Origin of the sequence: Thalassoglobus neptunius (genome assembly GCF_007859735.1) — a bacterium.
Lineage (GTDB): Bacteria > Planctomycetota > Planctomycetia > Planctomycetales > Planctomycetaceae > Thalassoglobus > Thalassoglobus neptunius.
Genome location: NZ_SIHI01000001.1, coordinates 1,544,279 through 1,601,949 on the forward strand (window position 1 = coordinate 1,544,279; position 57,671 = coordinate 1,601,949).

At 53.1% G+C, this 57,671-nt stretch carries 47 protein-coding genes (2 of these 47 running past the window's edge); 23 read left to right on the forward strand and 24 right to left on the reverse strand.

Translation table 11 applies throughout. The features are described from left to right. From KOR42_RS06225 to KOR42_RS06245, 5 genes are all read right to left on the reverse strand, one after another. A protein-coding gene (locus KOR42_RS06225) for a family 16 glycoside hydrolase (protein WP_231740700.1) crosses the window boundary here: on the reverse strand, nt 1-488 show its beginning. 1,228 nt of this gene lie to the left of the window's left edge; the window shows 488 of its 1,716 coding nt (coding positions 1-488); the start codon lies at nt 486-488; the stop codon falls past the left edge of the window. Between the two features lie 245 nt (nt 489-733). Then, entirely contained in the window at nt 734-1,855 is a 1,122-nt protein-coding gene (locus KOR42_RS06230) for a citrate/2-methylcitrate synthase (protein ID WP_146508003.1), read from the reverse strand. Between the two features lie 128 nt (nt 1,856-1,983). After that, on the reverse strand, nt 1,984-3,558 hold the full coding sequence (locus KOR42_RS06235; protein ID WP_146508005.1) for a ThuA domain-containing protein: 1,575 nt from the start codon (nt 3,556-3,558) through the stop codon (nt 1,984-1,986). A 56-nt stretch (nt 3,559-3,614) separates the two neighbouring features. Further along, nucleotides 3,615-4,601, reverse strand: coding sequence for a PP2C family protein-serine/threonine phosphatase (locus KOR42_RS06240; protein ID WP_146508007.1), 987 nt, complete (start codon nt 4,599-4,601; stop codon nt 3,615-3,617). Beyond that, on the reverse strand, nt 4,570-5,379 hold the full coding sequence (locus tag KOR42_RS06245; protein WP_231740702.1) for a serine/threonine protein kinase: 810 nt from the start codon (nt 5,377-5,379) through the stop codon (nt 4,570-4,572). The genes KOR42_RS06240 and KOR42_RS06245 overlap by 32 nt, the downstream gene beginning before the upstream one ends. Before the next feature lie 447 nt (nt 5,380-5,826). Between KOR42_RS06245 and KOR42_RS06250 the strand changes: the two genes are divergently transcribed. The 4 genes from KOR42_RS06250 (at nt 5,827) to KOR42_RS06265 (ending at nt 13,158) form a co-directional block, all read left to right on the forward strand. Continuing rightward, complete coding sequence (locus tag KOR42_RS06250) at nt 5,827-7,260, forward strand: aspartate aminotransferase family protein (protein ID WP_146508011.1); 1,434 nt, start codon at nt 5,827-5,829, stop codon at nt 7,258-7,260. A gap of 3 nt (nt 7,261-7,263) precedes the next feature. Further along, on the forward strand, nt 7,264-8,298 hold the full coding sequence (locus KOR42_RS06255; RefSeq protein ID WP_146508013.1) for a prenyltransferase/squalene oxidase repeat-containing protein: 1,035 nt from the start codon (nt 7,264-7,266) through the stop codon (nt 8,296-8,298). Nucleotides 8,299-8,784: 486 nt separating this feature from the next. Then, entirely contained in the window at nt 8,785-11,475 is a 2,691-nt protein-coding gene (gene polA / locus KOR42_RS06260; RefSeq protein ID WP_146508015.1) for a DNA polymerase I, read from the forward strand. 294 nt (nt 11,476-11,769) lie between these two features. Next, entirely contained in the window at nt 11,770-13,158 is a 1,389-nt protein-coding gene (locus tag KOR42_RS06265) for an RtcB family protein (RefSeq protein ID WP_146508016.1), read from the forward strand. Between the two features lie 139 nt (nt 13,159-13,297). Here the strand turns inward: KOR42_RS06265 and KOR42_RS06270 are convergent, their stop codons facing one another. The 4 genes from KOR42_RS06270 to KOR42_RS06285 all read right to left on the reverse strand — a co-directional run bounded on the left by KOR42_RS06270 (nt 13,298) and on the right by KOR42_RS06285 (nt 17,258). Then, entirely contained in the window at nt 13,298-14,074 is a 777-nt protein-coding gene (locus KOR42_RS06270) for a gamma-glutamyl-gamma-aminobutyrate hydrolase family protein (protein WP_146508018.1), read from the reverse strand. Between the two features lie 721 nt (nt 14,075-14,795). Beyond that, nucleotides 14,796-16,178, reverse strand: coding sequence for a LutB/LldF family L-lactate oxidation iron-sulfur protein (locus KOR42_RS06275; protein ID WP_146508020.1), 1,383 nt, complete (start codon nt 16,176-16,178; stop codon nt 14,796-14,798). 81 nt (nt 16,179-16,259) lie between these two features. Continuing rightward, nucleotides 16,260-16,958, reverse strand: coding sequence for a peptidylprolyl isomerase (locus KOR42_RS06280; protein ID WP_231740706.1), 699 nt, complete (start codon nt 16,956-16,958; stop codon nt 16,260-16,262). Beyond that, on the reverse strand, nt 16,959-17,258 hold the full coding sequence (locus KOR42_RS06285; protein WP_146508022.1) for a metal-sulfur cluster assembly factor: 300 nt from the start codon (nt 17,256-17,258) through the stop codon (nt 16,959-16,961). Between the two features lie 285 nt (nt 17,259-17,543). On the opposite strand from KOR42_RS06285, the gene KOR42_RS06290 reads away from it, so the two are divergent. Further along, nucleotides 17,544-20,477, forward strand: coding sequence for a trypsin-like peptidase domain-containing protein (locus KOR42_RS06290; protein ID WP_146508024.1), 2,934 nt, complete (start codon nt 17,544-17,546; stop codon nt 20,475-20,477). A 16-nt stretch (nt 20,478-20,493) separates the two neighbouring features. Here KOR42_RS06290 and KOR42_RS06295 read toward each other — a convergent pair whose 3' ends face one another. The 3 genes from KOR42_RS06295 to KOR42_RS06305 form a co-directional block, all read right to left on the reverse strand. Then, nucleotides 20,494-21,312, reverse strand: coding sequence for a TerC family protein (locus tag KOR42_RS06295; RefSeq protein WP_197440911.1), 819 nt, complete (start codon nt 21,310-21,312; stop codon nt 20,494-20,496). 145 nt (nt 21,313-21,457) lie between these two features. Continuing rightward, the gene (locus tag KOR42_RS06300; protein WP_146508026.1) at nt 21,458-22,303 is read right to left on the reverse strand and encodes an SDR family oxidoreductase; all 846 of its coding nucleotides are present in this window, start codon (nt 22,301-22,303) and stop codon (nt 21,458-21,460) included. 120 nt (nt 22,304-22,423) lie between these two features. Beyond that, complete coding sequence (locus tag KOR42_RS06305; protein ID WP_197440912.1) at nt 22,424-23,488, reverse strand: M14 family metallopeptidase; 1,065 nt, start codon at nt 23,486-23,488, stop codon at nt 22,424-22,426. 90 nt (nt 23,489-23,578) lie between these two features. Between KOR42_RS06305 and KOR42_RS06310 the strand changes: the two genes are divergently transcribed. Together KOR42_RS06310 and KOR42_RS06315 are read left to right on the forward strand one after the other, a co-directional pair. Next, nucleotides 23,579-24,922: an SGNH/GDSL hydrolase family protein gene (locus KOR42_RS06310; RefSeq protein ID WP_146508030.1), complete on the forward strand. Its 1,344-nt coding sequence runs from the start codon at nt 23,579-23,581 to the stop codon at nt 24,920-24,922. A gap of 131 nt (nt 24,923-25,053) precedes the next feature. Further along, entirely contained in the window at nt 25,054-26,211 is a 1,158-nt protein-coding gene (locus KOR42_RS06315) for an FtsW/RodA/SpoVE family cell cycle protein (RefSeq protein WP_146508032.1), read from the forward strand. 27 nt (nt 26,212-26,238) lie between these two features. Here the strand turns inward: KOR42_RS06315 and KOR42_RS06320 are convergent, their stop codons facing one another. Further along, complete coding sequence (locus tag KOR42_RS06320; RefSeq protein ID WP_146508034.1) at nt 26,239-26,751, reverse strand: SixA phosphatase family protein; 513 nt, start codon at nt 26,749-26,751, stop codon at nt 26,239-26,241. 185 nt (nt 26,752-26,936) lie between these two features. Beyond that, nucleotides 26,937-27,929, reverse strand: coding sequence for a hypothetical protein (locus KOR42_RS06325; RefSeq protein ID WP_146508036.1), 993 nt, complete (start codon nt 27,927-27,929; stop codon nt 26,937-26,939). A gap of 335 nt (nt 27,930-28,264) precedes the next feature. On the opposite strand from KOR42_RS06325, the gene KOR42_RS06330 reads away from it, so the two are divergent. After that, complete coding sequence (locus KOR42_RS06330) at nt 28,265-29,161, forward strand: hypothetical protein (protein WP_146508038.1); 897 nt, start codon at nt 28,265-28,267, stop codon at nt 29,159-29,161. A gap of 190 nt (nt 29,162-29,351) precedes the next feature. On the opposite strand, the gene KOR42_RS06335 is transcribed toward KOR42_RS06330, so the two are convergent. Beyond that, nucleotides 29,352-34,751: a beta strand repeat-containing protein gene (locus KOR42_RS06335; protein WP_146508040.1), complete on the reverse strand. Its 5,400-nt coding sequence runs from the start codon at nt 34,749-34,751 to the stop codon at nt 29,352-29,354. A gap of 438 nt (nt 34,752-35,189) precedes the next feature. On the opposite strand from KOR42_RS06335, the gene KOR42_RS26465 reads away from it, so the two are divergent. Beyond that, nucleotides 35,190-35,402, forward strand: coding sequence for a hypothetical protein (locus KOR42_RS26465; protein WP_197440913.1), 213 nt, complete (start codon nt 35,190-35,192; stop codon nt 35,400-35,402). 280 nt (nt 35,403-35,682) lie between these two features. Here KOR42_RS26465 and glnA read toward each other — a convergent pair whose 3' ends face one another. Next, the gene (gene glnA / locus KOR42_RS06345) at nt 35,683-37,095 is read right to left on the reverse strand and encodes a type I glutamate--ammonia ligase (protein WP_146508042.1); all 1,413 of its coding nucleotides are present in this window, start codon (nt 37,093-37,095) and stop codon (nt 35,683-35,685) included. A gap of 272 nt (nt 37,096-37,367) precedes the next feature. Next, nucleotides 37,368-38,441 (reverse strand): recombinase RecA, encoded by a 1,074-nt coding sequence (recA, locus tag KOR42_RS06350; RefSeq protein ID WP_146508044.1) that lies wholly within the window; start codon nt 38,439-38,441, stop codon nt 37,368-37,370. Between the two features lie 525 nt (nt 38,442-38,966). Here recA and ilvN point away from each other — a divergent pair. Both ilvN and ilvC read left to right on the forward strand, forming a co-directional pair. Then, nucleotides 38,967-39,512: an acetolactate synthase small subunit gene (gene ilvN / locus KOR42_RS06355; RefSeq protein WP_146508046.1), complete on the forward strand. Its 546-nt coding sequence runs from the start codon at nt 38,967-38,969 to the stop codon at nt 39,510-39,512. A gap of 143 nt (nt 39,513-39,655) precedes the next feature. After that, nucleotides 39,656-40,660 carry a ketol-acid reductoisomerase gene (gene ilvC, locus KOR42_RS06360; RefSeq protein WP_146508048.1) on the forward strand — a complete coding sequence of 335 codons (1,005 nt, stop codon included), beginning with the start codon at nt 39,656-39,658 and terminating at the stop codon, nt 40,658-40,660. A gap of 221 nt (nt 40,661-40,881) precedes the next feature. Here ilvC and ndk read toward each other — a convergent pair whose 3' ends face one another. The 6 genes from ndk to KOR42_RS06390 form a co-directional block, all read right to left on the reverse strand. Beyond that, the gene (gene ndk, locus KOR42_RS06365; protein ID WP_146508050.1) at nt 40,882-41,349 is read right to left on the reverse strand and encodes a nucleoside-diphosphate kinase; all 468 of its coding nucleotides are present in this window, start codon (nt 41,347-41,349) and stop codon (nt 40,882-40,884) included. 197 nt (nt 41,350-41,546) lie between these two features. After that, nucleotides 41,547-42,680, reverse strand: a complete 1,134-nt coding sequence (gene carA / locus KOR42_RS06370) for a glutamine-hydrolyzing carbamoyl-phosphate synthase small subunit (RefSeq protein ID WP_146508052.1) — start codon at nt 42,678-42,680, stop codon at nt 41,547-41,549. 343 nt (nt 42,681-43,023) lie between these two features. Continuing rightward, nucleotides 43,024-43,287, reverse strand: a complete 264-nt coding sequence (locus tag KOR42_RS06375; RefSeq protein WP_146508054.1) for a hypothetical protein — start codon at nt 43,285-43,287, stop codon at nt 43,024-43,026. Further along, nucleotides 43,277-45,361, reverse strand: a complete 2,085-nt coding sequence (locus KOR42_RS06380) for a transglutaminase family protein (RefSeq protein WP_146508057.1) — start codon at nt 45,359-45,361, stop codon at nt 43,277-43,279. Before KOR42_RS06380 ends, KOR42_RS06375 begins: the two co-directional genes overlap by 11 nt. Further along, nucleotides 45,361-46,590 (reverse strand): DUF58 domain-containing protein, encoded by a 1,230-nt coding sequence (locus KOR42_RS06385; RefSeq protein WP_146508059.1) that lies wholly within the window; start codon nt 46,588-46,590, stop codon nt 45,361-45,363. Before KOR42_RS06385 ends, KOR42_RS06380 begins: the two co-directional genes overlap by 1 nt. After that, the gene (locus KOR42_RS06390; RefSeq protein ID WP_146508061.1) at nt 46,587-47,540 is read right to left on the reverse strand and encodes an AAA family ATPase; all 954 of its coding nucleotides are present in this window, start codon (nt 47,538-47,540) and stop codon (nt 46,587-46,589) included. The genes KOR42_RS06385 and KOR42_RS06390 overlap by 4 nt, the downstream gene beginning before the upstream one ends. Before the next feature lie 348 nt (nt 47,541-47,888). Here KOR42_RS06390 and KOR42_RS06395 point away from each other — a divergent pair, with 348 nt between their 5' ends. From KOR42_RS06395 to KOR42_RS06450, 12 genes are all read left to right on the forward strand, one after another. Beyond that, nucleotides 47,889-48,641: a DeoR/GlpR family DNA-binding transcription regulator gene (locus KOR42_RS06395; protein ID WP_146508063.1), complete on the forward strand. Its 753-nt coding sequence runs from the start codon at nt 47,889-47,891 to the stop codon at nt 48,639-48,641. A gap of 45 nt (nt 48,642-48,686) precedes the next feature. Next, a complete protein-coding gene (pduL, locus tag KOR42_RS06400) occupies nt 48,687-49,415 on the forward strand; it encodes a phosphate propanoyltransferase (RefSeq protein WP_146508065.1) in 729 nt (242 codons plus the stop codon). Nucleotides 49,416-49,528: 113 nt separating this feature from the next. After that, the gene (locus tag KOR42_RS06405) at nt 49,529-49,828 is read left to right on the forward strand and encodes a BMC domain-containing protein (protein ID WP_146508067.1); all 300 of its coding nucleotides are present in this window, start codon (nt 49,529-49,531) and stop codon (nt 49,826-49,828) included. An 84-nt stretch (nt 49,829-49,912) separates the two neighbouring features. Next, a complete protein-coding gene (locus KOR42_RS06410; RefSeq protein ID WP_146508069.1) occupies nt 49,913-50,176 on the forward strand; it encodes a BMC domain-containing protein in 264 nt (87 codons plus the stop codon). Nucleotides 50,177-50,232: 56 nt separating this feature from the next. Further along, the gene (locus KOR42_RS06415) at nt 50,233-51,423 is read left to right on the forward strand and encodes an acetate/propionate family kinase (protein ID WP_146508071.1); all 1,191 of its coding nucleotides are present in this window, start codon (nt 50,233-50,235) and stop codon (nt 51,421-51,423) included. A 1-nt stretch (nt 51,424) separates the two neighbouring features. Continuing rightward, nucleotides 51,425-51,742, forward strand: a complete 318-nt coding sequence (locus tag KOR42_RS06420) for a EutN/CcmL family microcompartment protein (RefSeq protein WP_146508073.1) — start codon at nt 51,425-51,427, stop codon at nt 51,740-51,742. A 68-nt stretch (nt 51,743-51,810) separates the two neighbouring features. Next, nucleotides 51,811-52,197 (forward strand): hypothetical protein, encoded by a 387-nt coding sequence (locus KOR42_RS06425; RefSeq protein WP_146508075.1) that lies wholly within the window; start codon nt 51,811-51,813, stop codon nt 52,195-52,197. Between the two features lie 205 nt (nt 52,198-52,402). Continuing rightward, nucleotides 52,403-53,923, forward strand: a complete 1,521-nt coding sequence (locus tag KOR42_RS06430; protein WP_146508076.1) for an aldehyde dehydrogenase family protein — start codon at nt 52,403-52,405, stop codon at nt 53,921-53,923. 104 nt (nt 53,924-54,027) lie between these two features. Further along, nucleotides 54,028-54,297 (forward strand): EutN/CcmL family microcompartment protein, encoded by a 270-nt coding sequence (locus tag KOR42_RS06435; RefSeq protein WP_146508078.1) that lies wholly within the window; start codon nt 54,028-54,030, stop codon nt 54,295-54,297. A gap of 163 nt (nt 54,298-54,460) precedes the next feature. Further along, entirely contained in the window at nt 54,461-55,222 is a 762-nt protein-coding gene (locus KOR42_RS06440) for a hypothetical protein (protein WP_146508080.1), read from the forward strand. Then, nucleotides 55,219-55,518: a EutN/CcmL family microcompartment protein gene (locus KOR42_RS06445; RefSeq protein WP_146508082.1), complete on the forward strand. Its 300-nt coding sequence runs from the start codon at nt 55,219-55,221 to the stop codon at nt 55,516-55,518. Before KOR42_RS06440 ends, KOR42_RS06445 begins: the two co-directional genes overlap by 4 nt. A gap of 78 nt (nt 55,519-55,596) precedes the next feature. After that, on the forward strand, nt 55,597-56,484 hold the full coding sequence (locus KOR42_RS06450; protein ID WP_146508084.1) for a class II aldolase/adducin family protein: 888 nt from the start codon (nt 55,597-55,599) through the stop codon (nt 56,482-56,484). A gap of 211 nt (nt 56,485-56,695) precedes the next feature. Here KOR42_RS06450 and KOR42_RS06455 read toward each other — a convergent pair whose 3' ends face one another. Beyond that, on the reverse strand, nt 56,696-57,671 hold the 3' portion of the coding sequence (locus KOR42_RS06455) for a hemolysin family protein (protein WP_146508086.1). Its footprint extends 392 nt past the window's final position; the window shows 976 of its 1,368 coding nt (coding positions 393-1,368); its start codon lies off the right edge, out of view; its stop codon occupies nt 56,696-56,698.

A 57,671-nucleotide genomic window follows, 5' to 3' on the forward strand; every position in this document is an offset into this window, starting at 1 on the left:
GCTTTTCTCGCTGTTTCGTTTTCGTCGCCGGAGAGATCATTCAACCAGCCGCGACGTCCTTCATCATAGATTCCACCTGACCAGGCTCGGTTGGAAGTATCGATCTCGACCTGATAGCCGTGAACTCGACCAACAGGAATGGTCTTCTTGCGAATCTTTCCGCTTGACGTTTTTGTCTCGACAACTTGCGGCTTTTCGGCCACATGACTTCGAATCTGAATTCCGGAGTTCAGTCCCAGATCGACTTTCAGGTCGACATCCAGAATGAAATTGGAATACTCCCGATCAGTACACAGAAAGCTGTTCGGAGTGTTGACGACCGATTCCCCGACGACAACGCCATCCTCGATGGTGTATTTGGCTTCGCCGCCGCGTTGCGTCCAACCGTCGAGAGAATCCCCCTTGATCAATGAGACCGGCTCACCGGCATGGGCACTGTGAAAGCAAGCACAAGCGACAAGAAAACTCGCGAGCCGTAGGTATCTCATCCGAGCACTCCCTGAGTGTGTTAGAACCTGAGTGGAATTGAGTCTCGCTCAGGTTTCCGTTCGCCGAATCGCATCGTAAAAACCCCGACGCGATTGACCGATGATTCGATCAATCGATTGTAAGAGGGCACCAGACAGCGCGAAGCATTCTGACGAATGGAGCCTGAAAACTCCAAGTTAGAGAAAACGTCACGCGAGGGAAAGGGATCGCGTCGCGTCCGTTGCGGCGATGATGACGAGCTTCGTCAGTCTGCCCGCATGCGAAGCGGTTCGAACCGGCAATTCACTGCCCCGCGATATCTCGCTCTGGGACGAATCACTTCGTTCGTCTCACACTGTTCCAAAGCGTGGGCACTCCACCCCACAACGCGAGCTGCAGCAAACAATGGCCGGAAGAGATCTCGATCAAGGCCAAGGTAAGAAAAGAGTCTGCACAAAGGCCAGTCGACATTGGGTGGCAGCTGTCGTTCTTGCCAGATGACTCGTTCGATTTCTTCAGCGAGTTTCTCCATGTCCTGACGGTTTGACGCCCGTGCAAGTCGTTCGCATTCGACTTCCAGAATCGATGCGCGTGGATCGCACTCCTGATAAACAGGATGCCCGAAGCCGGGAAACTCTGTGTTCGCTCTTTGTTCGGAAATCCATTTGGATGCTTCTGATGGCACTCTAACTTCATCGAGAAGATCGAGCGGTCCGTCCCCTCCTCCTCCGTGTGACATCCCGATAAACGCATCGAGAGCCGCCAGAATCGGTCCGTACTGAGAACAGCGTGTTGAGCCGACAATTCGGGCTACATATGTCGACGGATTGAACTCGTGTTCTGCACACACGATGAATGCCACATCGAGTGCTCGCTCGTAGAGCGAACTTGGCACCTCACCGGTGATGACGTAATAGATATTCGAGATGTAGCTCAGTTCCGGCTTGGGCGCGAGGACAGGAAGCCCCAACCGGGAACGATGCCAACATCCGATCAACAGCGGAATTCTTGCCATCAGCCGAATCGTCTGAGTGTGGCCGGCACACAACAGGCTTTCACTCGGCTGCGGATCGAAATGGCTCAGAAGTCCGATTCCGGTTCGAAGAACTTCCAATGGGGAATTGTGAACCGGAATTCTCTCGAACATGTGTTCGATGATGGGCGGCAGCTGCTGCTCTTCGTTGATGACTGTCAGAAAATCCGCGAACTGTTCTTCGCTGGGCAGTTCATCAAAAAGAAGAAGATAGGCAACTTCAAGAAAGGACGCTCCTTCCGAGAGTTCGTGCAGACAGTATCCGCGATACTGAATCCCGTCGTCCAGGCGACAAATTTCGGTCTCTCCGGCAATGACGCCACGGAGTCCAGGATGATAGATTTCTTGTGGCATAAAGATCCCTCCGTGGCTCGAGGCGACTCCATCCTCGTCTTTTCGTTCAACATATCGGATCGAGTCAGGAACTGCCTGTTCCTCGATGACATACTCACTGCCGATTTAGGTTATCGATACCGAAGTTGTCACTGACCTTCAAGCGTCCAATCAATTCCGTTCTTGAGCAATTGCTGAAATGTTGGGTTCTGAAAGTCATCAACATGCCCCAAAGACGTGTAAAAAGACCGCCCACCATCTGCTCGTTGGAACGTCCACGCAACAGGCTCTGGGTCTTCACCTTCAACCGCTCCGGTCATGAGGACCGTCGCTTTCGAGTTCAGCGGTGACGTTTTGTAGAGCGACCAGCCTTGCTGAAATGGAGTGCGCGGAATCCCGTCGAGCACAGGATGCTCGACATCTGCAATCGTGATCATGCTCTTCAACTGATTTCCGTAGTGGTTCGTATAATTTCCTCCAAAGACTTCCGCATCGAACTCTTTCCAGTCAGCGAAGCCTTCGGGGGGAGTTTCTTTTCTCAGCGAGAAAGCATGGCTTGCGGTTCGTATTCCAATGACCGGTTTCCCCGCCGCAACAAAATCTCGAACGACCTTCAAGTCTTTCTCCGGCAGGACCCGACGGCGAGCGCTTACCAGCAGAGCATCAGCTTCGGCAACGAATGCGATTCCGGGGACCTGATTTCGATCTGAAGGAGTCGCGAAAACTTTCAAAACCCGATAGTCCTGACCGAGAGTGTCGATCGCAAATTTCGGGAGAGTGGTCGCTGTCTCGTACTCGTCTTCCGCAATCAGCATGGCGAGTGTCGGACGGGTATCGTCAGCAAATCGAAATTCCTCACCGCCGATCAATTGGGTACTGAGAATCGTCGGGCACACAAATCGCTCGATATGGTCGACAATCAAATCTGTCCCGGTGAAGTGGCTGACAAAAGGAGCAGATCGTGGATCGTACATGGTGTCTGTCTGATCCCGCATGAGAACAACGTCCTTTCCAGCGGTGGAGAGTCTCCTCAATCCGAAGGGGCGTCCCAGCACACACATGTTTGTATGCACTCCCGTCATGATCACATTGCTCAGACCGTTGGCTTCGAGGATATTCCAGACCTCATCTCCCTGATCGGTGATGTAATCGCGTTCGGGGTCAATCTCAATTGCTGAGTGTTGACGCCTCCACGGCCACTTTTCTTCTTCCAACAGAGGACGCAAGCTCGCCTGCCAGGCAGCATGTTCCTCCGGGTCATCATCGCAACCGCCATTCGACTGATCGATGGGATAAACGCCTTGCTCTTCCGAAGGAATCTGGTAGCACCACTGCGTGATATCTTCGGGATAATTGTCGGCGACCGGAACGTTTTGTGCGCGATTGCGGGCGGGATGATCCTCGTAGAACGGCATGCAATTGCTCGGCGCGTGAATGATCGTGACTCCACGTCGGCGAGCTTCTTTGACGACGCGATTCAAAACCGGAACAAGTTCTGCGACCCGAAACGCAGCGTTCTTGCAGTTGTGAGTATCCCAAACGTCACAGACAATGAGTGCGGTTTGATCTCCGTTCCAGGTTTCCTCATCAGCGAGGACGTGAAAGTTCTTGCTTCCCGGTTCCAGTGGAACCTGTTTCCGGAGGGTGAGATTGAGTGACTCTGCGGAAGCAAGATCACAGACTCCCAACAGCATGGAAGTGATCAGCAGTATTCGCGAAAGCATCGCCAGGTCCTGTCGCTGAGACAATTCTCAACCACACCGGGCTCTCGCAAAATGAGTTAAGTCGAGCGAGGTTTCCGTCGGTAGGCGAGAATCGTCAGATCGTCTGGTTTGGACGGTAAGTTTGGAATCCTCGAACACATTCGCTTCACGGCAATTTCAGCCAGCTGGTGAACACCGTCTTCCAGCGAACCTTTTCGAATGCATTCGACAACTTCCACTGCAAACAGGTTATCGAACAATCCATCAGATGCCAGCAAGATCGTGTCTCTGGCAGCCAGACTGATCCAGGGGCCCAGCTCGATTGACATGTCGCGGCTTCCAATGACGTTGGAAACCAGGTGCCGATTTTCGTGCAAGATTGCTTCCTGCTCGGAGAGAACTCCCGCTTCGAGGGCATAGCCCACAGGAGAATGCGAGACCGTCTCGTACTTGATTCGTCCGCGCTGGCTCATCACAAGAATCTGGGAATCGCCCGCGTGGTAAGTTCGTGCTTTCGATCCCTGAAGCTCGACGAGTGCAAGCGTGGTCGCGGAGCCTGCTCCCGATTTAATCAATCGCTTGTTGGCCGCTTCAATCCGATTCAAGATCACCGAACGCAAGCCGTCCACTTCGCTTTGATCGGTTTGCGATTGCAGAGGAACTTTCAAGCCTTTGCTGATCAGAATGTGCCGGTCTTCAACGGGTTCCTTTCGAACAGGAAGACCTTTCTTGAGGCTCTTCACCAGAGCCTGAGAGGCGTTTTTTCCGCCGCGATGCCCACCCAGCCCGTCAGCGACGACAAGAATTCCCTGATCCGAAGAGGCCGAGATCACTCCCAGCGAGTCTTCATTTTCGGTTTCGCGAGACGGCGACTTCATGGTCAGCCAGGCTGCGATACCATTCACGCAGTCGACGGTCGTCACCGACGGAATTTCAATCGGTTCTTGAGCACCGATGTGCGGAATGTCGAGTGCATCCATCTCCACTGTGTCATTCAGTGCAGGAAGATTGGCGACTTCCGAATGGTCGGATTCAGGCCGTTTTGGATCTGCGTCGTTCTGCATAGGTCAGGACTTTGAACTTTTGACGCTGAAAAGCGTTCCTCATATGGATGCAATCACGAAAGCGATTCCTGGGGTTTGGTTCAATTGCCTTTTTCAAGAATTCGACGAATTCGGGATGAACCTTTGTTCGAAGTTTTTTAATTCCTAACGGTGGCCACTCGTAAGGCCATTCCGGCCAGACACCCGACAACATTCTATAAATGATCAGTCCCGCCGAGAATACATCCGAGCGTTGAGACGGTTTCCCCATCGCCTGCTCGGGGGCCATATACCCAATGGTCCCGGTTCCTGAACCACGAACTGTCTTCAGCGCAACCTTGGCAATTCCGAAATCAGCGAGGCGCAGCGTGTTGCCATCAAACAACACCATGTTCTCGGGTTTGACATCACAGTGAATAATCCGCTGCTGATGCGCATACGCCAGAGCATCCAGAATCTGCTCGGCGAGACTCATTGAAGTCTTTAAGGAAACCCGCTTTTGAAGTCGGTCCGCAAGAGTTCTTTCACCGAGCGGAAGCGCAATCACGAAGTGGTCATCGATGATTGACGCATCCTTCAATGGCAGAATGTTCGGGTGCTCAAGTCGGGCTGCCAGTCGGACTTCGTTTCGAAAGTCTTTGAGAAGTTGCTCATCAATCTGTTGAGAATGTGGAATCTTCAACGCGACCCGCAACCCTTCGATCGTGTCAAAAGCTTGGTAGACTGTTGCAAAACCACCTTCGCTCAGGCGTTTTTCAATCCGATATTTCCCCAGCTTTTGACGAGCTCTTAGTGCCACAGTGAAGATTCCTCTCATGGATGCCTTGACCTTCATCTTGAAGAAACTCGAATTCCGTTCAAGGCGATTCCATCCCGGTCAAATCTACAGTGAATCTGGTTCTGGCAATAGGAAAATGTCCGGATTGACAATCGCTTGCGGAGAAATGGTCCATTCCACTATCAGTGCAACAAACGAAACTATCGGCACGAAGTCTGCACTGACGGAGAAGATTCGGCGTGGAGTGCAGACTTTGCCGTATCGTTACAATGTGACAGCCCAACCCCGTCGACGCCGCCTGCCGCACAACTTGACAGGACCTCACCCCTTTTTCATCGTCGCTGTGCCGTTTCCCCATTACTGCCTCACAATCCGCAATCCGAATCATTTCCTCGAAATTTCGTTTGAACTCGCATCCGGTTCGCGTGTCTGAGATACTGCGACACTTCTCTCCCAACAGGTAAGACCATGCAAAACCCGATCCAGCATCCAGGAGAAAATCAGTCCAACGAAACCCGGGCTCGGCTCACCTCTTCAGAACCAAAATCGCTCCGGACTTACACTCCCAGCCAGGCTGTCTTTTCGAAATCGGCGGGCGTCTTCCATTGGACCCCGGAAGGCCGCCGGCTGTACGACTTCAGCTCGGGAGTTCTCGTCGCCAACCTCGGACACAATCCGACCCGCTGGCTCAAACGACTGACGTCCTACCTCGGATGGAACCTCAACGAAATTGAGACATCCGAAGAGCCTTATCTCGCTGCCGTGCCGCTGACGGCATACAACGCGATGACAGAACTCGAAGCCGAGGCGAACGACCGGCTCCGAAAAAGCCTTCAGCGAAGTTCCGGCGGAGAATTTCTGGACCATGTCTTGTGGTCCGCTTCGGGATCGGAAGCAGTTCAAAAAGCACTTTGGGCCTGCCTGGAGCGTGACCCGAAACGTCAGCGAATTCTCGCCACACGCCACGGTTTTCACGGAAAAAAAGGACTCGCGGGAGCGGTGACCGGGTGCGAAACTGATCGTGATCGTGATCCTCGCGTGACCTTTGTCAGCTTCCCGATGGCATCGTGTGATGATCTTGAACAGCCGTCAGAAGAGTTCGATTTTCAAGAGTACGAACAGGAACTGAACTCACTCTGGAACGAATACGGAAACGAAATCAACTGCCTCATCACGGAACCGTATCTGGGTGGGGGCGGAAGCTTTCATCCCCCGAAAGAATATCTGCAACGACTCCAGAAATGGTGCAACGAGCACGACATCCTCTTCATTCTCGATGAGGTTCAAGCCAATTTTGGACGCACCGGAGAAATGTACGCGTTCGAAGCTTATGGACTTCGTCCTGACTTCGTCTGTCTCGGAAAAGGACTGGGGAACGGAGTTCCGGTCAGTGCCGCCGTCGGTCGTTCAGAGATCACGAAACATATGAACTACGGAGCAGCTTCCGACACATGGAGCGCCAATCCATTCAGCTGCGCAGCGGTCCTGGCAACGCTCGACGAGTTCGAATCAACCGAAATCGTCGAAAACACACGGATGATCGGCAAGCTGTTTGCAGACCGTCTCATTCAAGCGAAAGCAAGTCCTCTCATCGCGAAAGTTCGGGGAGAAGGTCTTGTCTTCGGTGTTGAGTGTGACGCATACGCGGGTTTCACTCCCGCTGAAGTTGCGAACGAGATTGTCAAGCAGTGCTATTTGGGAGACGAATCCGGCAACGGTATTCATCTTCTCGGTGCTCTGGCTGGAAAGGTGTTGCGCGTGAGTCCTCCCATGTCGATGACTCGCGAAGAGGCAGAATTGTCGCTGGATCTGTTTGATGCGATTCTCGAGCGAACGGCAGAGTCTCTGGAAAATGGCAGACAATCGGCCTCGTCGAGCGTATCATGCTCTCAAGGAGGATAATTCATGAGATTTTCGCGAGCTTTCACCGCAATCCTGTTCTGTTTCGTTCTGATCGTTGTTCCTGATTCACTCGTGAATGCGGACGATGCTGCGGTGAAACGTTCGGTGACGCGAAGCCTCGAATACCTCTCTCGGGCACAACGCCGACAGGGATTCTGGGAAGCCAACGGGGGACAATACCGGGTCGCGATGACAGCCCTGGCGGGAACGGCCTTCCTCGCCGAAGGCTCAACAACAACTCGTGGACGGTACGCTCAAAACATCTCGCGAGCTGTCGATTATCTGATCGACATGTCCCAACCGAGCGGACTGATTGGATACCCGGACGACTATCATTACACCTACGGGCATGGATTCAGCATGCTCTTCCTGTCGCAAGTCTACGGCGAAGAAGAAGACGCTCTCAGACGCTCTCAGATTAAGAAAACTCTCGACAAAGCCGTCCGTTTCAGCGCAGAAGCTCAAACGTCTCTCGGAGGATGGGGATATGTCTCCGCCCGTGAGGGAAACGATTTCGACGAAGGCTCCACTTGCGTCACGCAGGTTCAGGGCTTGCGGGCGTGTCGCAATGCGGGAATCGTCGTTCCCCGCGAGATCATCGATCGAGCGAAAGTTTACATCCGTAAATGCATGACGGACGACGGAGGAATTCAGTACAGCATTCGCGGCGGAGGTGCCCGCGCACCCATCACCGCTGCTGCCGTTGCGAGCATGTATAGCGCAGGCGAATACGGTGAGACTGACGACGTCAAAAAAATGCTGAAATACTGCGAGACGAACATTTGGCCGGAAGGAAACGGCATCAAAAGCAACAGCTTCGGTCATTGGCACTACATGCACTACTATCTCGCACAGGTGATGTATCGGGAAACAGACCTTTGGGACAAGTACCGTGCAGAAATCGAAGCAGTTCTCGTCAGTCAACAAGGTCCTGATGGGTCATGGCAAGACAACAGCGTCGGCCCTGTCTACGTGACCGCCATGAACGCCACGATCCTTCAACTGAAGCACGGATACCTCCCGATTTTTCAGCGGTAACAACGAAACCGGTCGCGGCAACTTCACGATTTCCAGTCGGATTTCTCGTTGAATTTCTGGTGCCCCTGAGAGTTCACGGCGGATTCTTCGTCGATCTCAATTCATGGCCTTTCATCTCCTCTCTTGATGGTTCCGCCGCACCTGCGGACGAGGCTCTCTCGCTGTCATCAACGCGGGGACTCCCAATGGCCACGGTTTCGTCGACCGCCAAATCGCGTTCCTGAGATATGCAATGTGATCTCCCGTACTTGTGATTCGAATCAATATCGAAGACATTCATCGGTTCAAGGACGGTTTAGGAGCGAGCTTGAGTGCCGGTAGAGCATTCTTCGAGAGAGTCTTCACGAACTTGCGCGAGCAAACTGGACAAACACCACGCCAAACCGTCCAAGCGAGTAGGCACACGCAAAAGCAAATTGCTCTCGTGGTTGCAGCTCATTCTCCAAGGCCACCTTTCTACAGATTCTTTTGACAACCGGATCACTGATGGCTGAAACGCTCTACATTATCGATACATTTTCTCTCGTCTTTCAGGTCTTTCATGCGATCCGGCAACCCATGACAGGCACTCGCGGGCAACCCACGAACGCGGTTTACGGTTTCACCGGGGACATTCAACACCTGCTGAAAGAGAAATCGCCGACCCACATCATCTGCGCCACGGAGTCGGCAACTCCTCAGGAACGTGTTGCAATCTACTCCGATTACAAAGCCAACCGCGATGAAATGCCGGACGATCTGCGTCCGCAGATTCCGATGATTCTCGACGTCATCGAAGGCTTCGGAATCCCGATCGTCTCTTATCCCGGTTGGGAAGCGGATGATGTCATCGCCACTGTGGCCACTCGAGCTGCTGCCGAAGGAATGGATGTTTGTGTCGTGACAAGCGACAAAGACATACGCCAGCTTCTCAGCCCGAAGATCAGAATTTACAGCATCCGTAAACGGTCCTTCTTCGATGAAGAAAACCTCTGGGACGAATGGGGTGTGCGGCCGGATCAAGTCATCGATTTTCAGTCGCTGGTCGGAGACAGTGTCGACAATGTTCCCGGAGTCCCACTGGTCGGGCCGAAGAAAGCTCAGATGCTTCTGGAGCGATTCGAAACCCTTGATGCTGTCCTTGAAAACGCCGATCAGGCACCGGGGAAAAAACTCGCTTTCAACTTGAAAGAGTTCGCCGACCAGGCCCGCATGAGCAAGGAACTTGTCGCCCTCAAAACGGATCTTCCGATTGAACTCAGCTGGGATGATTGCCGGGTTCAAGCGCCGGATCATGAGCGACTTTTTGAGCTCTTCCGCGACTTTGGATTTCGTCGGTATGCCAACGAAATGGAAACCGAAATTCAGAAAGGTGCTGGCCCGGACCCGGAAGTTGAAAGTCGAATCTGGAAAACGATTTCGACTCCCAAGGAATTCAAAGCCTTTCTCAACGAACTTCAAAAGCAAGACGAGTTCTGTGTTGATCTCGAAACCACAAGTGTCGATCCCCTTCAAGCCGATATCGTCGGTTGGGCTTTCTGCTGGAAAGCACATCAGTCGTTTTATCTTCCGGTAGACGGACCTCCCGGATCTCCGACGCTCAACGCTGACGAAGTTCTCGCAGCGCTCAAACCTATTCTCGAAGATCCTTCGAAAACGATCGTCAATCAAAACATCAAGTACGACTATCTCGTCCTTCGCCGCGTCGGAGTTGAGATCGCAACGATCGGCCTCGATTCCATGATCGGGGACTACCTCCTGGACGCCGGAGCGAGAACCCACAAGCTTGATGAAATCTCGAAGAAGTATCTTCACCGGGAAATGATCCCCATCAGCGACCTGATCGGCAAAGGGAAGAAACAACTAAAAATGTTCGAGGTCGACGTCAATGCGGCCGCAGAATACGCCAGCGAAGATGCCGATGTCTGCTGGCAATTGACGGAAATTATCGGGGAGCAACTGAAGGAAGAAAACCTCTGGAAACTCTACTGGGATCTCGAACGACCGCTGATCAAAGTCCTCGCCGAAATGGAGTGGAACGGAGTCCGAGTTGACGTTGATGAACTGAAGCGTCAAAGCGATCACCTGACGCTTCGACTGTCGCAACTCGTGGAAGAAATTCACTCGATCGCGGGATCGAATTTCAATATCGATTCCCCGAAGCAACTCTCAAAAGTTCTTTTCGAAGATCTCAAACTTCCTGTCATCAAAAAGACGAAAACCGGTCTCAGCACCGATCAGGAAGTTCTCGAAAAACTCGCGTCGCAGCATCCGCTCCCCGCCAAATTGATCGAACATCGTCAGCTCTCCAAGCTCAAAGGGACTTACCTCGACGCCCTGCCTGCTCTCGTCAACAAAACGACCGGGCACATCCACACGTCCTTCAGCCAGACGACAGCTGCGACCGGGCGTTTGAGTTCGAGCGACCCGAATCTTCAGAATATTCCGATTCGGACCGAAGAAGGACAAATGATCCGGAAGGCGTTCATCCCCAGCCAACCCGGTTGGAAACTCGTCTGTCTCGACTATTCGCAAATCGAGCTGAGAATGCTCGCCCATTTCTGCAAGGACGAAGAACTTCAACGTGCGTTTCACGATGGAGAAGACATTCACCGCACTGTCGCAGCGCAGGTCTATGGAGTCCCGGTTGAAGACGTCGACTCCACTCAAAGACGCGTCGCGAAAGCGGTCAACTTTGGCGTGATCTATGGTCAATCCGCCTATGGTCTGGCTGCTGCCCTTTCCATCCCGAAGGAAGAAGCTGCTCAGTTTATTGACGACTACTTTGCGAAGTACGCATCGGTTCAGGAGTTTATGGATCGCGTTCTGGATGAGTGCAAAGAATCCGGATATGCACGCACCATTCGGGGCCGTCGGCGGGAGATCTCCGGCATTCGACCGAAGCGTTGGGGCAACCTCAATCTCCCGGAGCGAACTGCCGTCAACACAGTCATTCAGGGTTCAGCAGCTGATTTGATCAAACAGGCGATGATCAATGTCTTCAATCAACTTCAAGAACAGAAACACTCTGCCCGGATGCTTCTTCAAATTCATGATGAACTTGTTTTTGAAGCTCCGGCTGAAGATGTCGATTCACTGATTGCCATTGCCCGGCACGAAATGGAAACGGCCCTCGACCTGGATGTTCCACTCGTCATCGACTGCAAACAAGGCGACAACTGGCTCGACGCAGATTGAGTTTCGCGACGTGTCTTTGTGCCAGTACTAAGTGCGTGCGCGATCGATTTCGCTGAAAACGAAGTCGTGAGCAATCATTCTTCCGAACTTCTGTTTCTGTGCGCGTGTCCGGCTTCAAACTCAAGATTCATCTCGTCTTTGACTGGGTTGTCAAAGCGAGAAGGGCCACGCGGAGAGAATGCCCCTCGCCGAGTAATTTTCTGAGTTTCTCTGCGTTTGCCTCTTCTTGTTTCTTACGCTGAAGATTGAGTTTGCTCGTATGAAGGCGAGAGAACAGAGCGGAAGGATGCTCGAATGAACCGTAGACAGTTACAGAAAATTGGTGTCCCGGATTCGTGTGCGAAGTCGGCGATTCAGGCGATTCAAGCCGCAGTTGCCTCCGGCATGACCGGGAAAGAAGCACGCGATCGGCTTGTTCAAGTTGTGAGTTCCCCAGAGGACTTTAACAGCGATTCTGTCTTCGGGGATTTTGCAAATGAACTCGTCAGTGCTCCTCCACCGATCGAACGTCATCAGATCGACTATTCGGTTTGGGGAAATGAGTTCATCGACGAGAACTCGCATCGTCAAATGCGGGAAGCGTGCTCACTGCCTCATGCCGTCGCGGGAGCGCTGATGCCGGATGCTCACGTCGGGTACGGACTTCCAATTGGAGGTGTGCTCGCGCTCGAGGGAGCGGTCTGCCCATACGCAGTTGGTGTCGATATCGCTTGTCGGATGAAGTTGTCCATCCTCGATGTTCCCGTCTCGTATTTCGAGGACGAACTTCAAGTTCGACGGCTTTCCAATGCCATCAAGAAAGGAACCGTTTTCGGAACCGGGAGGGGTTGGAGCCGACGGAAGGACCATTCCGTGATGGATGAGGACTGGTCGGTGACCCGGATCACTCGTCAGAACAAGGACAAAGCATGGAAGCAACTCGGGACGTCCGGTTCAGGAAACCACTTTGTCGAGTTCGGAACTCTGACGCTTCACGAATCCGATCTCGGACTGGAACCGGGAACGTACACCGCCCTGCTCAGCCATAGTGGAAGTCGTGGAGTGGGGCATTCGGTCTGTTCGACATACAGCAAGATTGCCCGTCAACAGCTTCCGGCGCAGTACAAAGAGTTCGGTCAGCTCGCCTGGCTGGAACTCGATTCCGAAGCTGGGCAGGAATACTGGCTGGCCATGAACCTGATGGGTGAGTATGCCTCAGCCAACCATGCGGTCATCCACGAAGAGGTGACGACACTGGCTTCAGCGAACGTTTTGGCCACTGTCGAGAACCATCACAACTTCGCCTGGAAAGAAGTCCACAACGGAACCGAAGTGGTCGTCCATCGCAAAGGAGCCACCCCGGCGGGAGAGGGTGTCCTCGGTGTGATTCCGGGATCGATGGGAACTCCGGCGTTTGTTGTGCGAGGAAAAGGAAACGAGCGGTCTCTTGATTCCGCTTCCCACGGAGCGGGACGCGTGATGTCTCGAAAGCAGGCGAACGCGACTTATCGTTTCAACCATGTTCGCCAGGATCTCGCTAAGAAGGGGATCAAAGTCCTCTCCGCGGGATCGGACGAAGTTCCAATGGTTTACAAGGACATCCACGAAGTCATGAACGCTCAAACCGATCTCGTTGACGAGGTCGCGCAATTCGATCCCCGAATCGTCAAGATGTGCGGAGATGGAAGCCGAGCCGAAGACTGACGGGAACAAAAACCGTTGCCTGAACGAAAACAGCCCGTTGGAAACTCTCCAACGGGCTGTTGTTATTTATACGTTCAATTGATGAGAGCACACGGCTCTTGCTTGTTGTGACTCAAAGTGATCATTGAAGAGTCACTGATCACGCAACGCGGCGTGTCTGGTCGAACTGAAGAATTTCGACACCGGTCGCGGTCTGTTCTTTCGCACCATCGATGAATGCTTCGAAGACCTGAAGGTCGAGAGCCGAAGCGGATTCACTTTCTGGATGGAACTGTGTTCCGAGGCACCACCAGTTGTCGTCCGTCGATTCGTAAGCTTCGACGACTCCGTCCATCGCCGTTGCTGAAGCACGGAAAACCGATGCCAGTTGATCAATCGCCATGTGATGATCGCTGTTCACGCGAATTTCACCCGGTCCGTAAATCGAATCCATTTTCGTTCCGGGAACGATTTCGATCACGTGTCGCAGACAGTTTTCAACGGCGTCCCGGTGGCACAAAGAACGGTAAACATCTTCGGCAACGTGTTGGAAGAGTGTGCCTCCGCAAATCAGATTCAGAACCTGCATTCCCGATCCGATGGCAAGTGTCGGAATCTTCATTTCGTATGCGAGTTTCGCGAGTCGGCGATCGAAGTCTTCGCGACGGGCTGGCATCGCTCGCGTTACAGGGTGTGGATCAAAGCCCAGGCGGATTGGGTCCAGGTCGAGTTTGCATCCGGTCAGAACGAGTCCATCGACTTGTTCGAGCATCCGACGCAAATCGTCATCCTCAGCCATTGGAGGCAGCATCAGTGGGATGCCACCGCTGTTGCTGACAGAATCGTAGTACCCAGTATGCATCCATGAGAAAGAGAACGTTTCGCTTTTCGCGGCTCGGAAATCGGCATTGATTGCAATGATTGGTTTGTCGTTCATGGTTTCTCTTCCTTGATCAGTGGGATGGAACTCTTCTTCCGGGTCGTGGTATCGAATCAAACGTAGGAGCAAGGGTCACTTGCCGAGGCTTTTCCGATCTGGAACTCAACCGCGCTCGCACGCGGGGATGGCTTGAGTCAAACTCCGAATCGAAACAGCCTGTGTGATTGGACGACTGCAGAAAGTTCGTGAGAGAAACCAGAGATTGAGAATAATGAAAGGGAGGGAGAGCGACACGACCGGGTAAAGGGGTTGCAAGACACGGTCATTACATTGATCTGTGCGGAGAAGCCGATCACAAAGAAATCGATCAATGTTCGCAAGATGCGGATGCATCGGAATCCATTCCAATCCAAGTTTCCGTCTAACCGAAACGTTCCTCTTTTGAAACTTTCGGCGTTCGATCTTTCTGCAATTTTCGATTCCAATCAATGGAACTCTTCAATAGCAGGTCAGAGGTTGAAGTTGTGTCCAACACGCTGCCAACCCTGACGAGAAATAAGGCTAACTCAGGGGAATCGGGTTGTAAAGCAAATTGCCGATCTTGTAGGGAATTTGACTCAAGTTTCGCACACCACACTAGATATGGTACCCCGTTTCGCCCACTCACTACGGGTTGTGTTCGGCGCGTCGACGAGCTTGCAGACGACACCAATTGGGGTCCGCTTTTTCGGGATTCGCCGAAAGAGAGCCCGAAGAACTCACACACCTGTTGAATGAGTTACTGCTTCTTCTTGCGCTGTTCGTAAAGCTGACGGAAGCTCTGCTTGGGAGGAACCGGCAGCTCGCGCTGATTGCCCCAGTCGTTGAAACGGTTGTAGATCATAAACCGTGGAAGGTAACGCAAAGCGAATCGTCCAACGCTTCCTGCGAATCGATACAACCACGGCCGAGACAAGACTCCGGCAGCGACCTGCATTGGCAGCTTCTTCGAGATCGGCAGCAAGCCTTTCAAGACAAGTTTACTTCGCCAGGTATACAGCTGCTCGTGAAGATTGATTTTGACCGGACAGACATCGCTGCATGAGCCACACAACGAACAGGCATACGGAAGACTCGAGTGTGTTTGAGCGTCCTGTGATGGAGCGAGGATCGAACCGATCGGACCGGGCACGGTGTTGCTGTAGCTGTGCCCTCCGCTTCGTCGATAGACCGGGCATGTATTCATGCACGCGCCACAGCGAATGCAGTTCAGCGAACGGCGGAAATCATCGCTTCCGAGAATCTCACTTCGCCCGTTGTCGACGAGGACAATGTGCATTTCACAACCTGGCTCGCGCGGACCATGGAAGTGAGTGGAATAGGTCGTGATGGGTTGTCCCGTGGCCGATCGCGCCAGCAGTCTCAGAAAGACGGCCAGATCCTTCTGACGAGGAATCACTTTCTCGATTCCCATGCAGGCAATGTGCAGCTTCGGAAGTGATGTTCCGAGGTCTGCGTTGCCTTCGTTCGTACAGACCACAATTCCGCCAGTTTCTGCAACGGCGAAATTGACGCCAGTGATTCCTGCGTCGGCGGCCAGAAAGCGTTGTCTCAATTCCTGACGAGCAGCTTCGGTGAGATACTGCGGATCGGTCGCCCCTTTTTCGGTTCCGATCTTCTGGTGAAACAACTCGCCAATTTCTTCCCGTTTGGTGTGAATGGCGGGCATCACAATATGGCTGGGAGGCTCTTCTCGCAGCTGAACAATCCACTCTCCGAGATCCGTATCAACCACTTCAATGTCGTTGCGTTCGAGAAACGGATTGAGATGGCATTCCTCCGTCAGCATCGATTTGCTTTTGACGACTTTTTTCACGTCGTGCGACTGAAGGAGCTTGAGAACAATCTCGTTGTGCTCCGCAGCATCTTTTGCCCAATGGACCTGAATGCCGTTCGCTTGCGCCTGCTGCTCGAACTGCTCAAGCAGCTCGGCCATGTTGGTCATCGTGTATTTTTTGATCTGCGAAGCACGTTCGCGAAGTTCCTCCCATTCCGGAACTGACTCAGCGGCTTTGTCACGTTTCGCGCGGACGAACCACAAGGTGCGGTCATGCCATGCTGCTCGCTCAGCATTCTTAATGAACTCAGTCGCTTTGGCCGGATGGGAAGTTGCAGTCGCCATTTTCACTCACACGATGAATTTTCGACAGGATAAAAAATGACCACCACTATTCAGTGATGGTCATCTCGATACTCACGACAACTATTCGACGATGGTCGCCGACTTGATGTAATCAAGCTTCGGGAACTTCTCGTTCAGATATGCGTTCCCTTCCTGCTGGATGCGTCCCTGATTCGGTCCGCGTCCGCTCGGTGCTCCTTCGCCGTATTCTGCATAGAGCGAATCGACAACTTCCATTCCTTCCACGACTTCTCCGAACGGAGAGAACCCCTGATTGTCGAGGAACGAATTGTCGCCGAAGTTAATGAACAGCTGCGAAGTTCGAGTGTTCGGACCAGCCATGGCATAAGTGATTCGGCCACGTGTGTTGGACTGCTTGTTGGGATCATCGGGAATCGGCGAATCTCTCCACTTCGCCATCACTTCCGGATCGCCACTGATTCCAAACTGAGCCATGAACCCGTCAATCACCCGGAAGAACCGAACATCGTCATAGAATTTGGCTTCGACCAACTCCCGAAATCGTTCTGCACCTTTCGGAGCCCAGTCGGGATGGACTTCAACTACGAAATCCCCTTTGGAAGTCTCAAACTTTACCTTGTACACGTTTTCATCCTTTGATTCGGCCGGTGCGGAGTCATTCTCCGAAGACTGGTCCGACTGTGATTGTGGATTGGTCACTTCAAACTTGCTGGGCGGGGAGCTTTCTTCGGCAACACATGATTGCAGGAAACAACATGTGGAAAAGAATGCCATCAGCCAGAGAACGTTGTGTTTCATTTAGAAGATTCCTAACTGATCTCGAGCATCATCGGTCATCCGATCAGGAGACCACGGGGGAGACATGACGAGTTTGATCTCAGCTTTTTCAACGTCCTCCAATTGCTCGAGCGCCATTTTGGACTGCTGCACAATTTGAGGCCCGGCGGGGCAAGCTGGACTGGTCAATGTCATATTGACGTTGACGACACCTTCCTCCTGAGCGATGTCGTAGATCAATCCGAGATCGACAATATTAATCATCAATTCCGGGTCAATCACCTGTTTCAAAGTTTCCAGAAGTTCTACTTCGTCTGCCATGTCATCACTCAATGTTTCATTGTGAACGACCTCAACGATCGTCAATCAGGAGGAAAAATCGGGACGACCTGACATCGGCGTCCGTCCTCCCCGGGGAAAATCACACACTTGCCGACACGATCTCCCGACTACAAGCTTGTTCTACAGCCACGATTGTAGGCCCTTCGAACTGCAGACAAAAGTGGGGAAACGGACAAGTTCTCCTTGCGAACCAATCTCCCCAAAGAGTACATTTGTAAGACATCAACGGAATCATCGACTCACTCCATCTCGTGAGGTGCTCTTTTGGCTCGAAATCGGATCACCTGCCCCTTCTGTCATAAGACCCACTCTCTTCGACCGGGTCAAAACCTTCCGACAGATGCGTCATGTCCGAAATGCGGCGAGTATCTTGTCGACGACGATCTTCCGACTCATCGAGGCCAAGCCTTCAATGACGATTCGGAACGTCAGTCCGAAAGACTGCAAATCTTTCTTCTGGCGGGAGCGTGTGTGCTGGCACTGACACTTTCTGTAGTGGCCTACGTTGTTGTTTCTGACCGATCACCGAAGGTGGCGGACGACACCTTGAACACAGAAACACCGGATGCACAGACCGAAGAAACTTCGCATTCTCCGGCAACTGAACCCTCCGAGACAACGCATCTTCCGCAACCTGAAGAAACCATCACAACCGCATCGCCGTCAATTCCCCAAGCGATAACCGACACTTCGCTTCCGCAGTCGCAACAACCGGTTGCCGATGGAAACACAGGAAATCGTCCGCCGGAGCGTTCCGCCGATCAATCCAATTCGCCCAGCGACAAAACCGTGGCACGCCAACCCGGATGGTTCACGTTCTCAGACACGGACAATTTTCAGTTTGAATTCGAAGTGCGTGCAGAACACGAGAGCGGAACCGAAGTCATCACAGGCCGTTCGACATATTCGGTTCAACAGCGAGACATGGAAATCTCCGACAATGCCGAAACCGAAAAAGGGAGCGGTACGGCATTTGTCATCACTTCTGACGGACACCTGTTGAGTTGTGCACACGTTGTCGATCGAGCGAGCACTGTGAATGTCAAAATCGGAAACCGGGACTATCCCGCTCGTATCATTGCCTCAGACCCGGTTCGAGACCTCGCTTTACTGAAAATCGAGGCCACAAATTTGCACCCGGTCAAGCTGGCGGACTCTGGTCAGGTTCGGCTCGGACAAGAAGTTCGTGTGATCGGATTTCCCCTCTCGAGACTCCTGGGCACGGGAATTAAAGTCACGACAGGCACCGTTTCCGGAATCGTCCAGAATCCCACAACCGAAGAATTTCAAATCGATGCTGCCGTCAATCCCGGAAACAGTGGCGGCCCGGTTTTCCGCTCAGACGGTTCCGTCGTCGGGGTCGCATCGTCACGTTTGTCGGGTGCGGATGTTTCCGGTGTCGGATTCTGTGTTCCATCCAATCAAGCCCGCGAGTTTCTGAACGCACACGGTTTGTCATTTTCTCCGGAACCGATGGCACAACCGCTCGACGGCCCCAGCCTCGTGGAATTAGTCTCTCCCGCAGTCGCTTATGTCAGTGTCGAAATCGGGCCTTCACCGAATGACCGCAGCACGCGACTCTCATTCCACAGCGTCTTTCACGATCGACATGAAGCCCGTCTCAGAGCGATTCCACCACGGTTCCCAACCGGCGGCAACGTTCCGACCATCCATCGTGGAACCCTCGACGTCACTCGATTCGGAAATCTTCTGGAAGACGACGACGGCCCGCAACTCCCGTATCTGATCGGTGCCCCTTCACAGCTTCCGTTTGTCCCACTTCCGCAAACATCTCAATCGAAGTGGACGGTCAGCAACTCCACAGCCCTCGTGTTCGAAGAAGAAGCTCCCAACCAACGTGGACTGCCTGAGATGAGATTCCGTTTTCCTTTTGATCGTCAGGCTCCGCGGTCCATCGTGAAATCGATTCCTGCGGTTGAGACGTCCGACTATGAACTCGTCAGTTTGACCGGCGACAAAGCGGTGATCAAACAGGACTACGAGTTCCGAACAACAAAACCGGAGGAAGGACAAATCTTCCGAATGGGGGGAGCCGCAAAGTTTACGATCGACATAAAACGGGGAATCACGAGTCACTACGATTTCTCGGGCGTTTATTCGGTCGAGTCGCAGAGTGTCACTCTCAAAGTCCCACTCACGATCAAAGGCACAGGAACCCATCAAAAACCAAAGCCGCCGCAATCGGCTTCGTCCTCGCCATCCGTGGCACGCACAACGAGTCCCCCGGAACGTTCAGTGATCAATTCTTCCGGGACAGCGGAGAAACTCGACTATCCGGTGAAAGTGATGATTCCGGAGATGGGATGGGGAATCAAATCGCTCGCGTTTCACCCGAACAACAAGTTCGTCGCCGCAGGCAAAGCGGACGATTACGTCGAGCTGTACGACATCGACACCGGGAACAAGATCTTCACTGCGGGAAGGCTGCGCGAGCTTGGAACGATTCTTTCACTCAAGTTCACCCCGAATGGAAAGCAACTTCTGGCTGGCGGGTACAGAGGTCTGATTCAAGTCTGGAACGTCGCTGATAATGGGCTGCTGACACCGGTCGGAACCTACGCAGGTCACAAACGGAATGTGACCTTGCTGGAGATTTCCCCGAATTCCGAGTTCGTCATTTCAGGCGGCGGAGAGAAGCAGGCCCAAATTTGGGATCTCAAAACTCTTGAGGAAAAGTTCACCACTCCCAGCTTCGAAGCGAATGAGTTCGCGTTCCGTTTTCTGAACGACGAACAAGTTCTCGTCAGCGACGGGCGCGTGCTTCGGGAATTCAACGTCTCCAGTGGCGAATTGGCCAGAGAACTCACGCTGCGCAACACGGGCTCCACAACAGCGATTTGCTTTTCCCCGGATGGCAAAACAGTTGCGGTCACAGACGGCTATTCCGTGTTGCGCTGGTCGACGTCCAACGGGAAGGCCGAGCCTGAACTGAAAGGCAAAGAGGTCCTTTGGGATGTTGAGTTTACTCGCGATTCTCAAACCCTCGTCTGCGGCGGACGCGGACATCTTGTCTTTTGGAATCTCCGTCAACAAGAGCGAGACGGACACCTCATGCTGGGAGACAGTATCCAGTATGTGAAACCTCTGACTCTCTCCTCCGACGGAAAATATGTCGCCTGCTACCCAAGCTCAGCGGGTCAGTCGCTGTGGGTCTTTGAACTCCCCAACGTCGACTGACCCGACGATTCCTCCGTCAGGCATGTGCCTCGCCAGTCGCTTCCTTCGCTCGTTCCATCTCACGCTGTCTTTGCATGGCGAGTTTCTTCTGATATCGCCCCTGAACGATGTCGACAACAATGAGAACGATGAGGACGAAGTAGAACGTCGACTTGGTCATCGCATGGACTTCCTGACCAAACAGAGAAACGTGGGCCAAATGCCCGCCTTCTGAGACCAGCATCACCCCGACGATAAACAGAATGAAGAGCCCGAGAACTTCGTACATACGGTTCTTTTTGAGAAACTCGGCGACGTGATCAGCGAGGTAAATCATCAGTAATCCGCTGGCGATAATCGCGGTCGACATGATGTACATGTTGTGGGTCAAAGCCATCGCACTCAGAATGGAATCGAACGAGAAGACCAGATTCATCAGGACGATCCAGAAGATCGCCGCGTTGACCGATTTTGGTTTGGTATCGTGATGCTCTTCGAGGTGTTCGATCGACAGCATGTGATGAATTTCCTTCACAGCTGTGTAAAGAATGAAGCCACCCCCAGCGAGTGTGATCAATGCGTGGAGGTTGAACACCCCATCAAAAGCCTTCCCAAGATGAACTTCAAAGAGCGGGTCCTGGAACTTCTGGATCGTGCCCATCACGACCACCAGCAGAATGATTCGCAGGGCAATCGCCAGTCCGATTCCCATCTTTCTGACGTAAGCTTGTTTCTCTTCGGTGACTCGCTTCGATTCGATCGAGATATACAACAGATTGTCGAACCCCAGGACCGCCTGAAGCAGGATCAACATCGCCAGAGTAAACAGGCCGTGAAGGGAAAACATTTCACCCATGGAAGGAACTTCCGAATTGATGTGATGTGAAAACAGGAGATCGCGTCGATTGCGCGAGCAACACATTTCGAGGAGCGTAGACGTTTTGCCGGTCGATTTCTACGCGTGAGCATTGAAGACAACGTCACATGCCCGAGAGAATCGCTCAACTTTCAAGACTGGCTGCCAGCCCACTTTGGGCGTTCGGGTACTGCAACGTGAGGTTGAAATCCTCGATGATTCGCGACGGATCAACACGCTTTCCGAGTTGCGTTTCCTGAGGTGGCCCCATCACCGGTGCATGAGTTCCCAACTGTCTGGCCAGTTCGGAATAGAAGTCAATTCGCCGCAGCGGTGTTCCGTCGCTGAGAACATAAAGATTACGAGCCGACTCAGCCGTTGCGATCTTGTGAATGGCCTCGACGATATCGGTCCGATGAACCAGATTCAGCCAGCTATGAGGATTCCCCGGAAGTGTCTGTTGGGACTCCAATTGAGCACGTCGCCCAATCAAACGTCCCGGCCCGTAGATTCCCGCAAGTCTGAGAACCGTGGCTGAGTGAGATGTTTGTTCGCTCCAGTTGCGGACAAGTTCTTCCGCTGCGAGACAAATGCGTCCCCCTTCGGTTTCCGGATCGCAAGGAGATTGCTCATCGACGATCTGCCCCTCGTGCTGGCCGTAGACACTCGTACTCGAAATGTAAACGAATCGAGGGACGCGGCCGCTGATCTCGTCCAAGACATTTTTCAGCCCCTGCACATAGACGTCCCGTTTCGAGTCGCTTGCCGACCGGTCATAGCCGACGGAATAAAGACACACGTCCGCTTCTGGCAGTGCGCGAAGTGAATCGCAATCGAGCACATTTCCAACGACCGACTCAATCCCCGCGTCGCGGAACTCTTTCCGATGCGTCTCCGAACGTGTTAAGGCTGTAACCTTCCAGGAGTCTTCACACCATCGTTTCGCAACGGGCAATCCAACGTACCCACATCCAATAATCAGAGCACGCATCCTCGATTTCTCCGCAACTAGAGCGTTTTTTGATTCGGTTTGCACTCACTCGCACGAGCAAACGCAGCCTTCCATCAGAAGAAACAGGGCAAGCGAGTGCACAGGGAAGAGCAACTTGGTCTATTGATTCAGCCACAGGTCGAAAACTCGTTCAAAGAGGCTCTTCGACTCATTATACACTCTTGATCGCCAACTGCGCGACGAGGGAAAAAAGACTTCCTTGAGGCGGTTTTTCGCTTCTGTGAACGGATTCGAATCCGGCTCTCCCCAATGATGCGCGGCATTTTCGGCTCGGAGCGCGCTGAGAACTTTGACCGGAGGAAAGGTTCCGTACTCCAGACAAACAGAGGTAACCATGGGCGCGTGATGTCGAATCCATCGATTAAAATTTCCTTTCGCCTGATAGGCCATCTTTTCATCTGGAAATTTCACACGATTCCCCGACAGCACTTTCAACAGGTCCATTGCCCCGGGAGAAAGCTCGTGCCCGAAAAGGAACTGGTACTCCCCAGACAGACCCAGACCGGAATGAATGTCCAGATGCAACGTCGCTGGAGTTGATTGAATTTCCGGAAGCAACACTTTCTCCAAAGCTCGCAAAGTCTGCGTCGGCTCCCGGCCTCCGAAGAACAACCCGGAAGGATAGTCATACTGCCCTTCAGCAACGGCCTGCTGGAGTGAGTTGAGTCCATGCCGGGCGATCTTCCAACTTGCCTGCAACGTAAAAGGAATTTCAAAGCGTGGCCAGCTTGGCGGGTTCAACAGTCGATTCAAATCGTGATAGCCCTCGTTCGCGCCTTGGTACTCTTCCCCACTGAGCAGAAAGTTCCGATTCAGATCCACGTTGTTTTCATCAAACCGTCGCAGTTGATCGAATCCGAATGGGTTGATTGCATGGACCATCAGAACGGCTGAATCGCGTGAGGGATTCAACCGCTCGCTAAAATGACGCACGAGCATCGACTGAATTGCTGATCCCAGAAATCCTTCCACTCCATGCAATCCAGAAGTCACAACTAACAGCTTTCGGGGACGCTCCGGCCCTAACCTCATCAACGTGGTGCGATAGTGTTCATGATCGATCAATGATCGGGAATCGATCGTCCATCCGAATTGGTGCCCAAGGTCGACAATTTGTTCGACGCAATCGCGGTAAGTCTCTGCCCAGGAGTGTGATTGATCCACGATCGCCCCGCTTGCTTCGCACCACAGAAAGATTTCCTCTAGGATCACACTTAGTCGTATTGGCCACTTTTGATCCTGGAGACTGATAGAATGCTAAGAGTCTACTCGTTTTGTGTTGCGTTGGGGATGCTGTCACCATTCATTCTCGCACAAGACATCGCAAGCCCTCTCGATGAGATTCAAGTCGAAGAAGGAGACTGCATTGTCTTTCTGGGTGACAGTATCACCCATCAGTGCCTCTACACCCAGTATGTTGAGGACTACTTCTACACGCGGTTCCCGAAGACGCGATTGGTCTTTCACAATGCTGGTGTCGGGGGAGCGAAAGCCTGGGACGCGCTCCAGCGCTTCGACGACGACGTCGCCGCCTATCAGCCCAAATACGTCACTGTGCTTCTCGGCATGAATGACGGAACCTACCGTCCGTACGATCAAGATGTCTTTCAAACTTACCGAAACGACATGACGGAAGTGGTCGACCGAATCGAAGCGCTCGGCGCAACCCCCATCCTGATGACTCCAACGATGTTCGATGCCCGGGCAGCCCGTCTCAACCCTCGTCGAAAACGTGATCCGGATTCCGTCGCTCTTTACAACTCTGTCCTCGCGTACTTTGGCACCTGGTGCCGAGAAGTCGCGACAGAGCGCGGATACGGATTCGTCGATATGTGGAGTCCTCTCAATAATCTCACCATCGACGAACGAGAAACAACACCGGATTTCACACTGATTCAGGACGCTGTCCATCCGGGTCCCGCTGGACAACTTGTGATGGCCGCTGCGATCATCAACGATCTGGATCTCCCTCGCGTTGTCTCAACAATTCGAATTGCAAAGAACAGCGACGGCAAATGGTCTCGACGTGCTCGAGGTGGGAAACTCACAAATCTGGAAGCAAGCGAAACCTCGGTGAAGTTCACCTGGCTCGCGAATTCCCTTCCTTGGGTCGTTCCAGAAGATGCCGCAGAAGGTGTCGAACTGACTCGACTCGGACATCGATTGAGCAAAGAGTCTCTCGAGCTTCATGGTCTGGAACCGGGGAAATACGAGCTTTTGATCGACGGCGAAACTGTCGGGACGTTCGATTCCTCCGCCCTCGCTCGTCACATCGAGCTGCAAGCCAACGCGAAAACACCTCAATACCAGCAGGCTCTCGAAGTCGCCAAACTGAACAAAGAACGCAACGAATCCGCAGTCCGTTCTCTCCGAAACGAGTGGAGAAACTTCCAGCAGCTGTGTCGAATTCGTCGTCAAGTGGAACTCAATCCTGACGCCGAAGACCTCAAAAACCAACTGACCAAGCTCGAGAAGTCGAACGAAGGAATTCTGGACCGCGTAAAAGAACACCGAAAGGCTGCAAAATCTTTTGAAGACAAGATTTACGAAGTGAACCAGCCGCAAGAACGGACCTACGAAATCCGTAAGAAAGATTGACCTTCCGCTGCAGGAACGAACGCGGATAAACTCCCGTTCGTTCCTCACTTTTTCTTTTCCCAGCAGCTGACACCAAGCCAGAGCAGACTTTCCACAACATCGGAAAAAGGCTCTGCAGTTCTTCGAATTCGATGCATCAAGGACGAAGCATCCACTGGCCGATCCTACTGATTCCCGTCGTTGCTCTCGCATTGACTGGACTTGGCTTCACCGGAATTCAGCGCGGTGACGAACTCGTCGGATCTTCCGGGCTGGCGACGCGTCAGGTCTTCTGGATGGGAATCGCTCTGATCGGCGGAACGGTCAGCCTGACGGTTCCGTATCGTCTCCTCAAAGACTGGGCGTATCCGGCCCTGATTGTCTCCGTTGTTCTGCTTGTCGCTGTCTATTTCTTTCCTCCCAGAAATGGGTCACGACGCTGGATCTCGCTGGGCGCGTTCAATCTTCAACCTTCGGAATTGACGAAGCTCGCGTACATTCTGGCCATGAGTCGGTATCTCATGTTTCAGAAACACCACCGCACGATCCGAGGCTTGATCCTGCCGTTCGCCATGACTGCGATCCCGGTCTTGCTCATTCTTCGAGAACCCGATCTGGGCACGTCGATCGTTTTCATTCCCGTGCTCATGGTGCAACTCTTTGTCGCGGGGGCTCGCGGAAGACATTTGCTGGCAGCCATCCTGATTGGAGTTCTGCTGGCGCCGGTTCTCTGGTCAGCGATGTCACTGGAACAGAAGTCCCGAGTCACTTCGGTGTTCTTGCAAAGCGACGGAGGATCACCGCAGACGGGAGACGGTTATCACCTCTGGCAAGCGAAGCAAATGTTGGCACTGGGTGGTCCGTGGGGAAGCTATTACGATGGGATGCCGGTCGATGATCCGACAGCCTATCGCCTCCCGGCTGGCAGAACGGACTTCGTCTTTTGCCTCATTGGCGAACAGTGGGGCCTGATGGGCACGCTCGGCGTTCTCGCTTTGTTCGCTCTCTTCTCGCTTGCCGGTCTTCAAGTCGCCGCTCGGACGCGAGACCCCTTCGGAAGACTGGTCGCTTCCGGAATCGTCGCGATGATCATGACTCAGGTTCTCGTCAACACAGCGATGACTGTGGGCCTCGCCCCGATCACCGGGTTGACTCTTCCGATGCTAAGTTACGGGGGATCGTCCCTTGTCGTCACCGGACTCTTTCTCGCATTGCTGATCAACATCGGTTTGCGGCCCGGATACGATTTAACTGGACAACCCTTCCAGTTCGATGATGCACTGGCGAGTTCTTCGTCACATTCGAGCTGACGTATCTCGTCGCATTGTCGAGGACTGCTAAGCTTCGAATTCGGACAGATCGAGCTCTTTCGGCCTCCAGAGTGCCTGCAATTTGAGTCGTCTTTCGAGGGACGATTCCGAATCGGGACCGACAGAAAAGCACGCAATCGCAGCGGTCGGCATTCTCTCATAATCACCGGTCACTGCGGAAACCAGCTCTTCGATTCCGGGATTGTGTCCGATCATGAGAACCCGCGATGCACTTTCGTGCTCGGCGATCACTCGTTTCCAGGTCGATGTTGAGGGAAGGTACAATTCATCAACAAGTTCGATTTCGCTGCCCAGTGTTTCTTTACTGGCCATTGCTGCTGCCATCAACTTCGCCGTTTGATGAGCCCTCTTCGCGGTTGAGCTAACGATTCGATCGGGCACCAGGTTCTGAGAAGCAAGAAACGCCCCCATGAGCGGCGCGACTCTTTTGCCCCTCTTGTTGAGTGGTCGCTGATCGTCTGACAGAGTGGCATTATCCCAACTTGACTTGGCATGCCGCATGATCAGGAGCGTTTCCATAGCTGACAACTCTTTCGAAAAATCAGTTCGAGGGATTCTGTTTCAGAAGCAGAACGACACGGTTTTCGTACACCAACGAAATGGACGCGAAGAAAAGGACACAGTAAAACGAACGCGGTGAAACGCACGACGAGACAATTCAAGAGAAAGATCACGACCGATCGTTCGGAGGAGAGCGAGCAGCTCTATCGCGAAAGTTCAATTCCGTGCGCACGAACACGGTCTTCGATTTTCTGAATGTCGGCCTGCTCTCCCGGTTTGACGAAATCCATTTCGTCGAGATACCAGATTTCTGCGTACGACGCACTTTCCCCCGGCGACGTCAGCTGCCGAGGACCGATCGGTTCGAGTTCGACCATTTCGTTATCCGGATACCAGATGGATGTCGTCAGCCCCGCAACCTCGTTGTAAACATCATTCGGATCGACTCGAAAGCGTTTCGTAAACAACAAGTCGTTCGGACTCAAATAGGTGAACCAGCCTGCCGTCGAATCCATTCCAAGCTTCGGAAACTGCGGCGGTCCGGTGATTTCCAGATAGTTGCCGCGAATCGTGATCATGGGATCTTCTGGACGAAAGTGAAGAAGCCCTCGGCCTTCCCCCATGACATACGAGTTCGGGTATTTGGAAAAGCCTTCCAGGGGCAACAGCACAATCCCGCGACCAACAGCAAACGTGCGGCTCCAATGGCACCACGGTTTCTGTTCATCGGATTCGTTGTGAATCGTTTGAACGACTTTCAGCTCCGTCGATTCGGGGCTCAGTGTGAACTCGCGAGTCAATCTGACTCCGGTCGCTGGATCGAATTGACTGGTCAGACGCGCAGAATATGGCCCAGTGATCTCCGCCTCCCACGCACCGGCCCACAAGAGGTTTCTTCGGGGAATAATATGTTCCGGACCAATGTCGAATCGGCCGCCGGTCATTCCACTTCCGTTTGTCCCTGAGACTCCAGCATCTTTTGGATTCAGGTAGATGACGTTCTTTCCGTTCAGGCTGTATTCCAGCACTCGCCCTCCTGCCTGATGGCACAGGACGACGCGTGCAACGTCGTTCTCGAGTGCAACGCAGTCCTGATAGCCGAAGAAGTCGACCCGTTTTGTCCCTTCCGGCAGTTCGGCATGAGAAAGCTTGATTTGTCCGAAGACGATCAACACAACGAGAATGACACGGACCATGACGATTCTTCCGGTTTGAGTGTGCCTCAGCATCGACTTATCAATCCTGAACCAGGAATCCTCTCAATCGATTTCCACTCAACACTCGATGGGCAAAAGCACCGTGTGTGCGAGAAATCGCGATTTCAGGTTGTAGCTGAGAATTGAGGACGATCGCAAGTTGCCGACTCTCCCGGAAAACAACTGTAGTTGTCAATTTTGCAAAATAGCGTGATAATCTTTAACGTGCCTCAACGTTTCATTCCTAGTATCCATTCTCCACTATTCGGCTTTCAAACATGCCGGTTCGGCAATCAGACCAATCGAAAACCCGAATCCGATCCCGACAAGGATCTGTGACCCGGAAGTTGGACTCAACTCCCGATCCCAATCCGCCGTCGCTGGTCGAACCGGTTCTGAATGAGGCCGACGAGGAATCGACCTTTTGGGACTCAGTCGCTTCTGAATTTCGTGGAAGTCAGGGAATGGGATACGCCATCTCATTCCTGATCCATCTGTTCGTGCTCGCCATGCTGGCTATTCCGATTGTCCGCCATTTGCAGAACGACGATGGGTTCACCACGATCATCGAGAATGCCTCAAACGAAGATGTGCGATTCGACTCACTCGTTGATTTGTCCAGCTCCGACGAAGCTCCTCCTGAGGGAACCGATGAGCAACTCGCCGACGTCTTCGACCCACTTGCACAGGATCAACGCTTAATTCCCGATCTCTCCATCGATCGCAAATCACGCACTGAAAGCAACTCAAACGAAGACGGGGAAACGGGCGAAGGGGGCGGTTCGCGCATCGCGGAACCTGAGAACGCGATCAAGGTCGGAAGCTTCTCCGTCTGGTACTGGCCGATTGAAGGGACAGAACCGCTCACCGGAGTAATCAAACACGGAGTGCCCGGAGCAGCACCGCGAGTGGGACAAAAATACTCCATCGTGATTCGATTCAAGGTCCCGGGCAACAAACAGTTCGTTCGCTTGAACGAGTATTCCGGAAGCGTGGTCGGAACAGATGGCTACACGCAGAGAATCCCTGAAGATGCTTACTTCTATCGTGTCAGTGGCGACCTCGTCAAAGCCCGTCCCAGCCACCGCATTCCCGTGATTGACGGCACTGCCGAAATTCTGATTCGTGTTCCCGGAGCACTCTACGCGAACGTCAAAGATCGCATTCGTGTTCACTCTCGAACTCTTGACGAAGAACAAACCGTCGAGTTGACGTTTCAAGCCCGCAAGTAACGTCTCCAGCGTATCAAGACGTTGATGCCCGTTCAGCCTCTCGGCGAGACATCACCTTCTCAGAAACTTCCCGAGATTGTTCTCTTCGCAAGCTAGTTCGAGTTATTCCGGAGAGAGTGGCCTGCGCAAACAAAAACAGCCCTCGCGAAGAATCGCGAAGGCTGTCGTTTGGTCTGAAGCGAGTTCATCGTTATGGAACAGGCAGTGTTCCAACTGGAACAGTCAGCCAGTCGAAGTTGAAGTCGCTGTAGATGAGATTGAACTCGTTGTTGCCAATGAAGTTTCCAAATCCATCTGGTGCTGAACCATCAGCTTCGATTCGCAGTGTTGGAGTTCCGAATCCTGGGAACGGTCCGAGCATTCCAACCATTCCGAGGTTAACAGTCGCGTCTCGAAGAACCCCAGCGTTGTTGAATGGTGGGTTTGGACGAGTCTGGTTTCCACCGGCCAGGGCTGGTGCAGTGTTGTTGTAGAACACTGAGAAGTTCTGTCCGGAGACATCGATCGATCCACCGCGGTTGTTGCGGAACTGCAGGTCGATGCGGATCAATGGATCTGGAACAGGTGTCACGTTTGGTGGCTCTGTCGCAACGAATCCGTCGAGCATAAAGTCTCGTCCGAAGTTCCCTGAGAACCGGTTGTCGGCAATCTCAGCTCGAACACCGCCAGTGAAGAACGGAATCGGCACAGACGTGAGTGAGGTATCCTGTGTTCCGGCAGTACCGGTCCGCATCACGAATCCACCCAGCGTGCTGTAGTTGTCTTCTCCGTCAGCATCGGCAACCACTCCACCGTTGTTGTCCACGATGTTCGAGGTGAATGTCAGGTCGGTCACCGAACCTGGTCCGATCACGTTGTTCACCCAGTCGACCATGAATGGTGCGATGATTGCAGGAACTGTGTTTCCAGCAGCTCCAAGGTTTCCGGCCCCTTGTCGACCGTAAGTATACATCTCGTGGTTACTGTCGAAGTCAGGCAGCCAGCTGTCGGCAGTGTAACCTGTTCGAGTTGAACCTTGTGGCAGTCCGCTGACAGCAAGCACTGTTGTCTCTAGTGGAGCGTTGACCATGTAGAAGCCTTCACGCTCGTTCGAGGAGATGTTGTTGCGGTCAAAGTCTCCAATGAGGTACCCAACTTCCGAGTTCAGGATGTTCACACCGCGACCGTTGTTCTGCAACACTCGGTTGTTAGTCACGTTAATCGTGTTGGTGGCACCGCCAGCGTTGAAGATCTCGATTCCGTCCCCGATGATCGCAACTGTGTTTCCACCAGCTTGATCAACCGTGAAGACTCCGGAGAAGACACCGTTTCGAGCGATGAGGTTTTCATCAACATTGATGATCGAGTTGGAGATCAATGGAGTGTTCACATTGAGACCATCTTCACCGTTGTCGACGATATCGTTTCGCAGGATGTCGATTCGTGTGGTGCGGTTTTCCTGAGCCTGCACAGCGAACGTCTGATCCTTATCGAGATAGATGTGCAACCCGTCTTCCGCGTTGCCAGCAATCACGTTGTCTTGAACTGTCAACAGTGGCAGGTCAGGCACGCCATCTCCTGTGAAGTCCGGAACAAGTGCACCACCGTTGTTGAAGCCTTCGGTGATGTCTGAAGGATTGTCTGGGTCCATGAAGTCAACACGTCCCAGTGCGATCCCGTGTCCTTCGACAACCAGGTCGGCGATTCCGTTTCCGTTCTCGTTCTCTCGAACAAGGTAACCGTTGTCGGTCACAGTGTTGAGCTCCCAGGTTCCGTAGATGATCCCTTCGTCACCACCGTTGATCGATGTCGAAACGTCTCGTCCACCACCGACAAAGATGTGTGTGTCGGTGAAGGTTCTCGCTTCGATACCACCCATTCGGTTTCCGCTGATGATGTTGTTGCTGATGTTGAACAGCTCAACAACTCCTGCGTCAGCACGAAGCTGAATACCGCGACCAGCTGTTCCGATACCGGCTCCGGAGATGACTCCCATGTCTCGTTCAGACAGGAATCCGTTGCTCAGGATCTGGTTGTTGTGGATTTCGAAGTCCAGGATTTCCTCAACTCCGAATGGGATTCCGTTGTTTTCCCCAACAATGTCGATCCCGTCTTCCTGGTTGTTCTGAATCACGTTGCCATCAATCCGGAAGTTATCGATGATGCCGCTGTCTTCACGGCGAACTCGAATACCGTCTTGCTGGTTGTTCGCGATGATGTTCATCTCGAAGGATGTTCCAGGAGCTTCACCGATAATCATTCCTGTCAGGATTGGATTGTCGATCGTGCTTGCGACTGCTGCGAGGTCGGAGATCGCACCGTCACCAGTCACCCGGATATCAATACCCGCTCCGGCGTTTCCGAGTGCAATGTCATCCAGGTCTCCGATCAGGTTTCCAGAAATCGCAGCTTCGAGGATCGCAGCTGGCTGGACAGTCGTCGTCACGTCGCTTCCATCTGGCAGAGGAATTGTCGTTGCGTCAGGAACTCCATCATTATCAAAGTCGTTGTGTCCGAAGAGGCTGTCTGTTTCACGTCCGTTGACATGAAGCGAGATCCCTGAGCCGTCGAACGCATCGTTGTCCCCGACTCGAGTGCTGATGATCTGGTTGCCTGTGATGACGAGGCTGGCTTCAACCGCATCACCCACAGCTGGTGTTCCTGTTCCCGGAGCAGGACGATCGTCCGACTCAGTCAGGATGAATCCGATACCCGCGTCAGCCAGTGAGTCGAAGAGGTTGTCTTCGATGACCAGGTCGAGCGTTCCACCTCGGATTTCACCACCAACACCGAATGTCAGGTCAGCATTTGTCGTTGAACCGATGAACATGTTGTTTCGCAGGACACCAGTGATCGTGGCGTTGTCTGCATCGAACAGAATACCGGCCGTTCCGGCTGTTCGAAGATCGAAGACGGTATCTTCAATCACACCCAGGTCGATGATTCCACCGTCTCCACCGACTCGGATGATCGCACCGCGGTTGTTGGAGATTGTGTTGCCGATGAACTCACCGACGTTGAATGTTCCACCGTTCGATGGGGCGTAAACCAGTGCATCTCCGTCTTCACACTCGACAGCGTAGGGGTTGCCCTGAAGGTCGAACCCGGTATTCACGATGATGTTTCCACTGATCGAGTCGAGATCCACAAGTCCCATATCCGGAGCAATCTGAATCCCGGCTTGGACGTTGTTGCGAATGACGTTGCCGTCGATCGCTCCGTTGATCACTCCACCGTTCATTGTGGTCAGAAGAACTCCACTTCCGACACAGTCAACGATATTGGCGATTCGCTGCACGCTTCCGTTTCGAGAAATCGTGTTTCCAGACCCTTCGGCACCGACGAAGGCTTCCAGAATGGCGTTGTCAGCAAGCAACTGAACTCCGTTGCCTCCGTTGTCGGTGATTGTGTTGAGCACAAACCCGGTTCCGGTGAGGTCATCCGGCTCAGGCGAGATGAGTGATCCCGAATCGCGAGCGATGAATCGAACACCGTCGCCAGCGTTTTCGCGGAAGATGTTCTGAGTGGCAAAGTTGATGTTCAGTGATCCGCTGCCTTCACCGATCGCCAACCAACCTGCTCCGTTCTCACCGACGTTGTTGCTTGATTCGTTTCCGATCAAAGCAACGTCCAGCGTCCCGCCGTTGTCAGCAATTGTGACAATCCCGGTCGTGTTGCCAGTAGTGAGGTTGTCGAAGAATCCGGTCGGGACATCAGCGAGGATGTCATCCATGACGATCGTTCCGCCATCGGCAACAACCGAGATCCCTGCTCCCGCATCAAGGGCAGTATCTCCATCAACATCTTCTCCGCCATCGAGGATGCCATTTTCATTGGCGTCTTCACCGAGGAAGCCGGAAACTTCGTTTTCTGAGATCAGCAGATCAAGTGTCCCAGCTGTTTGAACAACTGAGATCCCTTCGTTGGAACCGAAACCACCGCCGTTGATGACTGTGTTTCCGATGAATCCGAAGTCCTCGATCGTCAACCCGGTTGCGGCTGATGTGTCGCTGACGATGTCGATCCCTGTGATCGCATTGTCGATGTTCAGGCTTCGAAGTTCGAACCCGTCAATTCCAGCACCTGCGATTCCGTCTGCCGTCATTCCAGCGTCAATGTTGAAGTTTGCAACATAGTTGGAGTCAGCAAGCGTGATCACGTCCATTCCTGGAGCACCGCTGTTTGTCAGCAGTGGAGCAGGACCAGTTGTCGCACCTGGAACCTGAAGCATTCCGAAGTTCGAGGTTGGGAAGTAGGCACTTGTCCCGTTGAGAGTCGCACCGTCACCAAGCAGGGCCTGGTTGTCGAAGAGTGAAATCGTCGTGTTCAGATTTGTATCTGTCTCATCCTCACGAGCTCGAACAAAGATCAAGTCGAAGTCGGATTTGACCATGTCTGTCTGGCTCTCGTAGTCCAGGACCGACATGAACGGATCTGAAAAGCTACCTGTTCCCGGTGTCAACTTGTTCGGATCGATGATCGCGAAGGTGATCGGTTTGTCAGGATCGATCGGGCTCATCGCCACTTCGCTGATGGTCTCATCCGCATAGTTGACTGGAACACGATAACGACGCATGACGCTCGCAGTCAGAGACTCTGAAACTGGTCGACGTCGGAACCACTGTGCCGGAGACTTTCCTGGCAAGGTGAGCTCGAAGTTGAGCGAGAAGTTCGTGTCGAAAATATCATCGTTGGTCAAAATACCGTTGATGTAGAAGTCGCGAGTGACTTGAGCCTGTGTGCGAAGGCTGACACCCGGTGTGCTGTCGGTGTCCGACTTCAGATAGTAAACCCCGACACCGAGATCGAATCCGAAATCGCCGAGCAGCGGCATTGGGGTGGCGACCTCAAAGTCATACTCCTGCAGAGCAGATTCGGTCGTCACTTGCCGATCGATCACAACGTTGTTTCCATCGAAGCGAGGAGTCCCCGCGTCGCTGATCCCAACGATCGTGTTTTGAGTTCCAACCGGAAGGTCGAAGTTGAATCGCATCGAAACGAATCGGCCGATCGACTCGAAACTTCCCCCGAGGGAGTGATAAGTTCCGATCTGGCCACCTTCGTAGTCCCACCAGAACGAAGCCCCGTAGACACGGTCATCTTCTGGGATGTAGGTACGATAACCAAGACCGAGGTTCGCGGTTCCATCACCACTGTCGGTGATGTTCACTCGTGGGTTCAACCACCACAAGCTGCGATCGCTGTCGAAGATCGTCGGGATGAAGGCATTGATGTTCGTGAATCCCTCCTGGATTCCATACTGATCAATGTTGACGCGTCCCACACGGAACAAAACTTGATCATCAGGCCGCGTCATCGCGAAGCCAACCGACTCATCGGAAGGCACCATCGAATCAGCAAACATTGGGGGGGCTGATCCGCCATAGGGATCGGCGTAGTAATTTGTGGGAGCGATCGTTTGTGGTGGAGCCACGGCCGATGCAGAGAAATCACCTCCCCCCATGCGGACAGAGCCATAATCCTGTCCAGATGACGTTGTTTCAGGCCCACTATCAAGCCCCGGAAGCTCAGGGATCTGAGCCAGGGACGTTGCTGATAGGCCTAAACACGCCGTTAGAACTTGCAGCCAACTCTTGCATGTGTCTTTCATCGATTGCTCCAGCATCCTGCGGATCAACGAACACGAGAAATCTGTGTCCGCCCGTACAGGTGGGTTCTGCGCATTCGCCAATGGTTAGTCGCACAGATGGTTGAATAGGCCGCCTGTAGCGATTCTGCCGATAAGGGCAGTTATCCTGATCAATCGACTCAAGCAATCGAAGGAATTGAGAGGAATTTCAAATCAGGCAAGATTTAACGGTTATTTCCGTTTTATGGATTGTTCCGCTGAGTGCCCATTGGAGCTGAAAGCGTCCCTGTTCCCTCAAAGGGGATGGAGCGGGAGCCCTTCAATTCTTGAAAAAATTTCAAATCACACGGGAATTGTGGAATAACGACTGCCTCTCACAGATCTCATTCTGTGGGTGATGAACAAACATCATCACCGATGGAGAATTGCGTTTACGCACAATCGCTTTGGAGAAAAAGAATGAAGAAGTTGACATCGTTGCTGACAGTGCTCTGCTTGACCGGATGGATGGTTGGATGTGCTCCAGAAGAAGCCGCTCCACCAGCTTCAACTGAAACACCAGCAGAAGAAGGTCACGAAGACGATCACGCACACGAAGATGGTGGCGAAGAAGCACCTGCTGACGCTGCACCAACCGACGCTGCTCCAGAAGCTGGAAGCACCGAAGAGTAATTTCAGTCAGCGGTACTCGTCTTAGAAGACTTGGTCACGAACTGAGCCATTTAGAGATTTGAGTACGCTGATTTAACGATCGACTCGTCGATCGTTCGAAACTGAAAGCCCGCCCGTTCTTCAGAACGGACGGGCTTTTCTGCGTTTCAGCTTGACTCAAAGCCCAGCCTGCCAAAGACCCGGATTGTCTTCGCGGAGCCCTTCTCACAGACGGAGCCACGTTATGTCACCCCGCACCGATATCCTCGCGAGACATGACCTTTAGCTGCCGCCCGGACGCTTAAGCATCATAATAAAGGGCAAATTCCCACGGATGCGGCCGCTGCCGAACCGCTTCGATTTCTCGTTCCGTTTTGTACCAGATCCAGGTATCGATCACGTCTTCCGTGAACACATCCCCGCGAAGCAGAAAGTCGTGATCATTCCGAAGTGCCTCAACAGCGTCCGCGAGAGACGTTGGGACTTTGGGGTACTCGCCAAGCTCTTCCGTCGGAAGATCATAGACGTCTTTGTCGAGCGGCATTCCGGGGTCGATTTTCCTCTGAACGCCATCCAAAGCCGCCATAAGCACTGCTGCATTCGCAAGATAGGGATTGCATGCAGGATCAGGACACCGAAACTCGATGCGGCGCGATTCAGACGAGGACGCATGAACCGGGATGCGAATCGCCGCCGAGCGGTTTCTGAAACTGTAAGTCAGATTCACAGGTGCGTCGAAACCGGGAACAAACCGCTTGTAGCTGTTGGTTGTAGGACAACTAAAGGCAAGAATTGCCGGAGCATGCTTCAAAATTCCGCCGATGGCATGCATCGCCAGCTCACTCATGCCCCCATAACCTGATCCCGAGAACAATGGCTCCCCACTTTTCCACAACGAAAAGTGCATGTGCAAGCCCGAACCGTTGTCGTTCCAAATCGGCTTCGGCATAAACGTCGCTGTTTTCCCGTGCTTCGCAGCCACATTTTTAATGAGATACTTCAACCCGAGCAGTGCATCTGCAGAGGCGAGAAGCGGAGCAAATTTCAAGTCGACCTCACACTGCCCCGCCGTCGCGACTTCGTGATGCTGGCCAATCACATCGATCCCGCACTCCCTCGCCGTCAACATAATCTCTGTGCGCAGCTCCTGAAGCGAGTCCGTGGGAGGCATCGGAAAATACCCCTCCCGCCGGCGAACCTGTTGTCCGCGACCGGTCCCCAGTTCTCCACCGCCTCGATTCCACTCTCCCTCAACACTGTCAAGATGATAGAAGCCCTCGTGCTCGTTCTGATCAAATCGAACCTGATCGAAGATAAAGAATTCCGGCTCGAGGCCAAAATAGGCAATGTCGGCAATCCCGGTCGACCGCATATAGACTTCGGCTTTGCGGGCCACATTGCGAGGATCGCGGTTGTAGTCAGACCGTGTGATCGGGTCCTGAATATTGCATGTCATTGCCAGCGTTGACGCCATAAACGGGTCAATCATCGCCGTTTCCGGCTGCGGCACGACTAACATGTCGCTTTCATTGATGGCCTGCCAGCCATGAATTGACGACCCGTCGAACGTCAATCCATCTTCAAAGCTTTGCTCATCGAGAGCCTCCACCGGAATCGTGAAGTGCTTCTGCATTCCCGGAAAATCCATGAAACGCAGATCCACTGCCTGGATCTCCTTCTGTCGACAAAGTGCCAACACTTCACGAGGTGTCATATTCTCTCAGCCATCCAAGTACGCACTGACATCAATTCGCCCCGAGCGCCGAGGCGTTTAATATCGTCGCAAGTCTCTCATCGAAAATGAAGCCTGACGTGAAAGCAGCTGACGAGAGAATACCGCTTTTTGAGCGGAATTCGGCACAAGAGGCCTCAACGGAATCCCAGACGCCCTCGTCAAACCCATTCAGGATTCGACGAAGGAATTCTGCCCGCTCACTAAACGGAGGAATCCCGGATGACCGAAACTCTCCGCTTCGCAAACGATTCTCAACTCTTTTCTTCGCTTTCACTCTCAGTACTTTGTGTTCCATCAAGCAGAAGACCCTTCGAGAGAAGAATCTTTTCGCGAATTTCACTCAAGAGTTCAGGATTCTCTTCCAGTGTTACCCTTGCCTTGTCCCGACCCTGCCCCAGTTTCGTCTCACCGTAATTGAACCAGGAACCGCTCTTCTGCACGATTTTCGCAGCTGTCGCGAGATCCAGGAGATCCGCGGACATACTGATCCCGCATTCTCCAAGCATATCGAACTCCGCAACCCGGAACGGAGGAGCGACTTTGTTCTTGACAACTTTCGCCTTCATCCGAATTCCGACGGCTTCGTCACCGTCTTTCAAAGTGGCAATTCTCCGGACGTCAACACGACACGAGGAATAGAACTTCAAAGCCCGACCACCGGGAGTGGTTTCCGGACTCCCGAACATGACGCCGATTTTCTCCCGGATCTGATTGATGAAGATCACGGTCGTCTTGGCCTTCGCAATCGCCCCCGTCAGCTTTCGCATCGCCTGACTCATCATCCGGGCCTGCAACCCGACATGCTTGTCGCCAATTTCGCCATCAAGCTCAGCCTTCGGGACAAGTGCCGCCACGGAGTCGACAACGATCACATCCACCGCATTCGATTTAATCAGCATTTCAGCGATCTGCAGACCTTCTTCGCCATAGGTCGGCTGACTGACGAGAAGTTCCTCGAGATTCACCCCCAGCTTTCGAGCCCAGGCGGGATCGAGTGCATGTTCAGCGTCGATGAACGCGGCAATTCCACCGCTCTTTTGAGCACTTGCGACAGCATGAAGAGCCAGAGTTGTTTTTCCGCTCGACTCCGGGCCGAACAATTCAATAATCCGACCTCTCGGAAATCCGGAGCCTCCCAACGCAAGATCGAGTGAAAGCGAACCAGTCGAAATCCCATCGACCGACCCACTTGGCGAATCGGAGAGTCGCATGATTGCGCCTTCCCCGAACGATTTCTCAATCTGTCCGAGGGCATTCTTCAGAACACCATTCGACTCGGATCGCGAATCCGAAGGAGATTTTTTCGAAGCCCTCGCTTTGGCCATAACCACACTGTCCTGAAAAAAATGGTGAACAAGAGAACATTATTATTGGCAAGTCGTCGGTTTGATGCAATTACCGAATCGCGGAATTTGAGCACTTTTCTTGCCGGAAAACAGCTCTTCGCCCGGACTCACAACAGATTCCGACGTTTTCGTGCCCTCCACCGCATCAATTCAGCCAACCATCTGATTGCTTCTCGCCAAATGGAAGACGGCTGAGTTGTCGTCTTATGTGCGGTCAGATAGACTCCCCGACCATGGGTTCATCAGCCCGGAACTGTCTTCAAGCGGGAAAACAGGGACGAACGTTCTGCTTGAGGTTCGCGAACCATCTTCAGGTGAATGGGTCCGTCTTGTCCAGGCGGGCGATGGAGTTCTCACCGCCTGATCCCTCACGTTCTAAACAGAGGCACTTCAACTCAGTCGAGTCACTCAATTCGAGTGCCGGAAGTTTTCGAGCCATCGGACGTGAGGCGAGGTCAAAGCAATAGTCAGAACTTCAATTCAGTTATCCACGGAATCAATCTCATGCGGCACGTCCTCTCAGCACTGGTCATGAACCAGCCCGGTGTATTGGCCCACATCTCAGGAATGCTGGCCTCTCGCGCTTACAACATTGACAGCCTCGCTGTCGGACCCACCGAAAACGAAAAGTTCTCGCGAATGACCTTTGTTGTCAAAGGCGACGACCACGTTCTCGACCAGGTTCGAAAACAACTCGAGAAGATCGTCACTGTTGTTCGAGTTGTTGACTACATCCAGGAAGAGCACGTCGAACGCGATCTGATGTTGATCAAAGTCGAAACCAAAACGCGGCTCGAACGCAGCGAACTGAAGGAACTGGTCGACATCTTCCGGGGAAGCATTGTCGATGTCAGTGCCGGACATGTGATGATCGAAATGTCCGGACAGGAACGAAAAATCGAAGCGTTCATCGAAGCGGTCCGTCCCTTCGGGATTCTCGAAATGGCTCGCACAGGCCGAATTGCCCTGTCCCGTTCAAATTCGATGTCGTCGGCGATTGAAGTTGGAGATCCAACTCACTCCAGCGACAACGTTGACCAGGCTGTATAACCTGGCCCCAAAGTGGCCTATGCACCCCCGTGTGCTCCACACAAATGACATGCCGTTTTCATCGGCAACTTGTCGGGCGAACGGAAACTCTCCGTTCTGACGGCATCTTCTTTACACAAACTCTTTGACCTAAGGCGGATAATATGGCAGCCAAAGTTTACTACGATGACGATGCGGACCTCTCACTCCTCAAAGACAAGACAATTGCCATTTTGGGGTACGGAAGTCAGGGGCACGCCCAAGCACAAAACTTGCGTGATAGCGGCTGCAACGTCGTCATCGGTCAACGTAAAGGAAGCGCCAACTACGACCTGGCAGTCAGCCACGGTTTCGATCCACTTCCCGTTGACGAAGCCGCAGCTGCCGGTGACCTCGTCAACATGCTGCTGCCCGACGAAGTCCAGGGCGACATTTTCCGCAACTACGTGAAAGACAACCTCTCCCCGAGCAACCTGCTCCTTTGCTCACACGGGTTCAACATTCACTTCGGCCAGGTGATTCCTCCAGAAGGTGTCGACGCCGGACTCGTTGCTCCGAAAGGACCAGGACACCTCGTTCGTAGCGAGTACGTCAAAGGCGGCGGTGTTCCATCTCTCATCGCGATGTACCCCGGATCTTCCGAAACGTCACGAGGCCTCGCACTTGCTTACGCGAAAGGCATCGGCGGGACTCGTGGTGGCGTCATCGAAACCACCTTCGCAGAAGAAACCGAAACCGACCTCTTCGGTGAACAGGTCGTTCTCTGCGGCGGAGTCAGTGCACTGGTCAAAGCGGGTTTCGAAACACTCGTCGAAGCTGGCTACCAGCCGGAAATGGCCTACTTCGAGTGCATGCACGAACTCAAATTGATCGTCGACCTCTTCTACGAAGGTGGACTCAATTACATGCGTTACAGTGTTTCGAACACAGCCGAATACGGAGACTACTCCAGCGGCCCGCGCATCGTGACCGAACAAACCAAGAAGGAAATGAAGCGAGTTCTCGAAGAAATTCAGAACGGAACCTTCGCTCGCAACTGGCTTCTTGAGAACAAAGCCAACTGCCCCGGATTCCATGCGACTCGTCGCCGCGAACGTGACCACATGATCGAAAAAGTTGGTCGCGACCTGCGAAGCATGATGAGCTGGATCGACTCGAAAGAAGTCTAAGGCAAACAGGTTTGGCCTGTGCCTTCGCCTGACTGTTCGGCAAGATTGTCGTCCATTCCGATCGAACACAGTCGTCAACAAATAAAGAAAAACGGCGGTCAGAACTTTCTGACCGCCGCTTTTCTTTTGATCACTCACAACTCAATCAGCTCGCCGATTCCAGGCATCTGTCGCTGCAAACCATTGGCGATGCCCCATCGGCGACGATGCTGTCGAGTCGCTTAGAGTTCGTCGCTGGCACAGACCCAACTGTCGAGCGATGAGGAATACTCAACTAGTTCTTCGGGTTGGAAATAGATCGCAGTTTCGCGAGCGGCAGCTTCGGGGCTATCGCTTCCGTGAATGAGATTCACCTGCCGCGACAGTCCAAAGTCTCCGCGGATTGTTCCCGGTGCTGACTCGCGGCCGTTGGTTTTGCCCATCATTCCACGCACAACCGAAACCGCTTCCGGTCCCTGAACGACGATCGCAACCACTGGCCCGGAAGTGATGAACTCTTCGAGGAGTGGATAGAAAGGTTTCTCAACGTGCTCTTCGTAATGCTTCGCAGCGAGCTCTTTCGTCACGACGAGCATCTTCATCCCGACGAGTTTGAGACCTTTTTTCTCCAGTCGGGAGATGATTTCTCCGCAAAGACGACGCTGAACAGCATCCGGCTTGAGGAGGATCAGAGATTTTTCAAGTGCCATGTGTTGCTTCCGCTGTGTTTTAGAATTGGTTCACAATTGTGGTGCCCCAATCGGGGCAATTCATGGAAAGTTGACTCTGCTCGACTCATCAAGTTCCGAGCCTTGTTCTCACTGGCCTGTCAAACGCTCATGCTCCGACATCGCACCGCAACAAGATCGGAAACTCCGCGACTCAAGACCTCCGGGAAGAAACCGCTTCAGTTCGCCATCATCTTGCGAAACTCTCCGAAGAGATAAGCGCTGTCATGTGGTCCGGCCGAAGCTTCGGGATGATACTGAACGCCAAACGCTTTCAAATCGCGGTGACGAATCCCTTCGATCGTCTGATCGTTCAAGTTGATGTGCGTGATTTCCGTTCCTTCCGGCATCGTGTTGATATCGAGCGCGAACCCGTGATTCTGCGATGTGATTTCAACTCGCCCGGTCTCTTTGTTCAGAACCGGTTGATTCGCTCCGCGATGCCCGAATTTCAGCTTGTAGATCTCGCCTCCGAGAGCCATTCCCAAGAGCTGTTGTCCAAGGCAAATTCCGAAGACCGGTTTTTTTCCGAGCAACCCACGAATCGCCTCGACCGCGTAAAGCAAGGGGCGAGGATCTCCGGGACCGTTGGAGAGGAAGACTCCATCCGGCTCAAGTGCCAGAATTTCCTCCGCCGTTGCGTTTCCGGGAACGATGGTGACGCGGCATCCCATCTCTTTGAGATGTCGTGGAATATTCCATTTCATCCCATAATCAACAGCCACGACGTGATAAGACTTGTCACACGTTTCTGTCGAAGCTTGCGGCGTAAACTCCGATTGCGAAATCTCGTGGAGCCCATCGTTCCATTCAGTGTTCGCGCCGGGCATGACTTCCTTGACGAGATCCTGCCCCACCAGATGCGGGCTTTGCTGTGCCTTCTGAATCAACGACTGATCATCGAGATCGATCGTTGAGAGGACTCCCGTCATGGCTCCGTCGCTTCGAATTCGACGGACGAGGGCTCTTGTATCAACTCCTTCGATCCCGATGACTCCGTTCTCGCGAAGATAATCGTCGAGAGTCATCGTCATCCGGTAGCTGCTCGGTTCGCGGCACAACTCCTTGACAACAAACCCTTTCAGAGCGAGGCGGTCCCGCTCGACATCATCCCGGTTGACGCCATAATTCCCGATCATCGGGTAAGTCATCGTGACAATTTGGCCGTTGTACGAAGGATCAGTCAGAATCTCCTGATAGCCAGTCATGCTCGTGTTGAAGACGACTTCACCAAAGTGTTCGCCTTCAGCTCCGAAACGTCGTCCCGTAAAGACTGTCCCATCAGAGAGCGCTAATTTCGCCAATTCAGTCATTGTCTTTGTCTCACGCAGAAAGAGTTTCGAGTGTTGTATCAGACTGATTCTACTCGGAAAAGGACTGGGTTTTACGTCTCCACGATTTCGGCCGAATCTTCGCTCGTATCAGCTTCGAAGAGTTTCCAACACAGAACGTATCGAACAAATCAAGTGCTTTCCGAACTCGCCGGACCCGGAGTTTTTCGATGAACGCTAACTCGACGCATTCGCATCGGCCCCTTCGAATTTCAGAGCATGTTGCTCATTCCAGTGCACTCGCAGCGCTGTTTCATCAAATAAACGGCTGAGTTTGCTCGCTCGAGTGAGTGCAAACGAAATCCAAAACAGTTCGAAAACAACTTTACTCCGCATGAACCTCGCCCAACAGCGACATGCTGACAATCTGATTGCGGGAAACGACTGTCCGGGCTCGATTCGGTGTTAAACCATGCACTCTTGCTTCGTGAACGTAAGTTTCACGGTTTGTGCTACTGTCTCGAAGATCATGGACATCCACATCGACCAAAACGAGAAACAATTCGTCGGCAGCTTGTAGTGTCCCGATGAACACGTACGGACTGCTCATATCCAAAACGACTGTCTTCCCGAGCATTTCATCGATCATTTTCAACTTCCGATTTCAAAGTCGCGGACTTTGCCATTCCGGACGCGACGATGTGTTCACCTTCCGACCGCAATGCTGACAGATCTCCTTCCGGCTGACGGGGACGATACCGGAAGGTTGAATAGTGTCGATACCATTCCGCAACCCGCTTCCGATTGACCACCGACGAGTCCGCTTCAATTCGATTGGCAAAGGCCAACAACGTCTCGCTGGGCGACCGAATGAGCCCATACTTTGCCAGGAACAGATCCATTCGTGTCCGCTCCTGAGAAAGTGCGGTCACCACTTCGTTCTTTGTAGACCGACGCAATGAAGCGCTCAGCAATCGCTGTAGCGCCACTCCGATCGCACTCAAAGCCACCAAACCCGCAATACCCCACAGAATTGGCTTTACGAACATCATCGCAAGTGAAGCATAATGGCCTCGCCGGGCGGCCTCTTGCATCGTTCGAACATAGTGATTGAACGCCTCGCGTCGCTGCGTCCAGACCGAAATCGACGTTGGACTCGGAACTCCCTCGGCGGGAGTCGACTCGACGATCACCCATCGACCGAGATCCGCATCATAAGCTTCGACCCAGGCATGCGCATCTTTCCGCCTCGCATTCCATTGACCATCGATGGAGTTCTTTTCCTGTGCAAGATATCCAGTGACGTATCTCGCTGGGACTCCTCCCATTCTCAAAAGAACGGCAGTAGCTGTCGCGAAAAATTCACAGTGCGCGGGGACTTTCTCCGACACGAAATATCCGAGTCGGTCTTCCCCCTGCGGAGCATTGAATCCCAGCTGATACTGAAAGTTCTCGAGAAAGAATTCCTTCACAGAGCGGATTTTCTCCCCGGGACGAGACTGGCCTTCGAAGAGAGTTTCAGCAACGGAAAAGAGGCGTTCGTCGACCGAATCCGGAAGCTGTAGAAAGTCGCTCGAAACCAGTCGTCGCGAGGGCGTTCGAGAGGGCTGACGGAAAAGCATGTGCGGAGAGATCATGTCGTCGTCGGGACGCGTCAAAATTCCGTTCCGATCGATGAACACGGAATAGGCTCGGCACACCAGACCGACGGTGTCGAGCGTTCCAAAACAATGTCCCGCCGTGTTTCCATCAACCGGCCAGATCTTCATTTCGGAAAACGGACCTGTGATCTCACCCCGAGGTAAGTACAACTGATCCGACTCATTCTCGAGAGTCATTTCCTCGGGAATCTCCGACTGAAACAATCGCCGCGCTTGCTCCGTGACGCTCCACCGGTCCCTTTCGAAATAATCGAACACCTTCCCTCGCAAATATCCTGGCATCGTCGAAGAGTGAATCCTCAACGCCAGTTCATTCTCCTGTGATCGTTTCCAGTTTGTGATATCGCCGAGACTTCCACGACCGGAGAACCCCGCCCGAGCCGGACCTTCCTGATTGAGTTCCAGGAACTTCGAGATCAGATCTTCGAGTCGTCGCTCATTCCGATGCAGCGCCACCGAGCACACCGTTCCCACTGCCATTGCGAGAACCAGAAGCGTTGCGATAACACCTGTCCGAAACCAGGAATTCTGAGTCGACGTGCTCCGGATTTGCCGTCTGCTCGATGTTGCGAACCATGTCCAGAAAACGAGAAACAGCTGCACAAAAACCAGCATTATCAGCCGTCGAACCGGGCTGAGGCGCACGTTGCCCGTAAAGATCATCCCGACAACTGAGAACGCCAGAAAATTCACCGGCAGTCGTGTGCGGTTCTGACTTCGATATAAGGAAATCAGCTCGACGACCAGACAAAACGTGGCCACTTCATAGGCCAGTTCGGTCATCAGGAACGCGTACCGAAACGCAAACTCTCGCGGAGCGAACGAGTACTTGAGAAAGAACAAAACACCAACAAATGCCGTCCAGTGCTTCGACGGAATGGAGACCAGACGTCCGCGACGGGCCACCGGGAAGTTGACCAGCGCCAGCAGAACAGCAAACCCGGCAAGTCCCGGGGCATTCATCAGAGCACCAAGAGTGATCGCTTGAACGGAAACAAGCCCAATGGCGGCAATTCGCTGTTGAGTCAACATCTCCTGGGGTTCAGAGGGGGATTTCACCATTACTCAATCCCCTCCAACGCGGACGGATCTTTGGGATCAATCACCGCCACTTCCAAATCATCAGGGACCATTATTTCATCTCGTGCGTCAACAACGAGATAACATCGCACACCAATCCCCGACTCATACATCATTCGCAAAAAGTGTTCACGCTCCGGGTTCCAAGTCAAGAAAATACAAATCGCGACCGCAGTCGATTCCAGTGGTTCCGTCATCGCTTCCGTCAGCTGCGAGAAGCTGTCGTATCGATTTCGTTGAGTCACCGCGAGGATCTGCAAAATGCTTTCGAAGTGACTCCCCTGAGCGGAGGGTTGAAAGAGATACAGATCCGGACCACAGCCAAAGACCTCGACAGACGACTGATGCTGGTCGAGCGAATGCGCGATCGCAGCAGTGAGAGAAACCGCCGTTTCCAACTGCTTCGAAGCCATCCCGAATCGCCGCCACTCAGTCGGTCGAAAGACGTCGAGGATCAGCGCCACGTCGGATGTGACTTCATCCTGAAACTCGCGAACAACAGGATGCCCCACTCTCGCCCAAGCTTTAAAGTCCAACTTCCGGGCTGGCTCTCCCGGAACGTATTCTCGATTCCCGACAAACTCGGTTGACTGCCCGATCTGCGAATCAACAGTGACTCCACCCACCTGAAACTTGCGAGAGAACGGCAGAGAGTACCTGCCAATCGGCTCGAAGGCCGGAACCACCAGCAACTCCAGCTGAGGAGCCTTCGCTTTCCCAAACCGCATTAAATTGAATGGAAACGTGCTGTGCACTCTGATTTCGGGGAGGAGATACTCGCCTCGTGATTTGGCTTCGATCGTGAACGGAAGAGTATCCGTCTCTCCGACCCCGATCCACTGAATCGAACGATCAGCGTCCACATGCCGCAATCCACCGGGAAGCCCAAACATCACACACATGATATCGCAAGCGGGCAACCATCCCAGATTCGTGATGGTCAGATAACCGGTGACGCTCTCACCAGCGGTGACACGATCCGGCAACCACACTTTCACGTCCACCTTCGGACGCAACAAGATTCCGGTCAGTTCGATCAACCCGAAGAAGGCAACGAGGCCGCAAAAAATCTGGTAGATCGGGATCTCGACCGTCACAGCTCCGATGGCACTCAGAAAGATTCCCAACACCGCAACGCGACCGATGGGCGTCAATTTGAATCCCACCAGAAACTTCGTCAAACGGATCAGGAACGGTTGCTGTCGCTTCATGCCGGAACGGGCAGTTCACTCAAAATATCTTGGATCACCTGGGCCTTGGTCATACTTCCATAACGAGCTTTCGGCATCAGACTCAACCGGTGCGGAAGGACGTGAATTGCCATTCGCTGAACATCATCCGGAGTGACAAAATCGCGATGAGAGAGAAACGCCGCCGACTGAACCGCACGGAAGAACATTAAACTCCCACGCGGACTGACCCCCAGCCTGATTAGCGGATGATTTCTCGTCCGTGCCACGATATCGACCAGATAGCCAGCCACGCTTCGATCGAGGTCAATCTCTCGTACTGTCTGCTGGATTTCCGCCACCTCTTCCATCGTCATGACCGGTTCAATGCTGTCGATGGGCAAAGTGATTGCCCGATCGTAAAGCATTGCGATTTCCATTTCACGGTCTGGATAACCGACTTGCAATTGTACCAGAAAACGATCGAGTTGTGCTTCCGGGAGCGGATACGTCCCGTGAAAGTCAACGGGGTTCTGAGTCGCCAGCACGAGAAACGGCTTGGGAAGGAAATGGCGAACCCCTTCGATTGTCGCTTGCCCTTCACTCATCGATTCCAGCAACGCCGACTGCGTTCTCGGCGAGGCGCGATTGATTTCATCCGCCAGAAGAATGCTGCAGAAGATCGGACCTTGCCGAAACTCGAACACTCCCGTCTTCGGTGAGTAGATCGATGAACCCAGAATGTCTGACGGAAGAAGGTCCGGAGTAAACTGCACGCGCCGAAATTGAGCATCCAAGGATCGAGCCAAAGCCTTCGCGAGTGTCGTCTTCCCGACTCCGGGGACGTCCTCCATCAAGACCGATCCCCCGGCAAAGAGCGAGATCAGCAGAATCTCAATCGTCTCATCTTTGCCGCGAATGACTTTGCACAGATTCCGTCGAAGCGTGTCCAGCTTCTGTGCCTGATCTACACTCGCAGTTCCACCTGACATCGGAATGAGACACTTTCAACGCAATAGATTGGGGGGGATAGTCGAGCCGAAACTGAGATCGTCTGGTGAGAGCGACTTTTCAGGCTGTACCGGTCGCGACAAGGTTACCGATCTCAATTTCGCACCTCCAGTCACTCCACAGCTTTTAGAAGGAATCATGTGATGGAAAGCGAACTCGCCGCCGACCCTGATCATGAACGGGGAGAAGTCAAAGTTTGAACGTTCCGTGAAGCAACCTGAAACATTTTGGAGCATTTTGAACAATATCAATACTTCCTGATTGATTTCAGTGCCAACACGAGCAAGAATTCCGGCGAAACGATCAGCAGAGAGAAGGGATGAAATCACGTGCTGCTTGATCAAAGACGTATGGGAATCCTGGAAATCATTGAACGGAAAGGATTTGCGTCACTTTGCGAACTTGCAAGCGAAGTCGACGCGAGCCAGTCCACAATTCGACGAGATTTGGAACATCTTGAAAAAAGTGGGCAAGTCCGACGCACTCGCGGAGGTGCTGCTTATATCGGAGAGTCCCTCACCGGATTCGAAGAACGGCGACACCTGGCGGCTGACGAAAAGCACGCCATCGCCAAAGCAGTGGTTCAACTGATCTCTCCACAAGAGACAATCATCCTCGACGGAGGGACCACAACACTGGAAGTTGCCAAGCTTCTGTCGGGGCTTGGCCTGCAGGTCGTCACGAATTCCCTTCCTGTTGTGAATCATCTCGTGGGAAGCTCCGACACAGAAGTTGTTTTCCTGGGAGGCTACCTCTACCCGAAAACTGGGGTGGCTCTTGGAGAATTGACGATTGAATCACTCAAGCGGGTTCATGCCCGCAGGCTGATCATGAGTGTTGGGGGGATCACCGAAGAGGGTTTGTTCAATACAAACTCACTCCTCGCGGAAACTGAGAGACAAATGATGGAATCAGCCGATGAAATTATCGTCGTGACCGATTCCAGCAAGCTTGGCCACTCGGAACTGGTCTGCCTGGGGCCACTTTCCAAAGTGGATCGAATCGTTGTTGATAAAAAAATCTCCAATGAGTGGAGACAGAAAATCGTGGACCAGGGGATCGAACTGACGATCGCTCAATGATGGATCACCTCCACTACTGTTGGAAGCTCACAAGGAAACTAAAACATGTCGGCGGCAAGCAATCAGGTGACTCGAGACGATGTCGAACGAGTGGTACGTTCCGTTCTAAGTCGACAATTCGGCCAGTCGCCTGCGGCGTCTACAACTTCAACTCCTTCCGGAAAACCGAATCCGCTCGTCGTGAACATCTCGGCACGCCATTGCCATTTGACCGACGAACACATTGAGATCCTCTTCGGCAAAGGCCACAAACTCAATCCGATTAAGTGGCTCTATCAGGACGGTTACTACGCTGCCGAAGAGACCGTCGCCATCGTCGGCCCACGACGACGCATGCTTCCCGAAGTTCGTGTTCTCGGTCCCTCGCGAGGTGCTTCGCAGGTCGAACTCGCTTTCACGGATGCCATCTCACTCGGACTCGATATCCCCGTTCGCATCAGTGGTGACGTCGCCGGAACTCCGGGCTGCCTGATCGTTGGCCCCAAGGGAAGTCTTGAGCTTCACGAAGGAGTCATTCGGGCGATGCGACACGTTCACATGTCACCGGCTGACATGGCTGCTTATGGCGTCAAAGACAAAGACCTGATGCAACTGAAAGTGGAATCGCCGGGATGTTCGACCACTTTGGAGAACGTTTCTGTTCGCGGTGGAGACGACAAGATCAAACTTGAAGTGCATCTCGACACGGACGAAGGCAACGCCATCAACCTGCCGAATGCCACACACGTTCAACTGCTCAAACAAAATGACAGCTCATGTGGCTGTCTCGCTTAATTTCGTCGATGAAAACAACTGATCCGGGGCGCATTCCCGGAAACCGTTTTTTCTAAGCTCAACCCAATCGGGTTTATCCCATCCTCAATCTGTGAAATCGGAGAGTAAGACACATGGCCAAGGTTTCAGAAGCACTTGGAATGATCGAAACAAAAGGGCTCATCTGCCTGATCGAAGCTGCAGACTCTGCCCTTAAAGCTGCAAACGTCGAAATGGTCGGCTGGGAAAAAGTCGGAAGTGGACTCGTCACGATCTTCCTGACAGGTGATGTCGCAGCAGTCAAAGCCGCTGTCGACGCGGGTGCTGGTGCCGCAAGCAAGATCGGCGAAGTTGTCAGCGTGCAGGTCATTCCTCGACCACACGAAGAACTGGCAGCCATTTTGCCATCCAAGAAAGTTGCAGCCAGCAAGTAAATCCCCGACTCGGGGCTTTCGCCTGAAACAGATTCCCCTGCCGAATTCCGGCGACATCTAACACTCTTTGATCAAGGGATCAACATGAACGAAGCGATTGGGATGATCGAAACCAAAGGGCTGACCGCCACGATCGAAGGATCGGACGCAATGCTCAAATCCGCCAACGTGTCACTTGTGAAGCAAGTGCAAATCGGTGGTGGATTCGTCACTACGATCATTCGCGGTGACGTTGGCTCAGTTCGAGCCGCTGTTGACGCTGGAGCTGCTGCAGCTTCCAAAGTCGGCGAACTTGTGGGAGCTCATATTCTCCCTCGTCCTGCCACAGGACTGATGGAAAACTTCTAGGACACACCGCAAAACGATCGACGTTAAAGATTGGTTTCTGCATAACGGAGGAAGCGGTGAAAGTTCTCGTGGCGAATCTCGGATCGACGAGTTTCAAGTACCGACTGTTCGACATGGAAAGTGAAGAACAGCTGGCACGTGGAGGCATCGATCGTATCGGCGAGGGCGCAGACTCAACGTGTGTCGCTGAAATTGGTTCCAACCGAATCGAGGCAAGTCAACGGATTGCGGATCATGCCGCAGCTGTTCAGATGTGCCTGGATCAGTTGACCGATCCCGAGTCAGGCTGCCTCAAGAGCGTCGACGAAGTCTCGGCGATCGGGTTCAAAGCTGTCTTCGCAGGCAAATTGAGCGGGATCCATCTCGTCAATGATGACCTGCTCAAGGCGATGGAATCATTGGCGGATGTTGCTCCGGCTCACAATCCGCCCTATGTCAAAGCCATGCGTCAACTACAGGCGTCATTTCCTGAGATCCCTCTGGTCGCCGCGCTCGAAACCGCATTTCACGATACGATTCCGGAACCGCTTCGAATGTACGCTGCCCCCTACCACTGGGCGGAAGAATACGAAGTCCGTCGTTGGGGATTCCATGGAGCGAGCCATCGGTTCATCGGAACCAAAATGGAGACTCTCCTCGGATCGAACGATGCGAAGGTGATCTCGTGTCATCTGGGCGGGAGCAGTTCCGTCTGTGCCATGCGGGGCGGAAAGTCTCAATCGACCTCCATGGGCATGACTCCTCAGTCAGGATTGCCGCAGAACAATCGCGTCGGAGATTTCGACCCGTTTGCACTCCGGCTCGTGAAGCGACTGACCGGCAAGTCATACGACGAACTGCTTGACGAACTTTCTTCCGAAGGCGGACTCCTCGGGATCAGTGGAATTTCGAACGATCTTCGAGACATCGAAAAGGCCGCTGAAGGGGGAGACAAAAGAGCCCAACTCGCGATCGACATTTATTGTGCCGACATTAAGCGATACATCGGGCAGTATCTCGCGATCCTCAACGGTGCCGATGCCGTCGTGTTCACTGGCGGAATTGGTGAGAACAGCGACGTCGTCCGGAAACAGGTCTGCAGCAACATGACCTTCGCCGGAATCGAACTCGACGAGCAGAAGAATCAGACAGCTCGGGAGGAAGGAATCATTTCCACCGAGCAGAGCGCCGTCCAGGTTTGGATTGTGCCCACAAACGAAGAAATTGTCGTCGCCCGGCAAACAGCCCAAGTGGTCAAGGGAGAGTAATATGTTTCTCGCCAAGATCACCGGCAACGTGACATCAACGCACAAAGTTCAGGCCATGGTTGGCCAGAAGCTGTTTATCGTGGAACCGCTCCGTGTCGATGAACAGAACCAGGACTGCCTGAAGACGACCGGTCGGACATTTATCGCCGTTGACACTGTCGGTGCCGGAGAAGGAGAAGTCGTTCTGATCGTTCAGGGTTCGAGTGCTCGGTTCACCGATGATACGAAAACCCTTCCGATCGACTGTGCGATCATCGGGATTGTGGACAACGTCCGAGTCGGATCAAACGCGATCTATTCGGAGGGCAGCGACTCGTGAACAGGATGGACTTCAGCGACAGAAAGGAGGTTCTGCGAAAGTGTCAGATCATCGCAGGAGCTCTCATTATGGGCGTTGTCATGTTCGTTCTTGTGGCCATTGTTCTCATTGAAACAGGAAGTTTTGAAGGCGCGGACTTCGGTGGAATCCTCATCGCAGTCGCGGGTGGTTTTGCTGTCGCAATCTCCGTTGCAGTGATGGCTGGTTCGAAAAAGATTCTGATCGCTGACAACGCCGGGGAGCCAGAACTCCTGAAAGTGTTCATGGCCCGCAACCTCCTCACGAAAGCGCCCCTCGAAGGAGCAGCCCTTTTCAACGTGATCGCATTCATCCTCGAACAAAGCGTCTGGTCACTGGTGATTGTCGGCTTTCTCGTTGCAGTCATGATCGCCACGTTTCCGACACAGACCAAACTCGACAACTTCCTCACGGCACATACGACCACGACCGTTTGACTGTCGAGTCACATCGAATTCACACGAAGAGTAGACGGACAAGAGCCAACTCACGCGGTGCGAGACGCACAGCGAAACCCGCACACTGACTTTTATTCAATATTAAAAACGCATCCTCTGACTGGCCTCTGACGCTGAAGCCGTTTCACGCCTTCCAGCGACACAGTGAGAGTTTCGATACCAACAAGCGAAATGAGGAATGACGATGCAAGCCACCGAATCCGCGATTCGTACCGTTGTCGAAGAAGTGCTGGCCGAACTTGGAAAGACTCCGAAGCAAGTCAACGGAACTGCCCCGCACTTCAAACCCACTGCTGATCCGGGCGGAATTCGAGTTGTCTCAAGTGGCGCAGTCGCTGGACAATCTTCGAGCCCCGCGATTGAAGCTGCACCGAACAGTGGTGACTGGGGAGTTTTCCAATCGGTCGATGCGGCTGTCACTGCGGCAGATGCTGCGTTTCAACAGTTGTCCAAATCAACCGTTGAGAATCGCGACATCGTCGTGAACATCGTCAAAACGATGTGTGAACAACGGGCGGAAGAATGGGGCCGCAAAGAGTTCGAAGAGACGAAAATCGGTCGCCTCGATCACAAAATTGCCAAGCTGAAAATCATCAAGCAGGTGCCCGGAACCGAATGGCTCAAGCCCAACTGCTTCAGTGGCGATCATGGAATTTCACTAGAAGAACAGGCTCCCTTCGGCGTGATCGGCGCGATCACTCCCGTGACGCATTCGCTGCCGACTCTCGCGGGGAATATCGTCAACATGGTCGCTGCGGGTAACAGCATCATCTTCAACCCGCATCCCTCGGGAGCAAAGATCGCATGCGAAGGCGTGCAGGCATTCAACAAAGCGATCTTCGAAAAGACCGGGATCCAGAACCTCATCACGATCATCGGAACACCGACGATCGAATCCGCGAATGAGATCTTCCATCACCGCAAAGTCAGAATGCTCTGCGTCACAGGAGGTCCTGCCGTCGGACGAGCAGCACTCGGAGCGAAGAAGCGAGCTGTTGTCGCTGGTCCAGGAAACCCTCCGGTTGTCGTTGACGAAACTGCCGATCTCGACAACGCCGCGAAATCGATCGTCGCGGGAGCAGCCTTCGACAACAACCTCCTCTGTATTGGGGAAAAAGAAGTCTTCGCTGTTCAGTCGATTTTTGATCGACTGCTTGAAGCCGTCTCCAAGAATGGCGGTTTCCTCCTCAACAGTTCACAAGTTGACGCATTGACCAAGTTGGCATTCTCTCCGCCCAAAGAAGCGGGTGGTCATCCCGTCCTCAATCGTGACTTCATCGGAAAAGATGCAGCCTACCTGGCTCAACAAATCGGAGTCTCTGTTCCCGCGAATACCGAAATCCTATTCGGGGAAACGGACACAACGAACCCATTCGTTCCTGAAGAACAGATGATGCCGTTCATCCCGTTCGTAAGGGCTCGCGACACGATGCACGCGATTGAGCTTGCTTACGAATTCGAACATGGATTCGGACACACCGCGATCATTCACTCGCGTAATGTCCACGCCATGACCGTGATGGGACGACTCATGAACACAACACTGTTCGTGAAGAACGGACCATCGATGGCGGGACTGGGACTTGGAGGAGAAGGATATCTCTCCTTCAGTGTGGCGACACCAACAGGCGAAGGTGTGACCAATCCCGGAACCTTCACACGGACACGACGCTGTGTGATGGTCGATGAACTGCGAGTTGTTTAGTCGTTCAGTCGCTGCCTCGCGAACATCAACGTCGATGTTCGCGAACTCAATTCCATCAGGCAGCGAGAGCACCGAAAACGTTCTCACTGCTCGGACAAGTCAACATGTTGCACGCAAAAGTCATCGGGCATGCCACATCGACCGTGAAGCATTCTTCTCTGAACGGCTGGAGAATGCTGCTCGTTCAACCGTTGAAGTCCGATGGTTCCCGCGAGGGAATTCCCTTCATTGCAATCGACGAACTGGGAAGTCGAGTTGGTCAGAAAGTGATTCTGGCCTCCGACGGCAAATTCGTTTCCGAAGCAATGGGAACCAAGAACACACCGGTGCGATGGATGGTCATTGCCCAACCTGACGATCAACCTGAGAGATAACAACTTCAATCTGAATTCGTTCAGAACAACAGAGATTGCCGAGAATTTCACGCATCTTCAGATTTGGTTTGCGCTCTCTCACACGAGAAAACACAGCCTCTAACTCAACAAAACAGCACAAGCGAGTGCATGGGAAAGAGCAACTGGCTCTAGAATCGACACGATGAACCTTTCCGCGGAAGCAATCGACCGAATCGTCGCGAACGTGCTGAATCAATTCAGCACATCGAAGACGTCACAGATTGCCAGCCCTGCGCCAAACGGGAATTCATCCTCCGGATCAAAACTGCCTGCAGCGAACCCGCAAAAATCGGTCGCTCCGAAGGCAAACCCTTCACTCAATGAAGTTCAAATCAGCGACTCGGTGATCACGGCGGAAACGCTGCAACGGATTCCGGAAGGAACTCCGGTCATTGTCAAACCTCGTGCGATCATCACCCCCGCCGCAGTTGATATTGTTCGTCAGGCGAAGTTGCAGATCGAACGTCGCCTCGAATCACCAACAGCTGCTTCAACTCAAACAAACTCCAAGAAAGAGACTTCTTCGGAAAACTCAATCTCAACTCTTGGTGCTGCGATTGTCCGCCATAGTTTGGCGCTCGACAGCGCTCTGGAAGAGTTGAAGCTGAAGTCGCGCGAGTTGGTGAGTTGTCCGGACGATGCGGCGAAGCACGCCATCAGTGAAATCAGTCGCAACGGAGTCGACACAATGCTCGTCTTCGCAGAGCAACAGCATCGAGCGGCATGCCTTGCGAATCGAAACAAACGCGTGAAGGCGGTTGTCGTGCGTGACGCGAGTGACGTGCAACAGATTCGAAAACAACTCCGAGCGAATGTCTGGTGTCTCGATCCCACGGATCGCAGCTACTACGAGTTAAAGAACGTCCTCAAGATGATCACCGAATCCGGGAGGTCCCATTCATGATCATCGGCGAAGTCATTGGAAGCGTGACACTCTCTCGATGCCACCCCTCCATCCAGGGGGGAAGTTGGAGAGTTGTCGTTCCGCTTGATCTTCCCGCCTTACAGGGGAGTGATTCAGGCCGAGGAGAACCATTCGTCGTATTCGACGAAATCGGATCAGGAAACGGTTCACTCATTGCAGTGAGCGAAGGAGCAGAGGCAGCCGCTCCATTCCAACCAAATCCGAAACCACTCGATGCTTACTGCACAGCACTGTTAGATGTCGTCGATATCAAAGATGGCACCGACTTCTCGTAACACACAATTCACTCAAGATACTGCATCAGGAACTGTCCTTGATGCCCGGAATTTTCAACCCGAATTGAGACAAGAACGATGTACCACCCACTCTTCAACAATCCGGAAATCAAGAACCAGATCTGCGAAATCGGGCGTCGTGTCTACGACAAAGGATTCGCCGCAGCGAATGATGGTAATATCTCTCACCGTGTTGGAGAGAATGAAGTGCTTTGCAGCCCGACGATGATCTGCAAGGGCTTCATGAAGCCGGATGACATCTGTATGGTCGATCTGGAAGGAAAACAACTCGCCGGAACCAAGAAACGAACCAGTGAAATCCTGCTGCACCTGGCGATCATGAAGCATCGTCCAGACGTGAAAGCTGTCGTTCACTGCCATCCTCCGCACGCAACCGCTTTCGCCGTCGCACGCGAAGCCATTCCTCAGTGTGTGCTTCCGGAAATCGAAGTCTTCATGGGCGAAGTCCCACTGGCTCCTTACGAAACTCCCGGCGGACAGAAATTCGCTGACACTGTCGTTCCGTTTCTGAAAGCGACCAACACAATCATCCTGACGAACCACGGAACCGTCAGCTTCGGAAAGACTCTCGAAGAAGCATACTGGAAGACGGAGATTCTCGATGCGTATTGCCGAATTCTGATCCTCGCAAAACAGATCGGTGGAATCACCTATCTCAACGAGCAGAAATCACGAGAGCTTCTTGATCTCAAGCAGCGACTCGGATTCGACGATCCGCGATTCCATATGGAAGATTGCGACCTGTGCGGCAACACTGCCTTTCAGGAAGGATATCGCGAAAACAACGTCCCGGCTCCGCACACCAAAGCCTTCGATCCTCCTCCTTCATACCCTGGTTACATGAAGACTCCTGCATCGGCACCAGCTGAAGCATCCGGAGGAAACATGGACGCTCTCGTCAAAGCAATCACTGACGAAGTGATCGCTGCCCTGAAGTCATCGTAGAAAGCTTTCTCGAAGCAAGTGCGACTTTGGGAGTTATTGTCTTCGGCCGCTCAGAACAAAGTGAGTTTGTTCTGAGCGTTGGGCTGAGTGGTTCCGGACCAACAACGTCGCGCACTCCGCTCCAGGATACCGCTTCTTCCTTCGACAAAACGAATCAGCATTGAGTCGCGCAGAGCATTGCGACTTTACGTTGAGAGCGGAACCAACTCCGTTAGCCCGCTTGTTCTTCCGATTGATTGAGAGCCCCTTGAACGATTCGCAGGTTCGGAGCACCGGAACCTGAATTGTTCTCATCTCCGATCAGGCGTTCGCTGTAACGTGGCCACGGAACCGGATTGTAAAGCTGGATCTTGCTGATCTTTCGCTCGGACGCTTCGAGAACCTGAATCCGAATCTGATTCCATTCGAAGTATTCGCCCTCTTTGGGAATCCGTTCGAGGGTCGAGAAAACGAAGCCCCCGAGTGTGTCGTAGCTGTTGCTGTCAGGAAGTTCGATTTCTAGCAGATCGTTCATCTCATCAATCCGCAATCGCGCGTCGACAGCCACGGTGTGTTCGTCGATCCATTCGACACCTTCTTCTTCGTCTTCGTCGAACTCGTCAGCGATATCTCCCACGATCTCTTCGAGAATGTCTTCGAGTGTCACCAGACCGGTCACTCCGCCGTATTCATCCAGCACGATGGCAAGATGTAATCGCTTTTGCTTCATCTGATTGAGAAGCGCTTCGATTGTGCTGGTCTCCGGAACATAGAACGCTTCCCGAACAATGTCCCCAAGACTGACGTTCGCATGATCGTTTCCGATTTGTTCGAGCAGATCCCGTGCGTAGAGGATTCCAACAATCTGATCCGCCGATCCATTCACGACGGGAATTCGGGAATGCCCCGCTTCCAGAAGTTCCAGGCGTGCTTCTTCGAGAGTTTTATCCACCTGGATCGAGATGATGTCCGTCCGCGGAGTCATGACGGCGCGAATATCTTCCTGCCGCAGCTCCATCATTCGATGCAGCATTTTCCCGGCTTTCGATTCCAGAACTCCCTCGCGTTCGCCTTCATCGACAACACTCTGAATTTCTTCCGTGAAGGTCTCGACCGATTCCGGCGTCGGTTCTTTCAGTCCAAATAACCGATGAAAGAACTTGTCCACAGCGTTCGAAAAGAAGGTGACTGGCGAGCAGATTCGCATC

Coding starts and splice junctions, on each gene's coding strand:
- KOR42_RS06230 (WP_146508003.1), bottom strand. CDS start 1,855: ATGCCACAAGAAATCTATCATCCTGGACTCCGTGGCGTCATTGCCGGA.
- KOR42_RS06235 (WP_146508005.1), bottom strand. CDS start 3,558: ATGCTTTCGCGAATACTGCTGATCACTTCCATGCTGTTGGGAGTCTGT.
- KOR42_RS06240 (WP_146508007.1), bottom strand. CDS start 4,601: ATGCAGAACGACGCAGATCCAAAACGGCCTGAATCCGACCATTCGGAA.
- KOR42_RS06250 (WP_146508011.1), top strand. CDS start 5,827: ATGCAAAACCCGATCCAGCATCCAGGAGAAAATCAGTCCAACGAAACC.
- KOR42_RS06255 (WP_146508013.1), top strand. CDS start 7,264: ATGAGATTTTCGCGAGCTTTCACCGCAATCCTGTTCTGTTTCGTTCTG.
- polA (WP_146508015.1), top strand. CDS start 8,785: ATGGCTGAAACGCTCTACATTATCGATACATTTTCTCTCGTCTTTCAG.
- KOR42_RS06265 (WP_146508016.1), top strand. CDS start 11,770: ATGAACCGTAGACAGTTACAGAAAATTGGTGTCCCGGATTCGTGTGCG.
- KOR42_RS06270 (WP_146508018.1), bottom strand. CDS start 14,074: ATGAACGACAAACCAATCATTGCAATCAATGCCGATTTCCGAGCCGCG.
- KOR42_RS06275 (WP_146508020.1), bottom strand. CDS start 16,178: ATGGCGACTGCAACTTCCCATCCGGCCAAAGCGACTGAGTTCATTAAG.
- KOR42_RS06280 (WP_231740706.1), bottom strand. CDS start 16,958: ATGAAACACAACGTTCTCTGGCTGATGGCATTCTTTTCCACATGTTGT.
- KOR42_RS06285 (WP_146508022.1), bottom strand. CDS start 17,258: ATGGCAGACGAAGTAGAACTTCTGGAAACTTTGAAACAGGTGATTGAC.
- KOR42_RS06295 (WP_197440911.1), bottom strand. CDS start 21,312: ATGGGTGAAATGTTTTCCCTTCACGGCCTGTTTACTCTGGCGATGTTG.
- KOR42_RS06300 (WP_146508026.1), bottom strand. CDS start 22,303: ATGCGTGCTCTGATTATTGGATGTGGGTACGTTGGATTGCCCGTTGCG.
- KOR42_RS06310 (WP_146508030.1), top strand. CDS start 23,579: ATGCTAAGAGTCTACTCGTTTTGTGTTGCGTTGGGGATGCTGTCACCA.
- KOR42_RS06315 (WP_146508032.1), top strand. CDS start 25,054: ATGCATCAAGGACGAAGCATCCACTGGCCGATCCTACTGATTCCCGTC.
- KOR42_RS06320 (WP_146508034.1), bottom strand. CDS start 26,751: ATGGAAACGCTCCTGATCATGCGGCATGCCAAGTCAAGTTGGGATAAT.
- KOR42_RS06325 (WP_146508036.1), bottom strand. CDS start 27,929: ATGGTCCGTGTCATTCTCGTTGTGTTGATCGTCTTCGGACAAATCAAG.
- KOR42_RS06335 (WP_146508040.1), bottom strand. CDS start 34,751: ATGAAAGACACATGCAAGAGTTGGCTGCAAGTTCTAACGGCGTGTTTA.
- KOR42_RS26465 (WP_197440913.1), top strand. CDS start 35,190: ATGAAGAAGTTGACATCGTTGCTGACAGTGCTCTGCTTGACCGGATGG.
- glnA (WP_146508042.1), bottom strand. CDS start 37,095: ATGACACCTCGTGAAGTGTTGGCACTTTGTCGACAGAAGGAGATCCAG.
- recA (WP_146508044.1), bottom strand. CDS start 38,441: ATGGCCAAAGCGAGGGCTTCGAAAAAATCTCCTTCGGATTCGCGATCC.
- ilvN (WP_146508046.1), top strand. CDS start 38,967: ATGCGGCACGTCCTCTCAGCACTGGTCATGAACCAGCCCGGTGTATTG.
- ilvC (WP_146508048.1), top strand. CDS start 39,656: ATGGCAGCCAAAGTTTACTACGATGACGATGCGGACCTCTCACTCCTC.
- ndk (WP_146508050.1), bottom strand. CDS start 41,349: ATGGCACTTGAAAAATCTCTGATCCTCCTCAAGCCGGATGCTGTTCAG.
- carA (WP_146508052.1), bottom strand. CDS start 42,680: ATGACTGAATTGGCGAAATTAGCGCTCTCTGATGGGACAGTCTTTACG.
- KOR42_RS06375 (WP_146508054.1), bottom strand. CDS start 43,287: ATGATCGATGAAATGCTCGGGAAGACAGTCGTTTTGGATATGAGCAGT.
- KOR42_RS06380 (WP_146508057.1), bottom strand. CDS start 45,361: ATGGTGAAATCCCCCTCTGAACCCCAGGAGATGTTGACTCAACAGCGA.
- KOR42_RS06385 (WP_146508059.1), bottom strand. CDS start 46,590: ATGAAGCGACAGCAACCGTTCCTGATCCGTTTGACGAAGTTTCTGGTG.
- KOR42_RS06390 (WP_146508061.1), bottom strand. CDS start 47,540: ATGTCAGGTGGAACTGCGAGTGTAGATCAGGCACAGAAGCTGGACACG.
- pduL (WP_146508065.1), top strand. CDS start 48,687: ATGTCGGCGGCAAGCAATCAGGTGACTCGAGACGATGTCGAACGAGTG.
- KOR42_RS06405 (WP_146508067.1), top strand. CDS start 49,529: ATGGCCAAGGTTTCAGAAGCACTTGGAATGATCGAAACAAAAGGGCTC.
- KOR42_RS06410 (WP_146508069.1), top strand. CDS start 49,913: ATGAACGAAGCGATTGGGATGATCGAAACCAAAGGGCTGACCGCCACG.
- KOR42_RS06420 (WP_146508073.1), top strand. CDS start 51,425: ATGTTTCTCGCCAAGATCACCGGCAACGTGACATCAACGCACAAAGTT.
- KOR42_RS06425 (WP_146508075.1), top strand. CDS start 51,811: ATGGGCGTTGTCATGTTCGTTCTTGTGGCCATTGTTCTCATTGAAACA.
- KOR42_RS06430 (WP_146508076.1), top strand. CDS start 52,403: ATGCAAGCCACCGAATCCGCGATTCGTACCGTTGTCGAAGAAGTGCTG.
- KOR42_RS06435 (WP_146508078.1), top strand. CDS start 54,028: ATGTTGCACGCAAAAGTCATCGGGCATGCCACATCGACCGTGAAGCAT.
- KOR42_RS06440 (WP_146508080.1), top strand. CDS start 54,461: ATGAACCTTTCCGCGGAAGCAATCGACCGAATCGTCGCGAACGTGCTG.
- KOR42_RS06445 (WP_146508082.1), top strand. CDS start 55,219: ATGATCATCGGCGAAGTCATTGGAAGCGTGACACTCTCTCGATGCCAC.
- KOR42_RS06450 (WP_146508084.1), top strand. CDS start 55,597: ATGTACCACCCACTCTTCAACAATCCGGAAATCAAGAACCAGATCTGC.